Source organism: Malikia spinosa, assembly GCF_002980625.1.
GTDB lineage: Bacteria > Pseudomonadota > Gammaproteobacteria > Burkholderiales > Burkholderiaceae_C > Malikia > Malikia spinosa.
The window spans coordinates 52,990-108,364 of record NZ_PVLR01000012.1; the positions used below are offsets into that span (position 1 = coordinate 52,990).

Sequence of the window (55,375 nt, forward strand, 5' to 3'; positions counted from 1 at the left end):
TGTGATCATCTGCGGCTATGGCCGCTGCGGCCAGAACCTCGCGCGCATGCTCGAGCGCGAGCGCATTCCCTACATGGCGCTTGATCTGGACCCGGATCGGGTGCGCCAAGCCGCTGCGGCCGGTCATTCGGTGGTCTATGGCGATGCCGCGCGGGTGCAGGCGCTCAAGGCAGCCGGGCTCAAGCGCGCCAGCGCGGTGGTGGTGACCTATCTCGACACGGCCAGCGCGCTCAAGGTGCTGGCGCTGGCGCACGAACATGCGCCGACGGTGCCTATCATGGTGCGCACCGTGGACGAGCAGGACATTGAAAAGCTGCGCCAGGCCGGGGCGACCGAGGTGGTGCCGGAGGCGATCGAGGCCAGCCTGATGTTGGCGGGTCACGCGCTGGCCCTGGTCGGCGTGCCGATGCGGCGCGTGATCCGGGTGTTGCAGGAGCAGCGCGAGCAGCGCTATTCGCTGCTGCGTGGCTATTTCCATGGTGCCGATGACAGCACGGCCGACGAGCAGCAGCAGGAGCGACTCGTCACGGTGACGCTGCCCACGGCGGGCAAGACCCTGGGCCGCACGCTGGGCGAGATGCTGCTGCAGTTGCTCGAGGTCCGGGTGGTCAGCATGCGCCGCGCCAGCGGCAAGAATGTGCCGGTGCAGGACGATCTGTTGCTGCAAGGCGGCGACACCCTGGTGCTGTCGGGCAAGCCCGAGGCGCTGGCACTGGCCGAAAGCAAGCTGGTCAGCGGCAGATGATTCACGCATGGGAGAATGAAACGATGAACGCCAGAATTCCCGCACTCGATTCCCAGGCTGTCGGCACGCTCGTCGACGAGCGTTGGCGTGCCAGCATCGTCCCTGAGCTGCAGCGCTATATCGCGGTGCCGGCCAAGTCGCCGGCCTTCGATCCGGCCTGGGCCGATCACGGCTACCTCGATGCCGTGCTGCGCCAGGCGGCCGACTGGGTGCTGGCGCAGCGCATTCCCGGGCTGACGCTCGAGATCCTGCGCTTGCAGACCGCGGATGGTCAGCCGCGCACGCCGGTGCTGTTTTTCGAGATCCCGGCCAGCGGCAGTGCCACTGGCGCGCCCGCACCCGCCAGCGGCGAGACGGTGCTGATGTACGGGCACCTCGACAAGCAGCCCGAGTTCAGCGGCTGGCGCAGCGACCTCGGTCCCTGGACGCCGAAGATCATCGACGACAAGCTCTATGGCCGCGGTGGCTCCGACGACGGTTATGCGGTCTATGCCAGCATTACCGCGGTCCAGGCCCTCAAGGCCCAGGGCGCGGCGCACCCGCGCATCGTCGGCCTGATCGAGACCTGCGAGGAGAGCGGTTCGCACGACCTGCTGCCCTATGTCGACGCGCTCAAGCCCCGGCTGGGCCAGGTCGGCCTGGTGATCTGCCTCGACAGCGGTGCCGGCAACTACGACCAGCTCTGGCTCACGACCAGTCTGCGCGGCGTGGCCAGCGGCCTGCTCAAGGTCGAGGTGCTGACCGAGGGCATCCATTCGGGCGATGCCTCCGGCCTGGTGCCGTCGAGCTTTCGCATCATGCGTCAGCTGTTCGACCGGCTCGAGGACAGCGCCAGCGGCGAACTGCTGCCGCGCGCCTTCCACGGCGAGATTCCGCCGCTGCGCCTGGAGCAGGCGCGTGCGACCGCGGCCATCCTGGGCGACGAGGTCTACCGGCGCTTCCCCTGGGCGCATCACGACTGCGGCGGCTCGACCCTGTTCACGCTGCCGACCACGACCGATCCGGTCGAGGCCCTGCTGCGCCGCACCTGGCGCCCGACCCTGAGCGTGACCGGCGCCGACGGCTTTCCGAGCCTGGCCAGCGCCGGCAATGTGCTGCGGCCCTACAGCGCCTTCAAGCTCAGCCTGCGCCTGCCGCCGACGGTCGATGCGGCCCAGGCCGTGCAGCAGCTCAAGACCCTGCTCGAGGACAATGCGCCCTATCAGGCCAAGGTGACCTTCGAGCCCGAGGGGGCCGCCACCGGCTGGGATGCGCCTGCGACCACGCCCTGGTTCGAGCAGGCGCTGCAGGCCGCCAGCCAGGCGCATTACGGTGCGCCCTGCGCGACCATTGGCCAGGGCGGCACGATTCCGCTCATGAACCTGCTGAGCCAGGGCTTCCCACAGGCGCAGATGATGGTTTGCGGCGTGCTGGGCCCCAAGAGCAATGCGCATGGCCCCAACGAGTTCCTGCACCTGCCCTATGCGCAGCGCCTGACCGCGGCAGTGGCCGAGGTGATCGCGCGCATGCCCTGAGCTGGGCACGCCTGGCCGGGGGCAGCGCAGCCCCCGGCTCCACGTGACCCGGTTGCGCAGAGCACAAGGCACGGATCCTGCTTGACTGCAACTGATCGATGCCGGTCCGGCTTCACGCCATCACGGCCGGATTGATCTTTGCAAGGAAAGTCAGTATGCGGAACCCCATGAAGCCAAAGCTCACCCTGCGCCTGCGACAACAGTTGCTGGTCATATTGGTTGTCCTGATCGGCTTTTCTCTCACCGTGGCCGTCCTGGTCGGTCAGGCCGAAATCGCGCAAAGACAGCTGTCATTGCGCTATGCCAGCGAGCTGGCGAATCACGAGAGCCGGCAGGTCTCGGGCGCGCTGGACCAGGCCCTGGACGCCGCGCGCACGCTGGCGCAAGCGATGGCCGGGATGAAAGCCCAGGGTCGTATCGACCGCATGAGCGCCGACGCCATGCTCAAGGGCGTGCTGGCGGGCAATTCGGGCTTTCTGGGCGTCTGGTCCGGCTGGGAGCCCGATGCCCTGGATGGCCAGGATGCCAACTACATCAACCAGCCCGGCCATGATGGCAGCGGCCGCTACATCCCTTACTGGAACCGTGGCTCGGGTCAAGTCGTGCTCGAGCCGCTGCTCGATTACGACAAGCCCGGCGCTGGTGACTACTACCTTATCCCCAGGCAGACTGGCCGCGAGACGCTGATCGAGCCCTATCCCTATGTCGTCGCCGGCCAGGAGTTGCAGATCACCAGCGTGGCGGTGCCGGTCATGCTCGACGGCCAGTTCCTCGGTGTCGTCGGGGTGGACATCGCCTTGTCCAGCCTGCAGGACAACATCGGCAAGATCCGGATCTTCGACAATGGCTACGCCAGCCTGCTGTCGAACCAGGCCGTCTATGTCGGCGATCGTGATCCGGCCCGGATCGGCAAGGGCCTCGGTTCCGAGTCCGAGTTCGCTGCCGTGCGGGCCGCGATCCTGGCCGGTCAGCGGCATGAGTTGACCACCCAGGATGAACGCCTCGGCGAGGTCATCCGTCTCTATGTTCCGGTCAGGGTCGGGATGACCCAGATGCCCTGGTCGTTCGTGGTGACCATCCCCACCAGCGAAATCCTGGCCGAGGTCCACCGCTTGCGCTCCTGGGCCTTGTCCCTGGGGCTGCTCAGCATCGTGGGGGTTTCGCTGGTGCTTGGCCTGTCGCTCGATCGCATGGTGCTGCGGCCCATCGGTGGCGAGCCTGCCGACGCAGCGGCCGTCGCTCAGCGCATTGCCGCCGGTGACCTGAGCCAGCCGGCAGCAGGGCGGAACCAGGGCGTCGACAGCCTGATGACGCAGCTGCAGACGATGCAGGCCAGCCTGGCCAAGGTGGTGGCCAGGGTGCGCGAGGGGGCGCATGCCGTGGCCTCGGCCAGCGCCGAGATATCGACCGGCAACCGCGACCTGTCGGGCCGCACCGAAAACCAGGCGCTGGCCTTGCAGCAGACCGCCGCCTCGATGGATGAACTCGGCGCTGCCGTCAAGCACAATGCACAGAATGCCCAGCAGGCGACTCAGCTGGCGCAGGCTGCCTCGCAGGTGGCCTTGACGGGTGGCGAGGTGGTGGGCCGCGTCGTCGCCACCATGCGTTCGATCAACGACAGCTCGAGCCGGATCGCTGACATCATCGGCGTCATTGATGGCATTGCCTTCCAGACCAATATCCTGGCGCTGAACGCGGCCGTCGAGGCCGCGCGGGCCGGCGAGCAGGGCCGCGGCTTCGCGGTGGTGGCGTCCGAGGTGCGCAGCCTGGCGAGCCGGTCAGCGGCCGCAGCCAAGGAGATCAAGGGCCTGATCGGCATCAGCGTCGAACGGGTCGAGCAGGGTTCGCAGCTGGTGGACCAGGCCGGCAGCACCATGTCCGAAGTCGTCAACGCGATCCAGCGCGTCACCCACATCATGGCCGAGATCAGCGTCGCGAGTGCCCAGCAAAGCGCAGGAGTCACGCAGGTCGGCCAGGCGGTCACGCAGATGGACCAGGCGACGCAGGAGAATGCGGCCATGGTCGAGCAGATGGCTACCGCCGCCGCCAGTCTCAGCGCGCAGGCCGACGACCTGGTCAATCTGGTGTCGGTGTTCCGGCTCGAGCCCAGTCCGACCCGCCACCAGGGCTGATCGCGACTTGCGGGGTGCTTGCGGTCGCTCCGGCGTCAGGCCTTGGCCTGGCTGCCGGCGGTGGTGCGTCGCTTGGCCGCCAGCCAGAGCAAGGCCAGGCCGGTCAGGCCGACCGGCAGCAGCGAGCCCCAGTTCAGCAGCGTCCAGCCCTGGGTCGTGACCAGCGCGCCCGAGGCAAACGAGGTCAGCGCCATGGTCGCGAAGACGCAGAAGTTGATCGCTGCCTGCGCCTTGTCCTTTTCCTCCGGACGGTAGGCCTGCATCGCCAGCGTGGTGCTGCCGGTGAACAGGAAGTTCCAGCCCACGCCGAGCAGGAACAGCGCGAGCAGGAACTGCTGCAGGTCCTGGCCCGAGAGCGCGATCGCGATGCACAGCGCGTTGAGCAGCACCCCCGCGCCCATCATCGGCAGCACGCCGAAGCGCTTGATCAGGTGGCCGGTGAAGAAGCCCGGTGCGAACATGCCGATCACATGCCACTCGAGCACCAGCGCCGCGTCCGAGAACGGCATGCCGCAGACCTGCATTGCCAGCGGTGTGGCGGCCATCAGCAGGTTCATCACCCCATAGCCCAGTGCTGAGCAGGCTGCCGCCACGATGAAGACCGGCTGGCGCATGATCTCGCCCAGGGGCCGGCCGCTGCTGGCGCCGGGCGCGCGCGGTGCCTGGGCCGGAAAGCGGATCAGCGCGATCACCCCCATCGCCAGCAGCGCCACCAGTGCCAGGGCCAGGTAGGCCGCGAGGAATGGCGTGCCGAGCGAGTCGCGCGTCTGCTGCGCCAGATTGGGGCCGGCGATGGCGCCGATCAGTCCGCCGGCCAGTACCAGCGAGACCGCCTTTTCCCGGAAGGCCGGCGCGGCCAGTTCGCCGGCGGCAAAGCGGTACAGCTGGCCGTTGGCGCTGTAGTAGCCCGCCACCAGCGTGGAGGCGACCAGCAGCCAGAAGCTGTGCCAATGCAGTGCGGCGGCGCAGGCCAGCGCCGACAGCAGCGCCACCCCCAGGCCGAGCTGGAACGAGGTCTTGCGGCCCCAGCGCGCCTGGCTGCGCGCGACCAGTCCGGTCGAGAGCGCGCCGCCGACCACATAGCCCATGACGGGCAGGGTGGCCATCCAGCCCAACGGCGCCAGGCTCAGGCCGACCAGGCCGTTGACTGCGATGAAGACCACGTTATTGGTCAGGAACAGGCCTTGCGCGGCGGCCAGCAGCCAGAGATTTGGGTTCATGGAGGGACTCGGCTCGAATGGAGAGAAGGGGGCGGGGCAGTCACGAGTATATGGGGGGTAGGGTATTTTTCGAGCTCGACCGGCCTACGGCCCTGAGCCTTCGCTCTTGCAATAGCCTATGCCGTCCCCAGTCTCTAGAATGACGCACCAGAACGATGCCTATCCAGGCGCCACCCAGAACATCACACGAGGGCCTTACCATGGTTCCCCATCTCGTCACCGCACTTACCGGCCCGATCAACGAACTCGAACAGCGCATCCTCGAATCCACTCCGGTGATCGAGCGCTGGTTCCGCCTGGAGTGGATGGAGCACACGCCGCCCTTCTACAGCTCGGTCGACATCCGCAATGCCGGCTTCAAGCTCGCGCCGGTCGACACCAACCTCTATCCCGGCGGCTGGAACAACCTGACGCCCGAGATGCTGCCGCTGGCGGTGCAGGCCGCGATGGCCGCGATCGAGAAGATCTGCCCCGAGGCCAAGAACCTGCTGCTGGTGCCCGAGAACCACACCCGCAACATGTTCTACCTGATGAACGTGGCGCAGCTGCAGAAGATCTTCTACCAGGCCGGCCTCAATGTGCGGCTGGGTTCGATGAACCCCGAGATCAAGGAAGCCACCACCTTTGACCTGCCCAACGGCGAGCAGGTCACGCTCGAGCCGCTGATCCGCCAGAACCGGCGCATCGGCCTGAAGGATTTCGATCCCTGCACCATCCTGCTCAACAACGACCTGAGCGCGGGCGTGCCCGGCATCCTGGAAGACCTGCACGAGCAGTTCCTGCTGCCGCCGCTGCACGCGGGCTGGCATGTGCGCAAGAAGAGCCAGCATTTCAAGGCCTACGAGGAGGTGGCCAAGCGCTTCGGCAAGCTGCTCGGCATGGACCCCTGGCTGATCAATCCGCTGTTCAACAGCTGCGGTGAGGTCAACTTTGCCGAAGGCACCGGCATGGAATGCCTGCAGACCAATGTCGATGCGCTGCTGGGCAAGATCCGGCGCAAGTACAAGGAATACGGCATCAACGAGAAGCCCTTCGTCGTGGTCAAGGCCGACAACGGCACCTACGGCATGGGCATCATGACGGTGCGCGATGCCAAGGAGCTCGAAGGCCTGAACCGCCGCACCAAGAACAAGATGAACGTGATCAAGGACGGCCAGGTCGTCAACGACGTGATCATCCAGGAAGGCGTGCTGACCAACGAGCGCGTCAACGACGCGGTGGCCGAACCGGTGGTCTACATGCTCGACCGCTATGTGGTCGGCGGCTTCTACCGTGTGCATGCCGACCGTGGCGTCGACGAGAACCTCAACGCGCCGGGTGCCAGCTTCGTGCCGCTGGCGTTCGAGAAAGGCGCGCAGCAGCCGCAGCCGGGCTACAAGCCGGGCGCGAGCGTGCCGAACCGCTTCTACATGTATGGCGTGATCGGGCGTCTGGCCATGCTGGCGGCGAGCTACGAGCTCGAGGCGACCGATCCCAACGCCGAGATCTACGACTGAAGCCGCTGACCTTGCCGGCCGTGGCGGTGTCCCAACAAGCCACGGGCCGGCGGGATTGTCGGTAAGGTCTGGTAACGTTTCGAGCGCACAATAGCAGCACCTGAAACCACCCGGGCGGTTCCTGCCGTCCGCATTCCCGAGTGTCTGCTTCCAAATCTTCACTAGGTGCTCTCACCCTGAGCGCGATCGGCGTCGTCTACGGCGATATCGGTACCAGCGTGCTGTATGCGGTCAAGGAAGTGTTCCACACTGGCCATGTCGAGTTCACGCCCGACAACATCTACGGCGTGCTGTCGATCTTCGTCTGGACGCTGACCATCATCGTCTCGCTCAAGTACGTGACGCTGGTGTTGCGTGCGGACAACCATGGTGAAGGTGGCCTGGTCGCGATGCTGGCGCTGGCGTCGGAGTCGATCAAGCACAAGCCCGAGCTGCGGCGCTGGATGCTGCTGATCGGCATCTTCGGCACCTGCCTGTTCTACGGTGACGGCGTGATCACGCCCGCGATCTCGGTGCTGTCGGCGGTCGAGGGCCTCGAGGTGATCTCGCCCACCTTCAAGAAGGCGGTGATCCCGCTGACGCTGGTGATCCTGTTCGGCCTGTTCGCGGTACAGAAGCATGGCACGGCCGGCATCGGCAAGCTGTTCGGCCCGATCACGCTGCTGTGGTTCATCGGCATCGCGGCGCTGGCGCTGCCGCATATCGTCGATCACCCCGAGATCCTGGGCGCTTTAAGCCCGCATCACGCGCTGCGCTTCATCTGGAACTACCCCGGCACCACCTTCATCATCCTGGGCGCGGTGGTGCTGTGCGTGACGGGGGGCGAGGCGCTCTATGCCGACATGGGTCATTTCGGCAAGAAGCCGATCCGGCTCGCCTGGTTCAGCGTCGTCATGCCCTGCCTGATCCTGAACTACTTCGGCCAGGGCGCGCTGCTGCTGGCCGACCCGAGCGCGGTCAAGAACCCCTTCTTCAACCTGGCGCCGGACTGGCTGCTGCTGCCGACCGTGATCATGGCGACCCTGGCTACCGTGATTGCCTCGCAGGCGCTGATCTCGGGCGCCTTCAGCGTGACCAAGCAGGTGATCCAGATGGGCTACCTGCCGCGGCTGCAGATCCAGCACACCAGCATCAAGGACACCGGCCAGATCTACATTCCCTTCGTCAACTGGGGGCTGTTCGTCGCCATCGTGCTGGCGGTGGTGTTGTTCAAGTCCTCGAGCAACTTGGCCGCCGCCTATGGCATCGCGGTCACGCTCGACATGCTGATCACGACCGTGCTGACCTTCTTCGTGATCCGCTACGGCTGGGGCTACAACTGGCTGCTGTGCGTGGGTGCGACCGGCTTCTTCTTCGTGATCGACCTGGCCTTCTTCAGCTCGAACCTGCTCAAGCTCGCCGACGGAGGCTGGTTCCCGCTGCTGATCGGTGCCGCGATCTTCCTGTTGATGATCACCTGGCATGAAGGGCGGCGCCTGCTCAACGAGTCGCTCAAGAGCGATGCGCTGCCGCTGTCCGGCTTTCTCGATGCGGTCTTCATCAGTCCGCCGGTGCGCGTGCAGGGCACGGCCGTGTTCCTGACCGCCCAGCCGGGTGTCGTGCCGAATGCGCTGCTGCACAACCTCAAGCACAACAAGGTGCTGCACGAGCACAACCTGTTCGTGACCGTCTGCAACCACCCGGTGCCCTGGATCGGGATGGACAAGCGGCTCGAGATCGAGCCGTTGGGTCACGACTGCTGGCAGGTGAATGTCAGCTACGGCTTCAAGAACGACCCCGATCTGCCCAAGGCGCTCGAGCAGCTCAAGGGCCGTGGTGTCGCGCTCGACCCGATGACGACCAGTTATTTCCTGTCGCGCGATATCGTGATCCCGACCACCGGCGGCGGCATGGCGCAATGGCGCGAAAAGCTGTTCTCCTCCATGCACCACAACGCCAGCGCGGCGGCGCAGTTCCTCAACCTGCCCAACAACGCGGTGGTCGAGCTGGGCTCCAAGATCGAAATCTAATCACCTTGGGGACAGACCGTCGCCTGGGCGCCGGTCTGTCCCGCCAATCCCATGAATATTCTCTTCATTGCCGACCCGCTCGAATCGTTCCAGACCTACAAGGACAGCACCTTCGCGATGATGCGCGAGGCGCAGCGGCGTGGCCACCAGCTGATGGCCTGCCAGCCCAAGGACCTGATGTGGCAGCGCGGCGGCCGCGTGACGGCCTATGTGCGCGACATCACGCTGACCGGTGCGGCCGATGACTGGTTTGTCGCGGCGCAACAGACGCCCGATGAACGGCCCCAGGTGCTGGCCGAGGTCGATGCCGTGCTGATGCGCAAGGACCCGCCGTTTGACAGCGAGTATTTCTACGCCACCCACCTGCTGGGCCAGGCCCAGCGCGAAGGCGCGCGCGTCTTCAACGACCCGGCGGCCTTGCGCAACCACCCGGAAAAGCTCTCGATCATGGAGTTTCCGGAACTGATCGCGCCGACCCTGGTCACGCGCGACGCCGCCGACGTGCGCCGCTTCCACGAAGAGCATGGCGACATCATCCTGAAGCCGCTCGACGGTATGGGCGGCATGGGCATCTTCCGCGTCGGCCCCGATGGGCTGAACCTGGGCAGCATCACCGAGACCTTGAACCGCCACGGCGCCCAGAGCCTGATGGTGCAGAAGTTCCTGCCGTCGATCGCCCAGGGCGACAAGCGGGTGCTGCTGATCGGCGGCCAGCCGGTGCCCTACAGCCTGGCGCGCATCCCGCAGGGCAGCGAGATCCGCGGCAACCTGGCCGCTGGCGGCAAGGGCGTGGCGCAGCCGCTGTCGCAGCGCGACCGCGAGATCGCCGAGGCGCTCGGCCCCATCCTGCTGGCGCGTGGCCTGCTGCTGGTGGGGCTGGACATCATCGGCGAGCACCTGACCGAGATCAACGTCACGAGCCCGACCTGCTTCCAGGAGATCTTCGACCAGACCGGCTGCGATGTCGCGGCGCTCTACCTCGACGCGCTCGAGGCGGCGCTGGCCTGATCAGCTTTCGGCCAGTCGGCGGCGGTCGTTCCTGATCGCCCCTGACCGCCTTACTGCGGCAGGCCGTCGACGAAGACCTTGAGCTCGTTGGGCTCGAAGGCGATCCAGTCCTCGTTCTTGGTCAGCGGCTGGGTCACGATCACGGCCGCCCGTTCGCCGGGCTGGTTGAGCTGGGCGAAATCCACCGTCCAGTCCTGGTCCATCAGCGTGGCCTGGTGGAAGGGATGCTGGCGCACCAGGTAGTACAGCTTGGTGCTGCAATGCGCCCAAAGCGCCTCGCCGTTGGAGAGCAGGAAGTTGAAGGTGCCGAACTGCCTGATCTGCGGCACCAGTTCGCGCAGTGTCAGCGTGAGCTCTTCCACGCTCGGCACGCCGGCATGCGACTTGGAGAGTTCCTGCATGATCCAGCAGAAGGCGCGCTCGCTGTCGGTGCTGCCGACTGGCTGGAAATGGCTGTGCAGGCGCGGCTGGTAGTCCTTCAGGTCACCGTTGTGCGCGAACACCCAGTGCCGACCCCAGAGCTCGCGCGTGAACGGGTGTGCGTTTTCCAGGCTGACCTGGCCCACCGTGGCCTTGCGCACATGGGCGATGATGTTGGTGCTCTTGAGCGGATAGTGGCGCAGGAAGTCCGCCATCGGCGAGGCCGCCGCGCTGTGGTGATCGACGAACAGGCGCAGGCCCTTGCCCTCGAAGAACGCGATGCCCCAGCCGTCAGCATGCTGGTCGGTGGCGCCGCCGCGCTGGCAAAAGCCGGTGAAGCTGAAGGTGGCGTCGGTCGGGGTGGCGCAGTTGAGTCCGAGCAGTTGGCACATGGGGTCGGCAGGGTGGGGCAGATCCTGCAGTTTAGCGCCTGCGCTCGGCGGCCAGTTGCTGCGCTGCGGTGGCTTCCAGCCCGGGGTGGGCCTCTCTACAATCGGGCGCATGAACTTCATCGACATGCTGAGCGCGGCCGAGCGCCAGAACCAGTCCATGCTCTGCGTGGGTCTGGACCCCGAACCGGCCAAATTTCCCCACCACTGGCGCAATGATCCTTCCAAGATCTACGACTTCTGCGCGGCCATCGTTGACGCGACCGCCGACCTCGTGATCGCGTTCAAGCCGCAGATCGCCTACTTCGCCGCGCACCGCGCCGAGGACCAGCTCGAGCGCCTGATGGCGCATATGCGGGTGCGTGCGCCGCAGGTGCCGATCATCCTCGACGCCAAGCGCGGCGACATCGGCAGCACCGCCGAGCAGTACGCCAAGGAAGCCTTCGAGCGCTACGGCGCCGACGCCGTCACGCTGTCGCCCTTCATGGGCTTCGACACCGTCCAACCTTACCTGCGCTATCCCGGCAAGGGCGTGTTCTTGCTCTGCCGTACCTCGAACCCGGGCGGCGACGACTTCCAGTTCCAGCGCCTGGCCGATGTCGAGGGCCAGCCGCGCCTGTTCGAGCACCTGGCCAGCCTGGCGCAAGGGCCCTGGAACCTCAACGGCCAGCTCGGCCTGGTGGTCGGCGCGACCTATCCGGAAGAGATCCGCCGCGTGCGCGAGCTCGCCCCGACCTTGCCGCTGTTGATCCCGGGCGTCGGTGCCCAGGGTGGCGACGCCAAGTCCACGGTGCAGGCCGGCTGGCGTGGCCAGGCCGGCGCGACGACGGGCGCCGTGATCGTCAACTCCTCGCGCGCGGTGCTGTACGCCAGCGCCGGCCCGGATTTTGCCCAGGCTGCGCGCGCCGAGGCACTGCGCACGCGCGATCTGCTCAACGCCGGGCGCTGACGCCGGCCGTCTGGCGGTGGTCCCGGGCTCCGGCGCTTTGCTCCGGCTGCCCCGGCATCGGGCCGCCGTCATTCCCAGACCCTAGAATCAAGGGTCGAGTCCACGCGTGCCGCTGTCCGGCCCGTGGGCCCCCGTTCATTCACCTTATTCGGAGTCAAGCATGGCTGTCAACTGGACTGCACCCGAGGCCGCTAGCCTCCTGCCCATCCCGGGCGTCAAGATCGGTATCGCCGAAGCCGGCGTGCGCAAGGCCAATCGCAAGGACCTGACCGTTTTCCTGCTCGATGCTGGCTCGGCAGTCGCCGGCGTCTTCACGCAGAACCGCTTTTGTGCCGCCCCGGTGCAGGTCTGCCGCGAGCACTTGGGTGCCAATCACGGCATCCGCGCGCTGGTGATCAACACCGGCAACGCCAATGCCGGCACCGGCGCACCGGGTCTGGTCGATGCGCGCGCGACCTGCATCGCGCTGGCACGTCAGCTCAGCGTCTCGCCCGAGCAGATCCTGCCGTTCTCGACCGGCGTGATCATGGAGCCGCTGCCGGTTGACCGCATCGTCGCCGGCCTGCCGGCCGCGCTGGCCGATGCCAGCGCCGGCCACTGGCTCAAGGCTGCCGAGGGCATCATGACCACCGACACCGTGGCCAAGGCCGCCAGCCGCCAGGTCCAGGTCGGCGGCCAGACCGTCAGCATGACCGGCATCTCCAAGGGCGCCGGCATGATCCGCCCGAACATGGCGACCATGCTGGGCTTCCTTGCCACCGATGCGGCCGTGGCCCCGGAGCTGCTGCCGGCTCTGGCCAGGCAGCTGGCCGACGCCTCGTTCAACCGCGTGACGGTCGATGGCGACACCTCGACCAATGACAGCTTCATCGTGATCGCCACCGGCCAGGCCGGCAATGCGCCGGTGACCGACCTGGCCAGCGCCGACGGCCAGGCCCTGGTCGCGGCCATGACCGAAGTCGCGCGCACGCTGGCGCATGCGATCGTGCGCGACGGCGAAGGCGCGACCAAGTTCATCGCGGTGCGGGTCGAGGGTGGCAAGACCACCGAGGAATGCCTGAAGGTCGCCTACGCGATCGCGCATTCGCCGCTGGTCAAGACCGCCTTCTTCGCCAGCGACCCGAACCTGGGCCGCATCCTGGCCGCAGTGGGCTATGCCGGCATCAATGACCTCGACCAGGGCCTGATCGAGCTGCACCTCGACGATGTCCATGTGGTCAGCCAGGGCGGTCGCCGCCCCGAGTACCGCGAGGAGGACGGCGCGCGCGTGATGGCGCAAACCGAGATCACGATCCGCGTCGGCCTGGGCCGCGGCGAAGTGGCCGACACGGTCTGGACCTGCGACTTCAGCCACGACTACGTGACGATCAACGCCGACTACCGCAGCTGAGTCCCGCACCATGAACGAAGCCTTCGAGCGCCTGCTGCAGCGGGCCGAATCCCTGATCGAGCGCATCGAGGCGGTGCTGCCGCAGCCCCTGAGCGCACCGGACTGGCAGGCCTCGGTAGCTTTTCGCTACCGCAAGCGTGGTGGCCATGGCCGGCTCGAGCCGGTGCGCCACATGGCGCCGATCGCGCTGGCCGATCTGCAGGAAATCGAGCTGCAAAAGGACAAGATCGAGCGCAACACCGAGCATTTCGTGCGCGGCCTGCCGGCCAACAACGTGTTGCTGACCGGTGCGCGCGGCACCGGAAAAAGTTCGCTGATCAAGGCCTGCCTGAACGCCTATGCGCCGCGCGGACTGCGCCTGATCGAGATCGACAAGGATGACCTGGTCGACCTGCCCGACATCGTCGAGCTGGTGGCGCAGCGGCCCGAGAAGTTCATCGTGTTCGCTGACGATCTGAGCTTCGAGAGCGGCGAGCCCGGCTACAAGGCGCTCAAGTCGATCCTGGACGGCAGCGTCTCAAGCACTGGCGACAACCTGCTGATCTACGCGACCAGCAACCGGCGCCATCTGCTGCCCGAGACCATGAAGGACAACCTGGGCGCGCGCCACAGCGAGGACGGCGAGCTGCATCCGGGCGAGGCGGTCGAGGAGAAGGTCTCGCTGTCCGAGCGCTTCGGGCTCTGGATCAGCTTCTACCCCTTCAGCCAGGACGAGTACCTGAGCGTGGTCTGGCAATGGCTGGCCTGCTACGGCGTGCCCGAATCCGAGTTCGAGCTCGCGCGCCCGCAGGCCCTGGTCTGGGCGCTTGAGCGCGGCTCGCGCAGCGGCCGGGTCGCCTACCAGTTCGCACGCCACTACGCCGGCAACCGCGACGCCAATCCTATGGCTGACGCCGAGGCCGACGCATGAGCGAGCTGCTGGTCGCCGATGGCGAGCGCCCGCGCGAGGGTGGGGTCGATCGTCCCATCACCGAGGTCGCGGTTGGCGTGCTGATCGACGATGCCCAGGGCTGTTTCCTGCTGACGACCCGGCCGCCCGGCAAGGTCTACGCGGGCTACTGGGAATTCCCGGGTGGCAAGTTGGAGGCCGGCGAGACCGTGGCGCAGGCCTTGCGGCGCGAGCTGCAGGAGGAGATCGGTGTCACCATCGGCCAGGCCCATCCCTGGCACCAGAAGCTGGTCGACTACCCGCATGCGCTGGTCCGGCTCCATTTCTGCAAGGTCTACGACTGGAGCGGCGAGCTGCAGATGCACGAGGGTCAGGAATTCGCTTGGCAGACCCTGCCGGTGACGGTCGAGCCGGTGCTGCCCGGCACCGTGCCGGTGCTTGAATGGCTGGCGCAGGAGGCCGGCCAAGCCGCTGGCCAGCCCTGATCAGGAGCGCCAGCTGTCCTCGGACGGCGCGGGCTCAAGCGGCGGCGCGGTCGGGACGCGGAACTCCTCGCTGGCCCAGGCGCCCAGGTCCAGGTTCTTGCAGCGCTCGCAGCAGAACGGCCGGTAGCGGTTGTCGGGCGCGTAGCGGCTCGGTCCGCCGCAGGCCGGGCATTTGACGATCCGGGCTTCGAAGGTCGTGGCTTCCTTGGCTGGTTTCATCGGTTTTCCCTTCAGGCGCAGAGCGTCACTTCGAGCGGCATGTTGGCCAGCGCCGGTTGCAGCCGGCCGTCATCGCTGCGCTGCATCAGCCGCACCGAGAACAGCAGCCGGTTGCCGCTGATCTCGGGCACCAGGCCCAGCGCGGGGTCGAGCCGCAGCCGCAGCAACTGAAAACTGCGTCCCGCTGGCAGATGTTGCTGAAACTGCCCGTCCGTGGCCACGACCTTGTGCGGCATGCCGCTGTCGCGCAGCATCTTCATCAGCAGGTCCAGGGCACTACTCAGGCTTTTGAATTCGGCAGTCCATTGCGCCAGATCGCGCTGGCGTGCGGCGACCGGCCGGTGCAGCCACTCATGGTAGATTGGCAGGTCGAACTCGCAGGTTCCACCCGGAATCGCCATGCGGTTGCGCACCGACATCAGCCACTCGTGTCCGTTCAGGCTGTAGCCGACCCGGCCGGCGTCGCTGTTGAGCGCGGCGAAGCAGGCATCGAACTGGGCAATGAAGCCGTCGAGTGCCTGTTCCGAGATCGACGGGCTGTCGCGATAGCCATTGAGTACCTGCTTGTGGCGCTCGATGTCCTTCATGACTTCGGACTTGAGGTCGGAGCGCGAACTGACATCCATCAGCTCGAACAGGGTCTGGATCGCGTAATGGTGATCGACCGCTTGCGTGCGTGACACCAGCTCACCGAGCCGGCGCAGCAGATGTTCCAGCCGCAAATAGGTGCGAATGCGTTCGTTGAAAGGGTACTCGTAGAGGATCACAGGGCACGCACCGGGATTTCAGGCTTAACTTGCCATCATAGCCCGAATCGCTGACTCAGCTGTTGCCACTGCTGCCTGACCTGAGCCCCGAGTTCAGCCAGAGTGACCCCTTCGTTATCGATCACGCAGTCGGCGATCGCCAGTCTTTGCTCGCGGCTGGCCTGTGCCGCCAGCACGGCTTCGACCTGGGAGCGTGGCCAGCCGTTGCGCTGCATCACGCGCCGGATCTGGGTTTCGGGCGCGCAGTCGACGACCCAGATCAGGTCGCAGCGCTCGCGCCAGGCGCTCGACTCGGCCAGCAGCGGCAGGTCCAGCACTGCGACGCCGCGCGGCAAGGCCGCCAGCTGCTGGTCGATCTCGGCGCGCACGATTGGATGGATGATGGCCTCGAGCTTCGCCCGCGCCGTCGGGTCGGCAAAGATGCGTGCGCGCATGCGGTCGCGGTCCATCGCCTGGTCGGCCGTGATGAATTCGTCGCCGAAGGCCGCCCGCACCGCCTCGATCGCGCTGCCTCCGGCGGCCGTGCTGGCGCGCGAAATCGCATCGGCGTCGATCAGCGTCGCGCCGAATTCGACCAGCAGGGCGGCGACCGTGCTCTTGCCGCTGCCGATCCCGCCCGTCAGGCCCAGTCGTACGCAGGGGTGTTTCATCAGAGTCCGATCCATTGCAGGAAATGATCAGTGCCGAACAAGAGGGCCCAGAGTCCGCTCAGTGTCAGGAAGGGGCCGAACGGCACATAGCCGCCTTCGCGCAGTCCTGGACCGAGCTTGAGTGCCAGGCCCACCGCCGCCCCGCTCAGCGAGGCCAGCAGGATCATGGGAATCAGTGCCGGCCAGCCGAACCAGGCGCCTAAAGCGGCAAACAGCTTGAAGTCGCCGTAGCCCATGCCTTCCTTGCCGGTGGCGAGCTTGAAGGCCCAGTAGACCAGCCAGAGCGAGAGATAGCCCGCGACCGCGCCCCAGAGCGCAGCGTCCAGGCGGGTCGCGGTCCAGCCCAGCGCCGCGGCGATCAGGCCGGCCCAGACCAGCGGCAGCGTGATGTCGTCGGGCAGCAGCGTCGTGTCCCAGTCGATGCAGGCCAGTGCAAGCAGGGCGGCCGCCAGTCCGCAGCCGGCCAGCCCGGCCATGCCGTTGCCGTGCACGGCCACCACCGCGGCAAACAGGATGCCGGTCAGCGCCTCGACCAGCGGGTAGCGCCAGCTGATCGAGGTCCGGCAGCTGGCACAGCGCCCGCGCAGCAGGACATAGCTCAACAACGGGATGTTCTGCTGCCAGCGGATCAGCGCGCCGCAGCCGGGGCAGCGCGATCTAGGCTGCGCCAGGCTCAGGGTCGCTGCAGGTGGGGCCTCCTGACCGGCCAGTTCGGCGCATTCGCGCGCCCAGCGCTGCTCGAGCATCAGTGGCAGGCGGTGAATCACCACATTGAGGAAGCTGCCGACCAGCAGGCCAAGCAGGCCGGCCAGCCACCAGTTCCATATTCCGAGCGGGAGGTCTAACAATGGTTTTACCTTTGGGTTAGTATCTCTAGCATAGTTTGACACGACTGCTGGCCGGATTCACGCTGCGACGTAGTCGGATTATCGTGACGGTTTCTGATCGTAACGCAGCTGATCGCGGCACATGGGTATGGATATGGAGGCTGGCTTGTGATGGAAGATGCCCGAACTGCTGCGGCATCAGTATCGCCCTTGCCGGCAGTGGGCGAGGCGGTCCGACTGCATGAGTTGCATCGCTCGCTGAGCCGACTCGGCTGGCGTCTGGCTCTGTTGAGCCTGTCGCTGCTGTTGCTGGCCGTTGCGGGTGGGTATGCGGCCCAAGCCATGAACCTGTTGCCGCCCGGCAGCGCCCTGTGGCTGGCGCTGTGCAGCGCCGCCATGCTGCTGTTGTTCGGCCTGCTGTGCCTGTTGCTGCGCCTGACGATCGGTCGCGAGGTACTCGCTGCATTGTGTGCTGCCGAGGCGGGCTTGCGCCATGCCGATGCCGAGTCCAGGCGGCGGGCCTGCCTGGTCGAACTCACCGCCCGTCTGCAGCAGGCTCAGAGCCCGGCTGAACTGGCCCGGCAACTGCTGTCCGGTCTGGCGCACAGCCTGTCGATCCAGCAAGGGCTGTGCTGCTACTGGGACGAGGCCAGCCAGTCCTTGCAGGCGGCGGCGCGCTATGGCGCCGATGGTGCCAATGAGGCCCAGGTGTTGGTGCGCCAGCCCGAGCTCGCACCGCTGCTGCTCGAGGTCGCGCGTTCGCGCCGCGCCATCACCCTGACCCAGCCGGGCGCCCGTTACCTGCGCATCAGCTCGGGCCTGGGCGATGCCGAGCCGGCCGAGCTACTGATCCACCCGATCGAGCACCGGGGCCGCTTGTTCGGGCTGCTCGAACTCGCCAGCCTGCAGCCGCTCGGAGGCGCGGCCGGCCTGTTGATCCAGGAGATCGTGCCGGTCTTTGCGATGTGCCTCGACATCTTGCAGCGCGCCGAGCGCAGCGAGACGCTGCTCGAGCAGACCCGGATGGCCGAGGCCATGCGCCAGACGGCTCCGCAAGCGGGCGGGGGGGCGGCATGAAGCTGCGCCGCATCAATGCCAGTGCAATCGCGCTCTACCTCACGCTCGCGTTGCTCAATGCCGGCGCGCTGCTGCTGCTCGACCACCTGTCGCAGCGCCAGCAGGTGATGCAGCAGCGCCAGTCGATGGCCAGCCGGCAGACCGAGCGCTTCCTTGAAGCCGACCGCTATCTGACCAACCAGGTCCGGGCCTTTGTCGTGACGGGCGACCCGGTCTACGAACGCGATTACTGGCAGGAGGCGCAGGTCACGCGTCGCTTCGAGCAGGCGCAGGCGGCGCTCGAAGGTCTGGGCCTGCCCAGGGACGAGATCGCGTTGATCGAGCTGGCCAAGTCCCGTTCCGACGCGCTGGTACGGATCGAGGCGCTGGCGATGGACGAGCGCAAGGCCGGCCGCACCGAGCAGGCGCTCGGACTGGTCTTTGGCGCCTTCTACGAGCAAGCGCTCGACGGCATCCACGAACCGGTGCAGCGCCTGCGGCGACAGGTCGAGCAGCGCCTGGCCGATGAGCGGCAGCTGGCCGAGCGTCAGCTGCGCCTGGCCTGGCATGTCAGCCTGGGGCTGACCCTGCTCAGCACGCTGGCCGTGATGGCCATGCTGGGCTATTACTACAGCCGGCGCGTGCTGCGGCCGCTGTCGGCGATGAACGAGCAGGTGCTGGCGATGAAGGCGGGGCTGGCCTTCGAGCCGCTGGATTGCGTGAATGAGCGCAGCGAGGTCGGCGAACTCGCGCGTTCACTGGCCCTGTACAGCGCCACGCGCGAGCAGGTGGCACAGGAGCAATGGGCCAAGTCGCACCAGGCGCGCATCGCGACCCTGCTGCAGGCCTGCGGCAGCTTCAGCGAGCTGGCGCAGCGCTTCCTGTCCGAGGTCTGTCCGCTGCTGCAGGTCGGTCACGGCGTCTTCTATGTGCTTGACGCCGAACACCGCCAGCTGCGCCTGATCGCGCAGTATGCCCATTCCGAGCGCAAGGGGCTGGCGCAGCGTTTCGACCTCGGCGAAAGCCTGGTCGGCCAGTGCGCGCTCGAAAAGGCCCCGATCCAGATCACCCGCCCGCCGGCCGACTATGTCCGGATCTCGAGCAGCCTGGGCGAAGCGCCGCCCGAGGCCATCCTCGCGCTGCCTGTGTTGAGCGGGGGCAAGGTGCTGGCCGTGATCGAGCTGGCCGCGTTGCGCCTGTTCGGGCCGCGCGAGGAGGGCTTGCTCGAAGGCCTGCTGCCGATGCTCGCGATGGGGCTCGAGATCCTCGAACGCAATGTCAGGACCCAGCGCCTGCTAGAGGCCACGCAGGAGCAGGCACAGGAGCTCGCGCGCCAGAAGGAGGAGATCGAAACCCAGCGCCTCTCGATTTCCGCCATCCTCGACGAGCAGAACGCGATCTTCGAGTCGGTCACCAGCGGCATCGTCGTGCTGCGCCACCAGCAGGTCGTCAAATGCAACCAGCACCTGGGCTGGCTGCTGGGCCGTTCCTGCGCCGAACTGGTGGGCCGCAGCATGCTGAGCTGGTTCGCCGACGCCGACAGCCGCGAGCGCATCGAGCGCAGCAGCGAGCAGATCCGGCGCGGCGAGCCGGTCCGGCTCGAAGCCGCCATGTTGCGCCAGGACGGCAGCCAGATCTGGGTCCGGCTCAATGGCCATGCGATCGACCTCAACGACCTGTCGCAAGGGGTGGTCTGGACGCTGGACGATGTGTCCGAGGAGCGCCATGTCGCCGACGAAATGCGCCGGGCGCGCGAGCTGGCCGAGGACGCGGCGCGCACCAAGAGCAGCTTCCTGGCCAACATGAGTCACGAGATCCGCACGCCGATGAACGCGATCATCGGCATGGCCCATCTGCTGCACAAGTCGGGGCTGAGCCCGCGTCAGCAGGATTACCTCGGCAAGATCCAGCGCTCGAGCCAGCACCTGCTCGGCATCATCAACGACATCCTGGACTTCTCGAAGATCGAGGCCGGCAAGCTCACGATCGAATCGACCGACTTCGAGCTCGACGCGGTGCTCGAAAACGTCGCCAACCTGGTCGGCGAGAAGGCCGGCAGCAAGGGGCTCGAATTGATCTTCGAGCTCGAACCCGGCCTGACCCAGGCCCTGGTCGGCGATCCGTTGCGTCTGGGCCAGATCCTGGTCAATTACTGCAACAACGCGGTCAAGTTCACCGAGCAGGGCGAGATCCGGGTCAAGGTGTCGCAGCGCGAGGTCGGTGAGCATGATGTCCTGCTGCATTTTGCGGTTCAGGACACTGGCATCGGCCTGAGCGAAGAGCAGCGCGGACGCCTGTTCCAGAGCTTCAGCCAGGCCGACCGCTCGACCTCGCGCCGCTATGGCGGCACCGGACTCGGGCTGGCGATCTCCAAGAGCCTGGCCCAGCTGATGGGCGGCGAGGTCGGGGTCGAGTCCGAGCTGGGCCGGGGTTCTACCTTCTGGTTCACCGCGCGCCTGGGCAAGGGCGAGCGCCAGCCGCAAGCCCACCTGCCGCGTCTCGACCTGCGCGGCTGCCGGGTGCTGGTGATCGAGGACAACGAGTATTCCCGCACCGCATTGACCGAGATGCTGGTCGCGATGAGCTTTCGGGTCGCGGCCGTGGCCAGCGGCGAGGCGGGCGTGGAGGCGGTGCGCTTCGCTGCGGCCGAGGACCAGCCTTTCGGCGTCGTCTTCACCGACTGGCAGATGCCCGGCGTCGACGGACTCGAAGCCGGGCGCCGCATCCTGGCGCTGGGCCTGCAGCCGCCGCCGCATCTGGTCATGGTCACCGCCTACGGTCGCGACGAGGTTGCCGCCGCTGCCGAGGCGACCGGGTTCGACAACGTGCTGACCAAGCCGGTCAATCCCTCGCAGCTGTTCGATGCCGTCATGCGGGCGCTGGGCGAGCAGCCGGCCTCGCCAGTCACGCCGGGCGGAGCTGCCGGGGCCGAGCCTGATCTGGCGGCCATCGCCGGTGCCAGGCTGCTGCTGGCGGAGGACAACGAGCTCAACCAGGAAGTGGCGGTCGAACTGCTCAACGATGCCGGTCTGGTGGTCGAGGTGGCCGACAACGGCCGCACGGCGCTCGACAAGCTGCTGCAGCATGGCGCGGGCTATTACGACGCCGTGCTGATGGACATGCAGATGCCGGTGCTCGACGGACTGGGCGCGACGCTCGAGATCCGCAAGCTGGCGCAGTTTGCCCGCCTGCCCGTCATCGCGATGACAGCCAACGCGATGCAGGGCGACCGCGAGCGCTGCCTGGAAGTCGGCATGAACGACTACGTGGCCAAGCCGATCGAGCCCAACCAGCTCTGGCGCTCCTTGCTGCGCTGGATACCGGCGCGCGCCGATCGCCAGGCCGATGCCTCGACCAGTTCGACCACCTCGAACCCCTCGGCCGGGGCAGCTGCCACCCAGCCCGCGCCTAGCCCCAAGCAGAAGATCGACGGCTCCTTGCCGGCAGGCATTGCCGGTCTCGATACCGGACTGGGGCTGGCCCGCACCGCCGGCAAGACCGCGCTCTACCGTCGCCTGCTGGAGAAGTTCGTGGCAGTGGAGCGCGATGCGATCGACCAGGTCAGGGCCGCGCTCGATGCCAGCGATGCGGTGGCGGCCGAGCGCGCGGCGCACACGCTCAAGGGCACGGCTGGCAGCATCGGCGCGACCGCCTTGCAAGACCAGGCGGCCGCGCTCGAGCAGGCGCTGCACGAGCGCTTGCCGCTGGCTGTGCTCGAGCCTCGGCTGCAGGCCTGCTCGGCCCAGCTCGAGCCATTGGTCTCGGCGCTCGCCGCATGGCTGGCGGCCAGTCAGGCCACCGATCAGCAGCCGTCGGAGGCTGCGCCGGTCGAGCCGCCCGATGCGCAGGCGCTGCGTGCCGCGCTGCAGCGGATCGAGCGCTTGTTGCTGGACTCCGACTCTGCCGCCGAGCAGGCCTGGGAGCAGGACGCCGCGCTGTTTCGCTTCTGTCTCGGCGCGCGCTGGGGCGAAGTGGACGCCGCGCTGCGCAGCTTTGATTACGAGCAGGCGCTGCAAGCCTTGCGCGAGGCTGCGCATGTCAGCGGGGTGAATGCATGAACCGGTTCAAGCTCGACCTGTTGCAGGGACTGCTGCTTTACGCCCCGGTCTACCGGGTGCTCGCCGTTGCCCTGTCCCTGCTGGTGGGGGTGTTGACGGCTAGCCTGTATCAGCGCTCGGACGAGGCTGAGCTGAGCCACCTGCTCGGGACGCTGGCGCAGCGTTATGCGGTCCAGTTGTCCGAGGAGGTCTTGCGCGGCCGGGCCATGGGCGCGACGGCCATGCTCGGCATCAACGAACCGGCGTTGAAGGCGCTGGTCCAGGGCCAGCTGGCGCCCGACGCCCCGCAGCTGCTCGAGCGCCTGGAGCCGGTACGCCAGGCGCTCGATGCCGAGAGCATCCTGGTCATGGATGCCGCTGGCCGCGTGGTGGCGCAGCTCCCCGATCATCCCGGGGCCACTGGGCTGCAGCGGCAGGACATGCCTTACTGGCAGTTGGCCTTTGCCGGCCAGGAGACTGTCTACCCCGTGGCAGAGGGCGAACTGCCGCCCCGGCGCAGTTTCCTGCTGGCCGCCCCGATCTATGCCCAGGCCCAGCGCGGCGGCCTGGTGGTCGGTGTGCTGGCGCTCAAGCTTTCGGCCGAGAGCCTCGATACCAGCTTGCGCCGGCTCGGCGAACATGCCTTGCTGCTGTCGCCCCAGGGCCTGGTCTATGCCAGCAGCGATGACGAATGGAATTTCCGACTGGCGCGCGACATGGCCCCGGAGCAGCTGTCGGGCCTGGCCTCGCAGTTCGGACCGGCCTTCGCTGCCGGCGCCCAGCCGCCACGACTGCCCTTCGATCCGGCACAGGATGCGGTCGAGCTGCTGGGCCTGCGTCACCTGCGGGTGCGCGCCAGCCTGCAGTGGCCCGATGCCGCCGGACGCTGGCAGCTGGTGCTGCTGGCCTCGCCGTCGCATCAGGGGGCGGTGCTCGGGCGTACCCTGGCCGGCGTCACTTCGGCCTTGCTGGTCCTGACCCTCTTGCTGCTGCTGCTGCGTGCGGCGCACAACCAGCTGGCCAGTCGTACCGCCTTGGCCCGCAGCGAGGCGGCCTCGCATGAACTCATGCAGCTGGCCCAGTTCAAGCAGCGCCAGTCCGAGCTGTCGCTGCAGTTGCAGCATGCCCGCGAGCTGCCCGCATTGACCCAGGCCCTGTTTGCCGAGATCGGCCGCTACCTGCCCGTGCACCAAGGCTGCCTGTACTGCGTCGAGCCCGACCCGGCTGGCCAACCGGAGCTGCACCTGGCGGGCAGCTACGCGACCGCGTCGGCACCCGAGCGGGTAGTCATCGGCGATGGGCTGCTGGGCCAATGCGCGCGCGAGCGGCGTAGTCTGACTTTCTCCGAGGTGCCGGCCGGCTTCTGGACCCTGGAATCCGGTCTGGGCCAGGCGCTGCCGCGCGCGCTGCTGCTGTTGCCGATCATGCGCAACGAGCTGCTGATCGGCGTGCTCGAGCTGGCCTCGATGGAGCCGGACGGCGACCGGATCGAGGTCATGCTTGAAGGCCTGTTGCCGGTGCTGGCGACCAATCTCGAGGTGCTGCTGGCCGAGCGCCGCCTTGAGCGCCTGCTGGCCGAGGCGCGTGCACAGGCCAGGACCGATCAGGCCCCAGTCGACGCAGCAGGCGGCTTGGGGTACGCTGGCGTCAACAAGCCGGGCGCAGTAGCTGTCTGCCAGGCCCCTGGCATTGAATGAACTACCCTTTCCAGAGCATGCCGATGGACACCGACACCAAGCACCCTGAGCCCGCCACCATCCTGGTGGTTGACGACACCCCTGCCAACCTCTCGCTGATGACGGGCCTGCTGCGTGACGAATACAAGGTCAAGGCCGCGATCGATGGCGAGAAGGCCTTGCGGATCGCCCAGTCCTCCCCTGCGCCCGACCTGATCCTGCTCGACATCATGATGCCGGGCATGGACGGCTACGAGGTCTGCCGCCGGCTCAAGGCCGACCCTGCCACGCGCGACATCCCGGTGATCTTCCTGACCGCCAAGAGCGGGGTCGAGGACGAGAAGATGGGCCTGGACCTGGGTGCGGTCGACTACATCACCAAGCCGATCAGTCCGCCGATCGTGATGGCCCGGGTCCGCAATCATCTGGTGCTCAAGGCCAGCGCCGATTTCCTGCGCGACAAGGCCGATTACCTCGAGCATGAGGTTGGCAAGCGCACTGCCGAGGTGACTGCGATCCAGGACGTGACCATCCTGGCGATGGCATCGCTGGCCGAAACGCGCGACTCCGACACCGGCAACCACATTCGCCGCACCCAACACTATGTCAAGGCGCTGGCGCTGAAACTGCGCGAGCAGCCGCGCCTGGCCGCGCTGCTCGATGACCGCTATATCCTGATGCTGTTCAAGTCGGCGCCGCTGCACGACATCGGCAAGGTCGGCATCCCGGACCGCATCCTGCTCAAGCCCGGCAAGCTCACGCCGGAGGAATTCGAGCTCATGAAGACGCACACCACGCTCGGGCGCGACGCGATCCATGCCGCCGAGCGCCAGCTTGGCATGCCGGTCGAGTTCCTCAAGCTGGCCAAGGAGATCGCCTACAGCCACCAGGAGAAATGGGACGGCTCCGGCTATCCCGAGGGGCTCAAGGGCGAGGCGATTCCCCTGTCAGCCCGGCTGATGGCGCTGGCCGATGTCTACGATGCGCTGATCAGCCGCCGGGTCTACAAGGAAGGCATGCCGCACGAGCAGGCGCTGGCCATCATCAGCGCCGGACGCGGCCAACATTTCGACCCCGACATGGTCGACGCCTTCCTCGCCATCCACGAGGAGTTCTACGCCATCGCGCAGCGCTACATCGACTCCGACAACGAACTCGATGCCAAGCGCCAGCATCTGGCGCGCCTGCACAACATCTGAGCTGGCTCAGGGGCTGCTGCGCAGTTGGCGCGGGCCCTTGCCCGACCGGGCCTGGGCCCGCTGGCTCAGACCACCTGTCCGAGCTTGAAGATCGGCAGGTACATCGCCACCACGATGCCGCCAATGATCGAGCCCAGCAGCACGATGATGATCGGCTCCATCAGGCTCGACAGACCGGCCACCATGTCGTCAACCTCCTGTTCGTAGAAGTCGGCCGCCTTGCCCAGCATATGGTCGATCGAGCCCGATTCCTCGCCGATCGCGCACATCTGCAGCACCATTGACGGGAAGATCCGGGTATTGGTCATGGCCTGGGTCAGGCTGGTGCCGGTCGAGACCTCCTGCTGGATCTTGATCGTGGCATCGGAGTAGACCGAGTTGCCCGACGAGCCGCCGACCGAGTCGAGCGCCTCCACCAGCGGTACGCCGGCCGCGAACATGGTCGAGAGCGTGCGGGTCCAGCGCGCCACCACCGATTTTTCGACCAGCGTGCCGAAGATCGGCAGCTTGAGCAGCAGGCGGTCCATCAGGCGCTGCACTTTTTCGTTGCGGTGCCAGGCCTGCCGCAGGAAGTAGAGTCCGGCCCCCAGGACACCGAAGAGCAGCCACCACCAGGCGACGAAGAATTCGCTCATGGCGATCACGATCAGCGTCGGGGTCGGCAGGTCGGCACCGAAGGACGAGAACACTTCCTTGAAGGCCGGGATCACGAAGATCATGATCACCGTGATGACGATGATGGCAACCGTGATCACGGCCGCCGGATACATCAGCGCCGACCGGACCTTGCTCTTGAGTGCCTCTGACTTCTCGAGGTAGACCGCGAGCCGGTCGAGGATGTCCTCCAGGATGCCGGCGGTCTCGCCGGCCTCGATCAGGTTGCAGTAGAGGCCGCTGAAATGGAGCGGGTGCTTGCGAAAGGCGCTGCTCAGCGAGGTGCCGGTCTCGACCTCGTTGCGGATCTCGTTGAGCAGGCGGGTCATGTTGGGGTTCGGGTTGCCGCGGCCGACGATGTCGAACGCCTGCAGCAGCGGCACGCCCGCCTTCATCATGGTCGCGAGCTGGCGCGTGAAGATCGAGATGTCCTTGGGCCGGATCGAGCGGCCACCCGACATCCGGCGCTTCCTGACCTTGAGCGGAACGATGCCCTGGCGCCGCAGCGCCGTCATGACCAGGTTATCGCTGGCGGCACGGGTTTCGCCGCGCACGGGTTTGCCGCCGCGGTCCTTGCCCTCCCACTCGAAGACATACTCCTTGACCTTGTGTACCGCTGTGGCCATGGCTTCCCCCCGTTTTGATTATTTGTCCACCCGACCCCCTCCGGGGGAGGGTGCGTCAGGCAGTTTAACCCTGCACGGGCCGGCTGGGTGTAATCCGGATCAGGCTTTGCTGCGGGCCGTTGCAGCGCCTTCGGGGCCGCGCACCGCAGGCGCTGCTGAGAGCCTGGATACGGTGGCGTTTTAAGGATTTCTTTCGGTTATTTTTCGCATTTGAGCGCGAAAAACACCTTGTCTAGCACAAGTTCGATACGCCAAGCTTGCGGCATATCGTGTATATTCGGGCCCAATTTCACGTCGTTGTGGATACTTCGGTGCATTTTAGATGCACCTCTTGGAGAAATTATGGATCTGCGCAAACTCAAGACTCTGATCGACCTGGTGTCGGAATCCAATGTCTCGGAACTCGAGATCACCGAGGCCGAAGGCAAGGTTCGAATCGTCAAGAGCGCGCCGGTTGGCGTCCAGCCCATGGTGGCCGCCGCCCCGGCAGCCGTCATGGCCGCGCCCGCAGTGGCGGTGGCGGCCCCGGTGGTCGTTGCCGAGCCCGAGGCCCCCAAGGGCCATGTGGTCAAGTCCCCGATGGTCGGTACCTTCTACCGCTCGGCCAGCCCGGGCGCCAAGGCCTTTGTCGAGATCGGCAACCAGATCAAGGAAGGCGAGCCGATCTGCATCGTCGAGGCCATGAAGATCATGAACGAGATCGAGTCCGACAAGAGCGGTGTCGTGACCCAGATCCTGGTCGAGAACGGCCACGCTGTCGAATACGGTCAGCCCTTGTTCGTCATCGAATAAGGGGCGGCCCATGTTCAAGAAAATCCTGATCGCCAACCGCGGCGAGATTGCCCTGCGCGTGCAGCGCGCCTGCCGCGAGATGGGCATCAAGTCGGTGGTGGTCTATTCCGAGGCCGACCGCGAAGCCAAGTATGTCAAGCTGGCCGATGAAGCGGTCTGCATCGGCCCGGCCGCCTCGGCACAGAGCTATCTCAGCATGCCGGCCATCATTTCGGCGGCCGAAGTCACCGACGCCGAGGCGATCCACCCGGGCTATGGCTTCCTGTCCGAGAACGCCGACTTCGCCGAGCGGGTCGAGCAAAGCGGCTTCACCTTCATCGGCCCGACCCCTGAGTCGATCCGCATCATGGGTGACAAGGTCGCGGCCAAGCAGGCCATGATCAAGGCCGGCGTGCCTTGCGTGCCGGGCTCGGAGGGCGAGCTGCCCGAAGATCCGACCGAGGTCAAGCGCATCGCCAAGATGATCGGTTATCCGGTCATCATCAAGGCGGCCGGTGGCGGCGGCGGGCGCGGCATGCGCGTGGTGCACACCGAGGCGGCGCTGCTGCACGCGGTCCAGACCACCAAGTCGGAAGCCGGTGCCGCGTTCAACAACCCGGCCGTCTACATGGAGAAGTTTCTCCAGAACCCGCGTCACATCGAGATCCAGGTGCTGGCTGACCAGCACCGCAACGCGGTCTACCTCGGCGAGCGCGACTGCTCGATGCAGCGTCGGCACCAGAAGGTGATCGAGGAAGCGCCGGCCCCCGGCATTGCGCGCCGCCTGATCGACAAGATCGGCGAGCGTTGCGCCGCCGCCTGCAAGAAGATCGGCTACCGTGGCGCCGGCACCTTCGAGTTCCTGTACGAGAACGGCGAGTTCTACTTCATCGAGATGAACACCCGGGTCCAGGTCGAGCATCCGGTGACCGAGGCGATCTCGGGCATCGACATCGTGCGCACCCAGATCCTGGTCGCTGCCGGCGAGAAGCTGCCGTTCACCCAGCGTCAGATCGACCTGCGCGGCCATGCGATCGAGTGCCGCATCAACGCCGAAGACCCGTACAAGTTCACCCCTTCGCCGGGCCGGGTCACGACCTGGCATATGCCGGGCGGGCCGGGCGTGCGGGTCGATTCGCATGTCTACGCCAACTACCTGGTGCCGCCGAACTATGACTCGATGATCGGCAAGATCATCGTGCATGGCGACACCCGCGAGCAGGCGCTGGCGCGCATGCGCACGGCGCTGTCCGAGGTGGCGATCGAGGGCATCAAGACCAATATCCCGCTGCACCGCGACCTGATGGTGGACGCCAGCTTCGAAGCCGGCGGCACCAACATCCATTACCTCGAGCACTGGCTCGAGCAGCGCAAGCGCTAAGCCGATGTTCGAACTCGTATTGATGGCGCCGGAATGGCGCATCGAGGAGCTCAGCGACGCACTTGAGGCGCTCGATGCCCTGAGCGTGTCGGTCGAGGACGCCGACGCCCAGACCCCGGCCGAGCAGGCCCTGTTCGGCGAGCCCGGCATGCCGGCGCCCAAGGCCGGCTGGCAGCGCTCGCGCGTGGTTGCCCTGTTCGAGCAGGAAGCGCAGGCGCGCGAGGCGGTTGAACTGCTGGCGCCGCAGGACTTCTTCGAGGGCTGCGAGAGCGTCGGGGTGCGCCCGGTCGCCGAGCAGGACTGGGTGCGTCTGACGCAGTCGCAGTTCGCGCCGGTCGAGATCACGCCGACCTTCTGGATCGTGCCGAGCTGGCATGAGCCGCCGGCCGCCGCCGAGCAGGTGATCCGGCTCGATCCGGGCCTGGCCTTCGGCACCGGCACCCATCCGACCACGCGCATGTGCTTGCGCTGGATCGCGCAGCGCGACCTGTCGGCGCAGCGGGTGCTCGACTATGGTTGTGGTTCCGGCATCCTGGCGATCGGCGCGGCCAAGCATGGCGCGGCCGAGATCGTGGCGGTCGATATCGATCCGGCCGCGGTCGAATCGACCCAGATCAATGCCGCCAACAACCATGTGTCCTTGCTGACCGGTCTGCCGGAGGCGGCAACCGGCGTCTTCAACCTCGTGCTGGCCAATATCCTGGCGACGCCGCTCAAGATGCTGGCGCCGCTGCTGTGCGCCCATGTCCAGGCTGGCGGCCATCTGGTGCTGGCCGGCATCCTGGAGCCCCAGGCCGACGAACTCAAGGCCGCCTACGCACCCTGGCTGGCGCTCGAGGTCACCGACAGCGAAGAGGGCTGGATCCTGATGACGGCGCGCGCCGCTGACTGATCCCGACTGACCTGATGGGCGGCCCAGCAAGCCTGATCGGTGGATTTCCGGTCAGGCTTGTTTCATTCAGGGCCGGTTGCCGGTCGGGAAGGGCCAGGCCGCCGTCGGCGCAATACGGGTCCGGGCCGAGGGCTCGGCCGGTGGCATCGCCTTGACCGGAACGGCCTTCTTTGCCGCCGCTTTCTTGGCGGCTGTCTTCTTGGCCGCGACCTTGCGGGCGACGACCTTCTTGGCCGGCACAGCCGGGGCCGCGCTCAGCGGCTTTGCCGCTTCGACCTGCTCTGACGCTGGCTGCGCCGCAACCTTCTTGGCCGCAGCGGCCTTCTTCGCAGTCGCCATCTTGCATCTTCTCCTGAAACAACTTGCACGTTGCGCGTGAGTCCGGACGATTCCGGCTCAGCGAGTCAGCACAATGGCTTCGGGGGACAGTGAAACCAAGGCATGGAAAGTGGACACCTTGTCCGGCACAGCCTGGCTGGCTGGGCATGACATAGGGAAATCCCACAGACATAAACTCTGACTTTTATATTATGAAAGTGTCGCAGCGAAATGCAAGCCCTGCATGGCGTCAAGCGGGCCTTTTATTGCATTGCGGCATCGCTGTCAGGCCCTTGCGCTCCGGTTTTGCCCGGATCGGCACCGGAAACGGCCAGATTCTGTTGTACAGCGGTCGCCAGCGGGAACCAGTCCTGCGGCCAGCATGTCGCCTGGCGCAGCCAGGCCCAGTCGAAGCCCGGCCCGGGATCGAGCTTGCGACCGGGGGCGATATGCTCGTGGCCGGCCACATGCATGATCGGGTAGCGCCGGGTCAGCGCCTGGCAGAGATCGGCCAGGGTGCGGTACTGGGCCGGCTCGAAGTGCAGGCCCTCCAGGCCTTCGAGCTCGATGCCGATCGAGTCGTCGTTGCAGTTCTCGCGCCCGCGCCAGCAAGAGCGCCCGGCATGCCAGGCGCGGTCGTCGCAGGAGACGAACTGCAGCAGCGCGCCGTCGCGCCGGATCAGGAAATGGCTCGAGACTTCGAGTCCGCGCAGGCCCTCAAAATAGGGATGCGCGTCCCAGTCGAGCCGGTTGCCGAACAGCTGTTCGATCTCGGGTCCGCCATACTGGCCCGGCGGCAGGCTGATCGAATGCAGCACCAGCAGGTCGATCAGCGCGCCGTTCGGGCGTGGTCCGTAGTTGGGCGAGGGGACGACCCGCGCGTGCTCCAGCCAGCCGTCGCGCCAGCCGGCCGGTTCGGTTTCCGCTTCAGCTGGCATCGCGGGCGCTGCCTGGGCGCTGGGCGGGGCCGAGGCGCAGATGCTCGGCGCTGCAGTAAGGCCCGTCGGGGCCGGCCAGTGCGTCGCTGGCTGGCAGGTGCAGGCCGCAGTGGCGGCAGGCGACCATGGCACTGGGCTGGGCGAGTGGGCGCCGTGCTGGGGGGGGCTTGGGCGCTGGCGGCCGCTCGGCGGCGCGCCGGTTGCGCCAGATCCAGACTCCGGCCAGCACGACCATCAGTACCAGCAGGTATTTCATGCGCGCGCCAATATGACTTCAAGGACGAAGTGCGAGCCGACATAGCCCAGCAGCAGCAGGGTGGCGGCGGCGTAGAGCATGCGGATCGCAAACCGGCCGCGCCAGCCCTGGGTCAGGCGACCCCAGAGCAGCACGGCCAAGGCCAGCCAGGACAGCAGCGTGAACAGGGTCTTGTGGTTCCAGACCCAGCCCTGCATCAGCCCTTGCTCGCTGAACCACCAGCCGGCCAGCAGGGTCGCGCTCAGCATGGCGAACGCGGCAGCGACCAGGCGGAAGGTCAGGCGCTCGAGCGCGAGCAGGGGCAGCGTGATGTCGCCCGGATGGCCCCTGCGCATCGAGGCTTCGGCGCGCTGCGTCAGCCAGCCATGCAGCACCGCGGCGGCCAGCAGGCCATAGGAAACCAGGCCCAGCGAGCCATGCAGCGGCAGCCAGCGCGAGCCCGAGGCCAGATGGGGCGTGCCCGGAAACAGCAGCGCCAGCAGCACGGTCGCCGCGCCCAGCCCGACCAGCGAGGCGCGCGCGCGCAACTGCGGGTAGAGCCGGGTTTCGATCGCGTAGAGCGTGAAGACCAGCCAGGCCGTGAACGACAGCGCTGGCGCGAAGCCGAAGCGCATCACCCCACCGCCGAACTGGTTGGCGGCCAGCGCCAGCCCGTGCAGCAGCCAGACCATTGCCACCAGCGCGTTGAGCTTGCCGGCCGCCAGCCGGGTCGGGTGCAGTGCCAGCAGGGCATAACCCAGTGCCGCGCCCAGCGACGGGATGGTGCCCCACCAGGGGCTCGGGGATAGAATCATGCCCAGAGTTTAACGGCCCGCGCAGCCGGCCAAGTCCCTTTTCGTCCCTATTCCCCCAGCCCGGGGTCGCCCTTTCGGGCGGCCGCAGCCGGCGCTCACACAGCAGCTCATCATGGCCTCAGCCCTCACCGAAAAACTGTCACGATTGGTCAAGGAGGTGCGTGGCCAGGCCCGCATCACCGAAAGCAACGTCAGCGACATGCTGCGCGAGGTGCGCATGGCCCTGCTCGAGGCCGACGTCGCGCTGCCCGTGGTGCGCGATTTCATCGCGCGCGTCAAGGAAAAGGCGCTCGGCGCCGAAGTGGTCGGCTCGCTGACCCCTGGCCAGATGCTGGTCAGCGTGATCCAGCGCGAACTCTCCGCCACCATGGGCGAGGGCGTCAGCGACCTGAACCTGGCGGCGCAGCCGCCGGCCGTGATCCTGATGGCCGGCCTGCAGGGTGCCGGCAAGACCACCACCACCGCCAAGCTGGCCAAGCACCTGATCGAGCGGCGCAAGAAGAAGGTGCTGACGGTCTCGGGTGACGTCTATCGCCCGGCCGCCATCGAGCAGCTCAAGACCGTGACCAAGCAGGCCGGTGCCGAATGGTTCCCGAGCAGCCCGGAGCAAAAGCCGCTCGAGATCGCGCTTGCCGCGCTGGACTACGCGAAGAAGCATTACTTCGACGTGCTGCTGGTCGACACCGCCGGCCGGCTGGCGATCGACGAGGCGCTGATGGCCGAGATCAAGCAGCTGCACGCGGCGCTCAATCCGGTCGAGACGCTGTTCGTGGTCGACGCGATGCAGGGCCAGGATGCGATCAACACCGCCCGCGCCTTCAAGGAAGCGCTGCCGCTGACCGGTATCGTGCTGACCAAGCTCGACGGCGATTCGCGCGGTGGCGCCGCCCTGTCGGTGCGCGCGGTCACTGGTGCGCCGATCAAGTTCGCCGGCGTGTCCGAGAAGATCGACGGCCTCGAGGTGTTCGATGCCGAGCGCCATGCCGGTCGCGTGCTGGGCATGGGCGACATCGTGGCGCTGGTCGAGCAGGTCACCGCCGGCGTCGACATGGCGGCGGCGCAGAAGCTGGCGGCCAAGGTCAAGAGCGGCGACGGCTTCGACTTGGAGGATTTCCTCGACCAGCTGCGCCAGATGAAGAAGATGGGTGGCCTGTCCACCCTGATGGACAAGCTGCCGACCCAGATGTCGGCCAAGGCCAGCGGCGCCGACCTGGGCCGGGCCGAAACCGAGATGAAGCGCAAGGAAGGCATCATCTGCAGCATGACGCCGCAGGAGCGGCGCAAGCCCGAGCTGATCAAGGCCACGCGCAAGCGCCGCATCGCCGCCGGTGCTGGCGTGCAGGTGCAGGAGGTCAACCGCCTGCTCAAGGAGTTCGAGCAGATGCAGGGCGTCATGAAGAAGATGAAGGGCGGCGGCCTGATGAAGATGATGAAGAAGCTCGGCGGCATGAAGGGCCTGGGCGGCATGCCTGGCATGCCCAAGCTGCCGGGCATGTAAGCCGGCTGGCGCGCGCGCAGCATTGGCGATGGACGGCGAGGCCCTGTTCTGGCTCGAACTGGCGCTGGCATTGCCGGCGCTGGTGGCCGCGCTCGCGCTCAAGCCCTGGCGCATGTTGCACGGCCCGTTGCTGACGCCGACGCTGGCGGCGCTGGCCTTGCTGCCCTGGTTCTGGCTGCTGCCGCAGCAGCTGCCCCAGGGCCTGCAGGTCCAGCTCTCGGGCGCCAGCCTGCTGGCCCTGATGCTGGGTTGGCCGCTGGCGGTGCCGGTGCTGGCGCTGGTGGCGCTGCAGGTCTGGGCGCTCGGTCTGCATGACGCGCAAACCGTGCTGTCGCAGTGGGTCTGGCTCGGCCTGGTTCCCGCGACGCTGGCGCTGGGCTGGGGTGCCCTGCTGCGGCGCTGGCTGCCGGCCCATCCCTTCATCTACACGCTCGGACGTGGCTTCATCGGCACCGCGCTGGCGGTGTTCGGCGCGGGCTTGTTGCAGGAGCTCGCGCAGCGCTGGCTGGTGGGCGCTAGCCTGGATGACGCGCTGGTGGCGCGCTGGCTGATGGCCTGGGGCGATGCCTTCCTGACCGGCATGTTCTGCGCGATCTTCGTGGCTTTCGCGCCGCAGTGGCTCGCGACCTGGTCCGACCAGCGCTATCTGAGCCCGCCGTCCGACTGAGTCCGACCGACTTCAGTGGCCTGCTGCCATCGGCTAGAGGTGGCTGTGGCGGGCCCAGGTGTCCTTGATTTCCGTGCGGTCTGGCGGGGCGCCGGTCGACTGCAGGTGCTGGCTCTGGATATTGACCAGCGCGGTCATGACCTGGAACGGAAAGCCGCGGCGCGAACCGTCCCGCGTGTCCTGCAGCAGCTGCTCGATATAGGACACGAGGTCCTTCGTACCCCATTTTTCGTTCAGCATCTTGCCGATATGCGGGTAGCTGGCGTTGATCGTGTCCAGGTCTGTTTGGGTTGTCATGACAGGTAGCCTCCTCGTGGCGTTGCGCTCCGATCTGACGTCCGATGTCAAATCACGCTTGATGCCATGCCGTAGATTGACAAAATACCAGAATTCCGGGCCGGTGGTGGATTACAGCAGCGGCCGCATGCTGCGTGCAGTGTCTTGCAGCACCGGCAGCACGCGCTTGGCCGCGTCTTCGCTGCTCTCGTTCTGCATCGGCATCGTGACGCTCATCGCCGCGACCAGGTGGTCCTTGTGGTCGTACAGCGGGACGGCAATGCCGCGGTAGTTCATCTCGAGCTGCTGTTCGGAAATCGCCCAGCCCTGGCGCTGGATCTGCTGCAGCCGCCGGCACAGCTCGTCCTTGTCGACCAGGGTGTGCGAGGTGTAGGCGCGCAGTTCCTGGCGGGCCAGCCAGGGCTCGTAGACCTCGGGGCCTGACATGGCCAGTATCACCAGGCCGGCTGCGGTCACCTGGGCCTGCACGCGCGAGCCCAGCATGTAGCCGGTGTTGAGCTGGCGATGGCTGCCGCTGCGCGCGACGTAGACCAGTTCGTCCTGTTCGAGCACCCCGGCGTAGGCGATTTCGCCAGTGCCGGCCGTGACGCGCTGCAAGTAGGGCTGGACCGCGCGCGGCAGCCTGGCCGATTCGAGGTAGGCCTGGCCCAGCCGCAGCACGCGCGGTGTCAGCGAGAACAGCTTGCCATCGGTCGCGACGTAGCCCAGATGCACCAGCGTGAGCAGGTGACGGCGCGCCGCGGTGCGGGTCAGGCCGCAGCGCTGGCCGGCCTGGCTGGCGGTCAGGCGCGGGTGTTCGGCGTCGAAGGCCTCGATCACGGCCAGGCCTTTCTCGAGCCCGGCGATCCAGTCGCGGCGCTCGAGCGTGAAGAGGGCGTCTTGCTCGCTCATGGGACTCAAATTCCTGTTTTGGTTCGATAGTCGATGCTGATCGTTCGATTGTCGCTCGTGTCGAGCGGGCCAAGATGAAAAAAAATGCCCGGACTCGCTTACAGTGCAGGCTGAATCTGGAGATATCTCATGAGTGACCTTCTGCTCAAGTCGGCCAGCGAGCGCGAGCCGCTGCAAGCCTCTTTCAGCGACGCTGCCAACCCGATCGGTCTGGACGGCATCGAGTTCATCGAGTTCGCCACGGCCAAGCCGCAGGCGCTCGGCCAGGTGCTCGAGACCATGGGCTTCAAGCCGGTCGCGCGCCACCGTTCGCGCGAGGTGCTGCTGTACCGCCAGGGCGAGCTCAACATCGTGGTCAACGCGCACCTGCCGGTGGCCCAGGGCGCCAGTCGCAGCAGCGAGGCGCCGAGCATCTCGGCGATCGCGCTGCGCGTGCGCGATGCCCGCGCCGCCTACGAGTATGTGCTCGAGCGCGGCGCCTGGGAGGTCAGCACCCACCCCGAGGTGATGGAGCTCAACATTCCCGCCATCCACGGCGCGGGCGGCAGCCGGATCTACTTCGTCGATCGCTACAAGGAATTCTCGATCTACGACGTCGACTTCGTGCCGATCCCGTCGGTCGAGCAGCGCCCGGCGGCGACTGCCGGCATCCATTTCTTCGGCATCGTGCAGTACATCGGCCCGGAGCGCAGCTACGACTGGATCGAGTTCTACCGCGAGCTGATCGGTGCCGAGCTGATTCCCGACGAGCAGCGCTTCGGCATCATGCCCAAGGGCAAGCTGTTGCGCACGCCGGCGCTTGACCCGGACAAGCGCTTCATGATCCAGCTGATCGAGCCTGACGTCAACGTGCTCGACGCCGACGAGCGGCTGCAGCGCATCGGTCTGGGCGTGCCCGACGTGCCGGCTGCGGTGCAGGCACTGCGCGCGCTCGGGGTCGAGTTCGTCGAGACGCCAGCAGCGCACAGCGGCGCGCGCGGCGCGATCAGCAAGACCTACCTCGGCTCGGTGGTGTTCGAGCTCGTGCATGACGAGAGGGCCTGAAACCATGAAATCCGAGCGCAGCACAGCTCAGGCTATTTCCGGCTTCGGCATGGACACCATCACGCTGGCCGGTCCGCTCGAGGCCAAGCTGGCCGCGATGAAGGAGGCCGGTTTTTCCCAGGTCATGCTCAAGGCCAACGACCTGGTCGGCCACCCCGGCGGCTGGCAGGCTGCGGTCCAGGCCGTGCATGACAGCGGTCTGCGCGGTACCGGCTTCCAGGTCCTGCGCGATTTCGAGGGCCTGTCCGGTCACCTGCACCACTACAAGATCGACATCGCCAAGATGATGCTCGAGATGTGCGCCGCGCTCGGCTGCAAGGTGTTGCTGGCCTGCTCGTCGACCTCGGCGCACGCGAGTTCGGACCTCGACCAGATCGCGCGCGACCTGCGCAAGCTCGCAATGCTGGCGGTGCCGCACGGCATCCGAATCGCGTTCGAGGGCCTGTCCTGGGGCCGCACCATCAACGAATACACGACCGCCTGGGACGTGGTCCAGCGCGCCGACTGTCCGAACCTCGGCGTCGGCATCGACTCGTACCATATCTTCGCTGCCAAGACCCCGCTCGACGAGATCGACTACCTCGACCCGAGCAAGATCTTCCTGGTCCAGCTGGCCGACTTCATGTGGCAGGAGACCAAGACCTTCGAGGAGCGCATGACGACCGCGCGCACCTTCCGCGTCTTCCCGGGCGAGGGTGTGCACAGCGAGCAGCTGGTCGATCTGGTGCTGCGGCTCGATCGCCTGGGCTACCGCGGCGACTACAGCTTCGAGGTCTTCAACGACGACTATGTGCAGATGCCGTTGCCCTTCGTGGCCGAGCGCGCGCGCAAGTCGGCGCTCTGGCTGGCCGAGGAGGTGCTGCGCTGCTCGGTGCCGCTGCCGAACCAGATGCGCCTGAAGACGCCGGGCTGAGCCAGCCCGCTGCGCGCCAACAGACCAACGCCGGCCTTGTGCCGGCGTTGCTCATGGTGGCTTCAGCTGCGCCGCAGCCTGGCGCTGGCCAGGCCGCAGAGCGCGATCACGGCGATGCCCAGCAGCGCCAGCGCGTCGGGCGCATGGCCGAACGCGGCCCAGCCGGCCAGGGTCGCGAAGCCGATCTGCGCGTACAGATAGGGTGCGATGCGCGAGGCCGGTGTCTGCTGGAAGGCCTTGATCAGCAGGTAGTGGCCGATCGAGCCGAACAGCCCCATCAGCGCGATCGCGGCCCATTGGCGCCAGTCGGACAGCCATTGCCAGCCCAGCGGCACCACCAGCGAGGTGCAGGCCAGTCCGATCAGGCCGGTATAGAAATGCGTGACACCCGGGTCCTCGGTCCTGACCATGCGGCTGGTCAAGACCTGCAGCAGGGCGTTGACCAGCACCGACAGCAGCGGCAGCAGCATGCCGAGGTGGAAGTCGCTGCCATGCGGGCGGATCACGATCAGCGCGCCGCTGAAGCCGCCAGCCACCAGCAGCCAGCCCAGCGGGCCGACGCGCTCGCGCAGCAGCAGGCTGGCCAGCAGCGTGACGGCGAGCGGGATCAGCATCATGATCGCGGTGAATTCGCCGACCGGGATGAATATCAGGCTCAGGAAGCTGAAGCCGAAGGAGCCGATCATCAGCAGCCCGCGCAGCAGTTGCGCGCGCGGGGCCTGGGTCTGGAACAGGCGGCCCCGGTACTGGGGCCACAGCAGCGCCGTCGTCATCAGGGTCTGGATCGCGAAGCGCAGCCAGATCGCCATCAGCACCGGCACCGCCAGCCGGCCCGCGTACTGCGAGCCGGTGTCGAGCAACGCGAAGCACAGCGTCGCGAGGATGGCCAGCAGGATGCCCAGGCCGGGGCGGCGTGCCGTCTGGTTCACCGGCTCAGCCCAGCCCGTGCATCACGACCCAGATCCAGGCGTTGACACTGAAGAAGGCGGCCACGGTCGAGGCCACCAGCAAGGTGGCGGCAAAGCCGCCGTGTCCCAGGCGCTGCGCCAGCGCCGAGAACAGCGCCGGCAGCGGCATGCAGGCGTAGAGGATGGCGGCCTGATGCAGCTCGGGTGCGACTGCCGGCAGCAGGGCCAGCGCGCCCAGCACGCACAGCGGGTGCAGCAGCAGCTTGCCGCCGACCACGGCCGGCAGGTCGAGCTTGACGTCCTGCAGCCGCTGGCCGACCAGCACGCCGCCGATCATCAGCAGCGCGACGCCCGCGGCGGCCGAGCCGATGATCTGCAGGCTGCGGTCGAGCACATGGGGCAGCTTGAACTCGAGCGCCGAGCAGGCCACGCCAGCCACGATCGCCCAGATGATCGGGTTGCGCGACAGCGTGCGCAGCGACTGCAGCAGCGAGCGCTGCCAGGGCAGGCTGGCATCGCGCCCGGCCAGCAGCAGCACCACCGGGACCACCAGCAGGTTCTCGACCAGCACGCCCAGCGTCATCGCGATCGCGGCGTTCGGGCCCAGCAGCTCGCTGACGATCGGAAAGCCGACGAAGACGGTGTTGGAGGCCGACATGCCCATGCCGGTCAGCGCGGCCTGCGGCCAGGGCATGCGCCGCCAGCGCCCGTAGAGCACGCCGACCAGCAGCGCCACGGTCGAGCCGGCGCCATAGGCCGCCAGATAGCGCAGGTTGAGCACCTCCTGCAGCGGGAACTGGGTGATGGCGCGACAGACCAGCGCTGGCAGCAGGAAGTCGACCAGCAGCTTGCCCAGCACCAGCATGTCCTCGCGCTTGAAGATGCCGCGCCAGACGGACAGGTAGCCGACCGCGATCAGCAGGAAGATGGGCGAGGTGATGGACAGGATGTGCAGCATGGCGGAAAAAAGCCCACCGGTGGCGGGCTGGCTGGTGAGCGCTGGCGCGAGAAACGTCAGTCAGCCGTCAGTATGACAGACGGGCCACCGAGCGCAGATGCTCGGCCGTGGTGGTCGGCAGGCCGAAGTATTCGAGGTAGGCCGGGATCTGCTCGAACAGCATGTCGGAGCCGACCTGGGTCCGGCAGCCGCGCGCGCGCGCCGCAGCCAGGAAGGCCGTCACCTCGGAGGCCATCACGACTTCGCCAACGAAGGTCTCGGGGGCGAGTCGGTTGACGTCGAGCGGCAGCGGGTCGCCGGCCTTCATGCCCATCGGCGTGGCGTTGACGACCAGGTCATGGTCGGCCGGGTCGTTGGAGCCGGTGCGGACCTCGATCTGCGGGTAATGGGCCTGGATGCGCTGGCCCAGGGCCTCGGCTGAGGCCTGGTTGACGTCGAACAGGCTGATCGAGGCAATGCCGGCACCGGCCAGCGAAGCGGCGATGGCCGAGCCGACGCCGCCGCTGCCGACCACCAGCACGCGCGCGCCGCCCAGGTCCAGGCCCTTGCGCTGCACGCCGCGCACGAAGCCGGCGCCGTCGAACATGTCGCCGATCAGGCGGCCGTCCTCGGTCCGCTTGACCGCGTTGCAGGCACCGGCGACCTTGACGGTGGCTGTGACCTCGTCGAGCAGGCCCACGGTCGTGACCTTGTGCGGCATCGTGATCAGCGCGCCGCGGATATTGGTCAGCTGGAACACCGAGCGCAGGAAGGTCGGGTAGTCGGGCGCCTGGCAGCCCATCGGCACCACCACCGCGTTGATGCCGGCTTGCTCGAAGTAGGGGTTGTAGATCATCGGCGACTTGAAGCTGTAAGTCGGATAGCCGATGTGGGCGATGATTTCGGTGTTGCCGTTGATCATGATCAGTGCGGGTTGGTTCAGGCCTGGGTCGCGGCCGAGTTGACGAACTTGCGCACCAGGCCGTCGATCGCGACCAGATAGCCGTCGACGCCGAAGCCGATCACGATGCCGGCGGCCGCTGGCGAGACCCAGCTGTGGTGGCGGAATTCCTCGCGCGCGTGCACGTTGGAGATATGGCATTCGATCACCGGCAGCGGATCGACGCCCTTGACCGCATCATGCAGCGCGATCGAGGTGTGGGTGAAGGCGCCTGGGTTGAAGACGATGCCGAGCGCCTCGCCGGCCTTGTAGAGGCGGCCGTACTCGTGGATCTTGTCGAGCAGGGCGCCTTCCCAGTTGCTCTGGAAGCACTCGATCTCGTAGCCGATCTTTTCGCCATGGGCCTGGCAGAAGGCTTCGACATCGGCCAGCGTGGTGTAGCCGTACTGGGCCGGTTCGCGCGTGCCGAGCAGGTTCAGGTTGGGGCCGTTGAGGATCAGAATCTTCTTCATTATGTACGAACTGGTTAGTTTGTTGGACTGAATGAAAAAGGGACGCCGGCCACCCGGCGTCCCCCCCATCCTTACTTGCGCAGCTTGGCCAGTTCGGCCTGCAGTTCCTGCACGGTTTCCTGGCCGACGTTGACCGCGTACTTGGCGGTCACCGGGCGCAGCTTGTCGCGCAGCTTGGCCAGTTCGGCTGCCGGCAGCTCGGTGACCTGCATGCCGCCCTTCTTCAGGTTGGCCAGCGCGCCAGCCATCTGGCCGCGGTTGTAGTCGCGCTGGTGCTTGGCCGATTCCTTGGCGGCTTCGGACACGACCTTCTTCTCGTTGGCGTCGAGCTTGTCCCAGAACTTCTTGCTGATCAGCACCGATTGCGGGTTGTACTGGTGGTTGCTCAGCACCAGGTGCTTTTGCACTTCGTAGAACTTGTTGGCGTTGATGACCGAGATCGGGTTTTCCTGGGCATCGATCGCGCCTTGCTCGAGCGCACCGTAGACCTCGGGGAAGGGCAGCGGGGTCGGGTTGGCGCCCAGGGCCTTGACCCAGTCGACGTTGATCGGGTTCGGGATCACGCGCAGCTTGAGGCCGGCCAGGTCTTCGACCTTGTTGATCGGGCGCTTGCCGTTGCTGATCTGGCGAAAGCCCAGCTCGTAGTAGGCCAGGCCGACCAGGCCCTTGGCGTCGAGCTTGGCGTGCATCTTCTGGCCGAAGGCGCCGTCCATGATGGCGTCGGCTTCCTTCTCGTTGCCGAACATGAAGGGGAAGTCCCAGATCGCGAATTCCTTGATCTGGTTGGCCAGGATGCCGGAGTTCATCGTGACCATTTCGAGCGTGCCGCCCTGCAGTGCCGAGACGTTGGCCTGGTCGCTGCCCAGGGTGCCGCCCGGGAACAGGTTGACCTTGAGCTTGCCGCCGGACTTGGCCTCGACGACTTCCTTGAATTTCTCCATGCCGGCCACCAGCGGGTGACCCTTGGGGTTCTGGGTCGCGAACTTGATGGTCTTGCTGTCTTGCGCAGCGGCCAGGCCGCAAGCGGCCAGGGTGACGCTGGCGAGGACGGTCTTGATGAACAGGCGTTTCATGTGGAGTCTCCAGTCTACAGATGGATGGTCGTACGCTTGATTATTGCGCCTGGCACGGCGTACCCGTGCATGCCAGGCGCTGGTAACCTGGTTTAGCCGTAGAACCAGCGTGCCGGGACCATGACGAGCTCGGGGAAGATCACCATCAGGAACAGCAGCGCGAACTGCGCGATCATGAATGGCCAGACGCCCTTGGTCACCTGGTCCATGCTGATCTTGCCGACACCCGCCACCGTGCTCAGCACCGTGCCCACCGGCGGCGTGATCAGGCCGATCGCGTTGTTGATCATGAACAGCACGCCGAAGTAGACCGGGTCGATGCCCGCGGCCTTGACGATCGGCATCAGCACCGGCGTCAGGATCAGGATGGTCGGCGTCATGTCCATCGCGGTGCCGACCAGGATCACGACCCCCATGATCGCGAACATCAGCAGCGTCTGGTTGTCCAGCAGCGGCTCGAGCAGCGCGACCAGGTCAGCCGGCAGGTTGGCCACCGTGATCATCCATGCCGAGACCATTGCCGCTGCCACCAGGAACATGATGACCGAGGTGGTCTTGGCTGCCGCCAGGAACAGGCCGTAGAGCTGGTTGAGCTTGAGCTCCTTGTAGACCAGGGTCGAGATCAGCAGCGCGTAGACCGCGGCCACCACGGCCGCCTCGGTCGGCGTGAAGACGCCGAACTTCAGGCCCACCACCACGATCACCGGCAGCACCAGCGCGAAGGTGGCGTTCTTGAAGGCGGCCAGTACCTCGGCCTTGCTCGCACGCGGCGCAGCCTTGATCTTCTCCTTGCGCACCAGCAGCCACCAGGTGAACCAGAGGGCGGCGCCCAGCATCACGCCCGGCGCGATGCCGGCCATGAACAGCTTGGAGACCGAGACGTTGGCCGCGACGCCGAACACCACGAAGCCGATCGAGGGCGGGATGATCGGAGCGATGATGCTCGAAGCCGACAGCAGGCCGGCCGAGCGCGCCGGGTCATAGCCCGCGCGGTTCATCATCGGCAGCAGCAGTGCCGCCAGCGCCGCCGCGTCAGCCACCGCCGAACCCGACAGCGCGGCCATGATGATGGCGGCCATGATGCCGACATAGCCCAGGCCGCCCTTGACATGGCCGACCAGCGTCATCGCGAAGTTCACGATCCGCTTGGACAGGCCGCCGGCGTTCATGATCTCGCCCGCCAGCATGAAGAAGGGCACCGCCAGCAGCGGGAAGCTGTTGCTGCCCTCGATCACGTTCTGCGCCAGGATCTGCGCATCGAACATGTCCAGATGCCACATCAGCGCCGCGCCCGACAGCAGCAGCGAGAACGCGATCGGCACGCCCAGCATCATGGCGCCGATCAGCGCGCCCAGAAAGATGGTTATCGTCATTGAATTCTCCTAGGGGTTCAGCCAGCGGCTTCAGGGGTGCGGGTCGCCGTGCGGCATGTCGTCGGACTCGCGCACGCCGATCAGCTCGCCTTCGCTGAGGCGGCCGGCCAGCAGCTTGAACAGGTCGTGGCTCAGGATCAGGCCGGCGAGCACCGAGAACACCAGGCCACTGCTGTAGAACCAGGCCATCGAGACTTCCATCACCGGGCTGGTGGTCTCGTAGTTGATGACGACCTGATCCCAGCTGCCGCGGAAGATCAGCCAGGCGCAGAACAGCATCAGCACATGCGCGACCAGGAAGCAGGCCTTCTTGCCTGCGACCGGCAGCTTGGCGATCAGGGTGTCGGTGCCCAGGTGGCCCTTGTCGTGCAGCCCGACGAAGGCGCCCAGGAAGGTCATCCAGACGAACAGCCAGCGCGAGAGTTCCTCCGACACCGTCAGCCCGGAGTTGAACGCGTAGCGCAGCACCACGTTGGTGAACACCAGCACCACCATCAGCGCCAGCGACACCACCATCAGCAGCGACAGCAGCCGCGAGATCTGGTCTATCAGTTTTTGAAGCATGGGGAATTTCTCCTTGAGTCCGCGGATTGTACGAACCAGTTAGTTTTTTACTGCTGGGGAAAACCCTAGGATGGCTGGCCTGGGTCGGTGCACTTCACTGCCGCAGGTAGCGCCAGACCATGTCGATCACGCTTTCGCGCCGCTGCGCGAGATAGCCGGGTTCCTGGGTGTCTTGCTTGAAGATCAGGCCGAAGGTGTGCCGGTTCGAGACGTTGAAGAAGGACAGCGCCGAGATCGAGGCGTGGATGTCGAGCAGGTCGAGCCCCGGGCGGAACACGCCAGCGGCCACGCCGCGCTGGTAGAGGTCGCGGATCGCGTCGATCGCCGGTACGTTGAGGTCCTGGATGTACTGGCTCTGGCGCATGAACTGGCCACGGTGAATGTTTTCCGACATCACGATCCGGACATAGCTCTCGTTGCGCAGGTGGCGGTCGAAGGTGAAGCCGACCAGGCGCTTGAGCGCGGCCTCGGGCGCCAGATCCTCCAGGTGCAGGTCGGTTTCCTCCTGGCGGATCTTGCGGTAGGACTCCTCGAGCACGGCAAGGTAGAGCCCTTCCTTGCTGCCGAAGTAGTAATAGATCATGCGCTTGCTGGTCTGGGTCGCGGCGGCGATCTCGTCGATGCGCGCGCCAGACAGCCCCTTCTCGCCGAACTCCTGCTCGGCGACCGCCAGGATGTTGCTCCGGGTCCGCTCGGGGTCGTTGGTGCGGGTCGCTTCCCGCCCCGTGGCCCGTTCAACCCGCTCCATGCTCGGCAATGAATGTACTGGTTCGTTCATTCGCGCGAGTATAGGAGCCGGGTCCGGCCCTGACCATGCTCGGAAACCCTCAGTCGGAGCCGGCTGTCGACTGGTGCTGCCGGTGCAGCTGGGCCAGCGCCTGGGCCCGGAAGGCGCTGGGGCTCAAGCCCGTGTGCTTGCGGAAGAAGCGGCTGAAATAGGCGTCGTCGCCGTAGCCGAGTTCGGCCGCCAGCTGCTTGATCGGCATATGGGTGTAGACCAGCTCGCGCTGGGCCTCGTGCAGCACCCGGGCGTTGATCACGTCGAGCCCCGACATGTCGAGCGCCTCGCGGCACAGGCGCGACAGCTGTCCCGGCGTCATGCCGAGCTGGTTGGCATAGGCCTGCAGCGATTTCTGCTGGCGGTAATGCCGGTCGACCAGCGAGCGGAATTTCTCGATCTGGCGCGCCTGGCGCGAGATCGGCTGGTGCGGGGCGCTGCCGCTGGCTTCCAGCACGCCGACGATGCGGTGCACCTGCACCATCAATGCCAGCAGCAGCGAGGTGCTGACCGCCACATGGCCCGGGGCATGGGCGCGTGACTCCTGCTCCAGCGTCTGGAACAGCGGCACGAGCTGGTCCACATAGCGCATTTCGTCCTGCCAGCTGATCAGGCGTGGCTTGCGTATCGTCGGCAGCAGCTCGGGCATCGCCACCGCCGCCACCGATTCGAGCGTTTTCTGCGACGCCGTGACCACCGGACCGTTGACATCATGGCTGAAGCGAAAGCCATGCACATGGCCGCAAGGCACGACCATCAGGCAGGGTGCCTGGGCCTGCCAGTGCGTGTCGTCGAGCAGGAAGTCGACCTGGCCCGAGTTCAGGTAGAGCAGCTGCAGGAAGGTGTCGTGGCGGTGCGGCTGGATGACCCAGTTATAGGGTTGCGAGCGTTGTGGAATCCACTCGAAATTGAACGAGTCCGACCATTCGGGCGAGGCTTGATCGCCGTAGAGGTCGTAGTTCGGAATCACCCTGGAATAGGCCATCGAATGCTTTCATGGAGACTTACTGGAAGAATAGCTCCACCAGCCCCAAGGTCAGCGCCGGGAACAGCAGCAGCATGATCACGCGCAGCACATCCCAGGCCAGGAAGGGGAACACGCCCTTGTAGGTCTCGCTCATCGGGGTGTCGCCCGCCAGGTTGTTGACCACGTAGACGTTGAGCCCGACCGGCGGCGCGATCAGGCCGATGCCCACGGTCATCAGCACCAGGATGCCGAACCAGATCGCCTTCATCTCGGGCGCCAGTCCCCACAGGTCCAGGCCCATGATGGCCGGGAAGATCACCGGGATGGTCAGCAGCAGCATCGACATTTCGTCCATCACGCAGCCCAGGATCACGTAGAACACCAGCACGCTGACGACGATCCAGAGTGGCGCGATGCCCAGGTGGGTGACCCAGTCGGCCAGCTGTGCCGGCAGCTGGGTCAGCGACAGCGAGGCGTTCATCATGTCGGCGCCCAGGAAGATCAGGAACACCATGGCGCTGGTCTCGGCCGAGGCAATGAAGCTGTTGCTGATCGCCTTGAGGCTGAGCTCGCGGCTGGCCAGGCCGGCAAACAGCGTCAGCGTCGCACCGACGGCGGCGCCCTCAGTCGGCGAGAAGATGCCGCCGTAGATGCCGCCGAACACGACCAGGAAGATCGACAGGATCGGCCAGACCCCGAACAGGGCCTTCCAGCGATCGGCCCAGGGCACGGGCGCATGCGGCGGAGCCAGTTCGGGCTTGAACTTGCAGTAGAGCGCGATCACGACGATGTAGCCCAGCATGGCCAGCACACCCGGCAGCATGGCCGCGGCAAACAGCTTGCCCACGCTTTGCTCGGTCAGGATGGCGTAGACCACCAGCGGTACCGAAGGCGGGATCAGGATGCCCAGCGTGCCGCCGGTCGCCAGCGCCGCCGTCGAGAGCCGGCCCTGGTAGCCGTAACGCCTCATCTCGGGGTAGGCCACCTGGGTGATGGTGGCCGAGGTCGCGACCGAGGAGCCGCAGACGGCACCGAAGGCGCCGGCCGACAGCACGGCCGCCATCGCCAGGCCGCCGCGCACATGGCCGACGAAGGCGGCCGCGGCGCGGAACAGGGCCCGGCTCAGGCCGCCCTGGGTTGCGAACTGACCCATCAGCAGGAACAGCGGGATCACGCTCAGGTCGTACAGCGTCAGGCGCGCCACGGCGCTGCCCTTGAGCATGTTGAACAGCGCGACCTCGTTGGTCATCGCGAGGTAGCCCAGCGCGCCTGGAATGAACATGGCGGCGGCAATCGGTATGCGCAGCACCATCAGCGCCAGCATGCCGGCGAACATGACCAAGCCTATCGTCATCGGACTCATGCGAATTCTCCTTGTCGCTCGCCTTGCAGGGTCTGCAGATCCTGGCCAGTGAAGTGCATCCAGGCCTGCACCAGCGCCACCACGGCAGCCAGCATCAGGCCGGGCGCCAGCGAGGCATAGGCCCACCACATCGGCAGCTCCAGCGTCATGGTGGTTTCGTTGACCTCGTGCACGGCGAAGGCGCCGACCGTGGTGCGCCAGGCCAGCAGGCCGTACATGACGGCGATCAGCACGCAGCCCAGGCCGTCGAGCCAGCGGGTGGTGCGGGCGCTGGCGTTCTGGGTGAAGAAGTCGACGATGATGTTGGCGCTGCGCAGCTGGCACCAGGCGATGCAGAGCGAAATGGCCACTGCCACGCCCATCTGCACCATTTCCACGTCGCCCTGGATCGGTTGCGTCGTGAAGAAACGCAAGGACACGCTGGCCACGGTCATCACGCCCACCGCCAGCGCGACGAAGCCGCCCAGGACGGCGAACAGCCAGGTGATTTTTCTCAGTAACAGCCTCATGGCTTGCCTTCTTTCAGATCGATAGCCGCAAAAAAGCCGGTGCGCGCGGCACCGGCTTCAACACCGATGCCCGGAGTTACTTCTTGGTGTATTTCTGCACCAGGTCGCGGGCTTCTTGCACCATGGCCTTGCCCGGCAGTCCCTTCTTCTCGACGTCGGCGGTCCAGCTGTCGTAGATCGGTGCCGAGGCCTTGATCCAGTTGTCGGTCTCGGCTTCAGTCAGCACGTAGATCTCGTTCTTGCGCTCCTCGGCCACCTTGCGCGCCGGGGCCTGGCTTTCGTCATAGGTCTTGCCCAGCTGTGCCGACAGGGCGGCGCCGCTGTTGCGGTCGATGATCGCCTTGAGGTCGGCCGGCAGGCTGTCGTACTTGGCCTGGTTCATGCCCCACATCAGCACGGCGGTGTAGAGGCCGGGACGCGACTGCGGGGTCTCGGTGTGGTACTTGACGTTCTCGGTGATGCGGAAGCTCGGCAGCGTCTCCCAAGGCACCACGGCGCCGTCGAGCGTGCCCTTGGAGATCGCGTCGGCCACGCCGGTGATCGGCATGCCGATGGCCGAGGCGCCCATCAGCGTCAGCAGCTTGGTGGTCTGGCGCGTCGGCGCGCGCAGCTTCAGTCCCTTGAGGTCGGCCAGGGTCTTGATCGGATGCTTGGCGTTGTGGATATAGCCTTCGTCGTGGGTCCAGATCGCCAGCAGCTTGGTGCCGACGAACTCCTTCATGCCGTATTTCTGCGTGTAGTCCCAGATCGCGCGCGAAGTAGTTTCGGCGTTGTAGGACATGAAGGGCAGCTCGAACACCTCGGTCGACGGGAAGCGGCCCGGCGTGTAGCCGGGCAGGGTCAGGATCATGTCGTCGACGCCGTCCTTGACGCGGTCGACCAACTGGGCCGCCGTGCCGCCGCCCGACATCGCCGGCATCAGCTGGCACTTGATGCGGTTCTTGGACTCGAGCGCCACCTTGTCGCACCAGGGATTGAGCACCTTGCTCGGCACGATCGCGGTGTTGGGCCAGATGTGGTGCACCTTGAGCGTGACCTCTTGCGCCTGGGCGCCCCAGGCGCTCAACGTCGCCAGAGCGAGGAGGGAGTGGTTAAGCAAGCGTTTCATGAAATGGCTCCTGGGCGGTTGTTGGTGGGGCTTGGGTCGAGCGCTGGCGGGCGGCATCGGACAGCAGTGTTCGATTTATCTGTCCTGTTGAGTGGCCAGTTCGTGATTCATGACGTACTGCACCGTTGCATCAGCGGGTTGGACTGGCCGATTGTCAAAGGGGATCTGATCCGTGATTGGGACAATTTCGTTTTTAGGTTGGACGAATCGTGCGGATTTGTGCTTTTTGCTTGGATTTCAGGGTTAACCCTGATGGCTATTTTGTTGTGATTTTTAGCGTTAATATCATCATATTATCAAAAGTGGAACTCAATTCCAGAATTGGCACCGAGGATGTGGCAGGCCAGCCGAATCGACCGTGACGCCGGCGGCTGAAGCGGCCTGGTTTTGCTGCTTTCCTGAAATTTGCCGCTGTTTTTCTGCAATAAATGCCAAAAACGGGCCGATTCCTGCTCATTCTGCCCTGGTGGCTCGCGATCCCAGCCGGCTCTTGAAGGTGCTGGACTGGCCGGCGCCAACCGCTGATGGCGGGGCCTGGACAGCCGATGCGCCGGCTGGCGGGCTCTTGGCTGGCTGGCCCTTGGACCCTTGTACCAGGGCTGTTAGCAGGCAGCCGGGCTGGTGCCATGGCTGGACGAATGCATCTTCGATCGAGGCGTTTTCCGGCGTTGGAACGGGCCGGTTCATGATCTGATGCCGGTGCAATCGGAGCTGTTGTTGGTGCCGGATCTGGATTTTTCGAACCGGAATTCAGCTGTCCGAAGCGCCAGCAAAGAGCTTTCAGACGCCATTGCTGCACGAATCGTCCTGTCTTTGGCAGGAATCGTCAAACTGAAGCCGGACGCTGGAATCAACAATCACTGCAATTCAAGTAGGAGTTGTTTTTCATGAGCAGTAGTCAGGATTGGTTGGGCTTGCAGGGCCAGGTCTGTGTGGTGACCGGTGCCGCCAGTGGCATCGGTGCCGCAGTGGCCAGCAGCCTGGCGGCCGTCGGGGCCCGGGTGGCCTTGCTGGACCGCGATGTCGAAGGTGCCGAGCGCGGTGCCGCCGCGCTGCGCGCCCAGGGGGCGCAGGCCTTGGCGGTCGGCTGTGACATCTCGAACGAGGCCAGCGTGCTGGCCGCCGCGCAACAGGTGCAGGCCGAACTCGGCACCACCTATGCGCTGATCAACAACGCCGGCCTGCTGCGCTCGGGCAGCCTGACTGACGTCAGCCTGGACGACTGGAATGCGGTGCTGTCGGTCAACCTGACCGGCTACCTGCTGTGTTCCCGCGCCTTCTCCGCGCCGATGCGCCGGGCCGGGCAGGGCAGCATCGTCAACATCGCGTCGATCTCGGGCCTGTTTCCGCAGACCGGCAGTGGCGCCTACAGCGCGAGCAAGGCCGGCGTGCTGCTGCTGTCGCGCCAGATGGCGGTCGAGTGGGGCCCGCTGGGCCTGCGCAGCAACGCGATCTGCCCCGGCATGATCCGCACCGCGCTGTCGGCCAAGTTCTACGAGGAACCGGGCTTCGAGGCCAAGCGCGCCGCCGTGACTGCCAGCCGCCGCGTCGGCGAACCGCAGGACATCGCCGATGTGGCGCTGTTCCTGGCCAGTCCGCGCTCGGCCTATGTCAACGCGGCCGAACTCTCGGTCGATGGCGGCATGGGCTCGATGCTGATGGATATGGTGCCGCGCCCCGGCTACAACAAGACCGCCTGAACCCTGCTGGAGAACGCAATGTCAAACGCTACCGAATGTGATCTGATCGTCGTCGGCTCCGGCGCTGCCGGCCTGGCCACCGCCATCACCGCCAAGAAGCGCGGTCTCGACGTGATCGTGCTGGAGAAGGAGCCGGTCTTTGGCGGCACCACCGCGCTGTCGGGCGGGGTGCTCTGGATTCCGATGAACCCGCATGGCCGCAAGCAGAATCCGGCCGATACCGCCGACGCCGTGCGCCGCTACATGATGGAGGAGACCGGATCGTTCTACGACGAGGCCACGGTCAACGCCTTCATCGAGAACGGCCCTCGGATGGTGGAGTTCTTCGAGCGCGAGACCGAGATGAAGTTCATCCCGACGCTCTATCCCGACTACCACCCGGACCTGCCGGGCGGCGCCGAGATCGGCCGCTCGATCCTGGCCGCGCCCTACGACATCCGCGGCCTGGGCCAGGACATGGCGCGGCTGAAGCTGCCGCTCAAGACCATCACCTTCATCGGCATGATGTTCAACTCGTCGAATGCCGATCTCAAGCATTTCTTCAATGTCACCAAGTCGCTGACCTCGTTCGTCTATGTCGCCAAGCGGCTGGCGAACCACCTCAAGGAGCTGGCGCTGTATCGGCGCGCCATCAACGTGACCAGCGGCAACGCGCTGGCTGCGCGGCTGGCCAAGTCGGCGCTGGACCTCGGCATCCCGATCCTGACCGGCACGCCGGCCAAGCAGGTCCTGATCGAGGACGGCAAGGCGATTGGCGTGCTTGCTGGGGGCGAGGGCGGTGAACGCCGCATCCGCGCGCGCCATGGCGTGGTGCTGGCCGCTGGCGGCTTCCCGCATGATGTCAAGCGCATTGCGCAGGCCTATCCGCACCTGGCGCGTGGTGGCGAGCATCTGTCGCCCACGCCCAAGAGCAATACCGGCGACGGCGTCAACATGGCCGAGGCCGCCGGCGCGGTGGTCGACATCCGCTTCAAGGAGACTTCGGCCTGGATGCCGGTCACCAAGGTCGATTTCGGCAACGGCGAGATCGGCGTCTTCCCGCACCTGCTGGACCGCTACAAGCCCGGCATCATCGGCGTGCTGAAGAACGGCAAGCGCTTCACCAACGAATCGAATTCCTACCACGATGTCGGCGCCGCCATGGTGGCGGCCTGCAAGGGCCAGCAGGAAACGGCGATGTGGCTGATCTGCGACAAGACCGCGCTGGGCAAGTACGGCCTGGGCTATGTCAAGCCGGCACCGATGCCGATCGGCCGCTTCATCAAGAACGGCTATCTGATCGAGGGCAAGACGCTGGCCGAGCTGGCGCAAAAGACCGGCATCAATGCCGCCGCGCTGGAAAAGACCGTGCGCGACTACAACGTCGGCGCGGTCAAGGGACAGGACAACCAGTTCGGCCGCGGCACGACCAGCTTCAACCGCTATCTGGCCGATCCGGCCAACCAGCCCAACCCCTGCGTGGCGCCGGTGCAGACCGGTCCGTTCTATGCGGTCAAGGTCGTCATGGGCGATCTGGGCACCTTCGACGGCATCAAGACCAGCGTGGTCGGCGAGGTGCTCAAGCGCGACGGCAGCAAGATCGACGGCCTGTATGCGGTGGGCAACGACCGCGCCAGCATGATGGGCGGCAACTACCCCGGCGCCGGCATCACCCACGGCCCGAACATGACCTTCGGTTTCGTGACGGCCAACCACATCGCCGACCTGGCCGGAGCCCGGGCATGAGCGCGCTGCTGGTGCCGGCAGGCAAGCCGCTGGTCGATCACCGGATCTACACCATCGCGCTGCGCAAGATGCCCGAGTTCCTTGAGGTGTTCAACCGCCTGGCGATGCCGGTGCTGCTGCAGACGCTGGGCCATCCGGTCGGCTTCTACACCAGCCTGGTCGGGCCGCAGAACCAGTTCGTCCATCTGTGGGCCTACGATGACCTGGCCGACTACGAGCGCCGCTGCCACGCGCGCGACACGCATCCGGACTTCCCGGCCTACCTGGCGGCTTCGGGCCACCTGATCACGGCGCAGGAAACGCGGCTGATCAAGGCCTGCGCGATGCCGGGCTGGACCGTGCCGGGCGACTGATAAACCCCAAGGATCGGCATGCCCCATATCCGCATCGACTACACCGCCAACCTGGAGCAGGCGGTCCAGGACAGCCAGCTGGTGCGCCAGCTGCACCAGGCTGCCATCGAGACCGGGGTCTTTCCGGTCTGGGGCGTGCGCACCTTCGCGCAGCCGGTGGCGCAGTACCAGGTCGGCAACGGCGATCCGGGCAACGGCTTCCTGCTGGTCAATGTGCGGATCGGGCCGGGGCGCGAGCTGGCGGTGCGCCAGCGCGTGCTGCATGCGTTGTTCGAGGTCGTGCAACAGGCGCTGGCGCCGCAGTTCGCGCAGGGGCGCCTTGGCTGCCAGATCGACCTGACCGAGTTCGACGCCGCGCTCAACAGTTTCCAGATCAACCTGGCCGGCAGCGATGACCGGGACGAGCCGGTGGTTTGCCGGCGGTCGTGAGCGAGCCGCCAGCCTGACCTGAAGCGGCCTGTTGCCAGGCCGCCTTGCTCAGAACTGCGCCGGCTTGCCCGGGCGACCCGGGATCATGGCCAGCATGTGGTCGGCCACGCCGCCGTCCACCACCAGGTTCTGGCCCGTGACATAGGCCGCGCTGGCGCTGCTCAGGTAGGCCACGGCAGCGCCCACGTCCTCGGGCCGGCCGATGCGGCCCAGCGGCACCAGGGCCTCGCGCCGTGCCAGCGTTTCGGCGTCCTGGTAGACCGCTTCGGTCAGCGGCGTGCGCGTCATGCCGGGGCAGACCGTGTTGACGCGGATGCCATCGGCGGCCCATTCCTGCGCCAGCTGGCGGCACAGCATGATCAGCGCCGCCTTGGCCGCCGAATAGGCGCCGTAGCCCGGGTGCGGATGCAGGCCCGACATCGACGCGATCGCGGTGATGCTGCCGCGCGTACGTGCCAGCGGCTCGCGCGCCGCCTGCGCCATCAGCCAGGCTGAGCGGGTGTTGAGGTTGAAGGTCAGGTCCCACTGCGCGACCGGCAGATCGGCCAGCTGGCCCGGGCCAGATGCCCCGGCGTTGCAGACCAGTGCCGTCAGGTCGCCGCCATCGGCCTGGGCTTGCGCGACCAGCGCTGCGCATTGGGCCGGATCGGTGATGTCGCCACTGATGCCGGTCGCGCTTGCGCCGGCCGCGCGCAGCTCGTCGAGCAGGCGCTCGAGCCGATCACCCGGCTGCGAGGCCGCCGCCGAGACATGGATGGCCTGGCCGTCGCGCCTGGCCTGCTCGATCAGCGCCAGGCAGATGCCGCGACCGATGCCACCGGTGGCACCGGTGACCAGCGCGTGGACCCGGGTCGGGGAGTGCTTGTCCATGAGGCGTCGCTCCTGCAAGGGGGTCGTCGCCCGATCAGAGCGCCGCGTTGAAGAACTCGGCGGCCATGACCTTGAGGTCGGCAGCGATGCGCGGCTGGAACTCCATCTGGTCCAGCACGTCGCGCTGCAGGTCGATGCCGGGGGCGAGTTCGAACAGCTCGACGCCTTCGGGCGTCAGGCGGAAGCTGGCGCGCTCGGTCAGGTACAGCACCTCTTGCTTGCGCACCAGGCCTTGTGGACCGCTGAAGGTGATCTGGTCGACCTGCTTGACCAGCTTCTTGACGCCGCCTTGCTGCAGCACCCGCATCTGGCCGTCACCGGTCGCGAGCTTGACGCCCTTGGCCGCCAGCGTGCCGCAGAACACCACCTTGCGTGCGTTCTGCGCGATGTCGATGAAGCCGCCGGGGCCGACCGTGATGCCGCCCAGGCGCGAGACGTTGACGCTGCCTTCTTCGTCGAATTCGCCAAAGCCCAGGAAGGCGATGTCGAGCCCGCCGCCGCCGTAGAAGTCGAACTGCGTCGCCGCGTCGAGCATGGCGTGCGCGTTGCGGGCGTAGCCGAACAGGGGGCCGTCCATCAGCGTGCCGCCGTAGGTGCCGTGCTCGATGGTCTGGTAGATGCGGTGCTGTTCGTTGCGCGCCGCGATCAGCTTGGCCACCGCGTCGGGCACGCCGACGCCGTAGTTGATGACCGGGCGTGCCTTGCCGCTGTTGAACAGTTCGACCGCGGCGCGGCGTGCGACCGCCTGGCGCTCGCCAAAGGCTTCGGCGGCAGCGGCGACTTCGGCTGCGTGGTCGGCGGCTTCGGACTGGCGCCGAGGTTCGCCGGTCAGCTCGCCGCTGAAGGCCGGATCGAACGGAATCGCGTAGCTGGTCTGCTGGTCGGGGTCGACCACGATCGCGTCGACCCAGGCGGCTGGAATCCGGACCTCGCGCGCCTTGAACGAGCCCGTGGCCACGCGCTCCTTGACCTGGACGATCACCTTGCCGCCGCTGTTGCGCGCGGCCAATGCCAGCGACTGGGCGTCGAGGTTGGCGGCTTCATGCTCGAAGCTGATGTTGCCTTCCGCGTCGGCGGCGCTGGCGCGCACGATCGCGACATGGATCGGGAACGGCTTGTAGCGCAGCCACTCGCGGCCGTCCATCTGGATCACCTCGGCCAGGTCTTCCTGGGCGGCATCGTTCATCTTGCCGCCGCCGTGGCGCGGGTCGCAGACGGTGCCCAGGCCGACGTGGGTGATCAGGCCGGGGCGACCGGCGCCGATCTCGCGCATCAGCTGGCTGGAGACGCCGCCGGGCAGGATGTAGGCCTCGATCTTGTTGTCGAGCGCGAGTTGTTGCATCGCGGGCGACCAGACCCAGTGGCCGCCGATCACGCGCTTGACCAGGCCTTCGTGCGCGAAGCAGTTCATGCCCTTGGTCTTCTTGTCGCCGATGCCCAGCGCGTGCAGCATGGTCAGCTGGCGCGGGCTTTGCGTGGCGAGGAAGCGCGCCTGCACTGCCTCGAACATGTGGGTGGCTTCCATCAGGCCGCCACCGCCGCCCATCAGGCCCACGGTGTCGCCGTCACAGATCAGCTCGGCCGCCTGGGCGGCTGTCATGAATTTGTCCATTTTTGTCTCCATTCGCGAATTGAGTCGCTGCTACCGATTGCGGATAGGCTGTGCTGTGCTGTGCTGTGCTGTGCTCTGGCTGGCGCGTGAGGTTTGGGCGGCGTCGGGCACGGGGTGGGGGCCACGACCTCATACTGGGGTACCAGAAATCGGCCGTGGCCCCCACCCCATGCCCGACGCAAGAGCGATGCATCCGAATTCGAAAAACGGACCAGTCTGCTCGCCCAGCTCCCGTACCTACTTGTTAGCCAGTTCACCCAGTCGTAGCAAGCCAGGGGTAGGGCGGCCGACGATTTCTGGTACCCCAGTATGAGGAGGCCGCCCTGCCCCTGGCTTGCGGCCAGTGCACCCGTATAAGGAGGCTGCCCTGATCCCGGCTTGCGGCCAATGCACCAGCATGAGGAGGTCGCCTTGTCCCCGACTCCCGGCCCCTGATCCCTCATTCCCGGCGTGCAGCCAGTGCTACAGCCGCAGCATTCAAGAATCAGCGGTTGACGTCGAACAGCGCCGCACCCTTCTTGAGCGCGCTCTTGGCGATCACGCCACGGTGAATCTCGCTGGTGCCGTCGTAGATGCGGTAGATGCGCGCGTCGCGGTAGTAGCGCTCGATCGACAGCTCCTTGCAGAAGCCCATGCCGCCGAACACCTGCACCGCACGGTCCACCACCCGGCCCAG

Annotated in this window: 54 protein-coding genes (2 of these 54 running past the window's edge); 26 read left to right on the forward strand and 28 right to left on the reverse strand. The window is 66.6% G+C overall.

Translation table 11 applies throughout. The features are described from left to right. From C6P61_RS04625 to C6P61_RS04635, 3 genes are all read left to right on the forward strand, one after another. Positions 1-745, forward strand: partial view of a monovalent cation:proton antiporter family protein gene (locus tag C6P61_RS04625; protein ID WP_105728758.1) — the 3' portion only. It extends 1,244 nt beyond the left edge of the window; only the last 745 of its 1,989 coding nucleotides appear in the window; its start codon lies beyond the left edge, outside the window; it ends in the stop codon at positions 743-745. Between the two features lie 23 nt (positions 746-768). Then, positions 769-2,259 carry a M20 family metallopeptidase gene (locus C6P61_RS04630; RefSeq protein WP_105728759.1) on the forward strand — a complete coding sequence of 497 codons (1,491 nt, stop codon included), beginning with the start codon at positions 769-771 and terminating at the stop codon, positions 2,257-2,259. Positions 2,260-2,426: 167 nt separating this feature from the next. Further along, positions 2,427-4,391, forward strand: a complete 1,965-nt coding sequence (locus tag C6P61_RS04635; RefSeq protein WP_170067321.1) for a methyl-accepting chemotaxis protein — start codon at positions 2,427-2,429, stop codon at positions 4,389-4,391. 35 nt (positions 4,392-4,426) lie between these two features. On the opposite strand, the gene C6P61_RS04640 is transcribed toward C6P61_RS04635, so the two are convergent. After that, positions 4,427-5,611 carry an MFS transporter gene (locus C6P61_RS04640; protein WP_105728761.1) on the reverse strand — a complete coding sequence of 395 codons (1,185 nt, stop codon included), beginning with the start codon at positions 5,609-5,611 and terminating at the stop codon, positions 4,427-4,429. Between the two features lie 200 nt (positions 5,612-5,811). Between C6P61_RS04640 and gshA the strand changes: the two genes are divergently transcribed. The 3 genes from gshA to gshB all read left to right on the forward strand — a co-directional run bounded on the left by gshA (position 5,812) and on the right by gshB (position 10,124). Beyond that, positions 5,812-7,107, forward strand: a complete 1,296-nt coding sequence (gshA, locus tag C6P61_RS04645) for a glutamate--cysteine ligase (protein ID WP_105728762.1) — start codon at positions 5,812-5,814, stop codon at positions 7,105-7,107. A gap of 140 nt (positions 7,108-7,247) precedes the next feature. After that, complete coding sequence (locus C6P61_RS04650) at positions 7,248-9,116, forward strand: potassium transporter Kup (protein WP_105728763.1); 1,869 nt, start codon at positions 7,248-7,250, stop codon at positions 9,114-9,116. Between the two features lie 51 nt (positions 9,117-9,167). Beyond that, positions 9,168-10,124, forward strand: coding sequence for a glutathione synthase (gene gshB, locus C6P61_RS04655; protein WP_105728764.1), 957 nt, complete (start codon positions 9,168-9,170; stop codon positions 10,122-10,124). A gap of 50 nt (positions 10,125-10,174) precedes the next feature. On the opposite strand, the gene C6P61_RS04660 is transcribed toward gshB, so the two are convergent. Beyond that, positions 10,175-10,936, reverse strand: coding sequence for a class II glutamine amidotransferase (locus tag C6P61_RS04660; protein ID WP_105728765.1), 762 nt, complete (start codon positions 10,934-10,936; stop codon positions 10,175-10,177). Between the two features lie 109 nt (positions 10,937-11,045). Between C6P61_RS04660 and pyrF the strand changes: the two genes are divergently transcribed. From pyrF to C6P61_RS04680, 4 genes are all read left to right on the forward strand, one after another. Continuing rightward, on the forward strand, positions 11,046-11,882 hold the full coding sequence (pyrF, locus tag C6P61_RS04665) for an orotidine-5'-phosphate decarboxylase (RefSeq protein ID WP_211296921.1): 837 nt from the start codon (positions 11,046-11,048) through the stop codon (positions 11,880-11,882). A 160-nt stretch (positions 11,883-12,042) separates the two neighbouring features. Beyond that, positions 12,043-13,272, forward strand: a complete 1,230-nt coding sequence (gene argJ / locus C6P61_RS04670; protein WP_105728766.1) for a bifunctional glutamate N-acetyltransferase/amino-acid acetyltransferase ArgJ — start codon at positions 12,043-12,045, stop codon at positions 13,270-13,272. Positions 13,273-13,282: 10 nt separating this feature from the next. Continuing rightward, positions 13,283-14,182 carry an ATP-binding protein gene (locus tag C6P61_RS04675; protein WP_105728767.1) on the forward strand — a complete coding sequence of 300 codons (900 nt, stop codon included), beginning with the start codon at positions 13,283-13,285 and terminating at the stop codon, positions 14,180-14,182. Beyond that, positions 14,179-14,646 carry an NUDIX domain-containing protein gene (locus C6P61_RS04680; protein WP_105728768.1) on the forward strand — a complete coding sequence of 156 codons (468 nt, stop codon included), beginning with the start codon at positions 14,179-14,181 and terminating at the stop codon, positions 14,644-14,646. Before C6P61_RS04675 ends, C6P61_RS04680 begins: the two co-directional genes overlap by 4 nt. Here C6P61_RS04680 and C6P61_RS04685 read toward each other — a convergent pair whose 3' ends face one another. The 4 genes from C6P61_RS04685 to C6P61_RS04700 are packed head-to-tail and all read right to left on the reverse strand — an operon-like array spanning position 14,647 to position 17,130. Then, positions 14,647-14,865, reverse strand: coding sequence for a DNA gyrase inhibitor YacG (locus C6P61_RS04685; protein WP_105728769.1), 219 nt, complete (start codon positions 14,863-14,865; stop codon positions 14,647-14,649). 11 nt (positions 14,866-14,876) lie between these two features. Then, a complete protein-coding gene (gene zapD / locus C6P61_RS04690; RefSeq protein ID WP_105728770.1) occupies positions 14,877-15,632 on the reverse strand; it encodes a cell division protein ZapD in 756 nt (251 codons plus the stop codon). Positions 15,633-15,667: 35 nt separating this feature from the next. Further along, the gene (gene coaE, locus C6P61_RS04695; protein ID WP_105728771.1) at positions 15,668-16,282 is read right to left on the reverse strand and encodes a dephospho-CoA kinase; all 615 of its coding nucleotides are present in this window, start codon (positions 16,280-16,282) and stop codon (positions 15,668-15,670) included. Beyond that, on the reverse strand, positions 16,282-17,130 hold the full coding sequence (locus C6P61_RS04700) for a prepilin peptidase (RefSeq protein WP_105728772.1): 849 nt from the start codon (positions 17,128-17,130) through the stop codon (positions 16,282-16,284). The genes coaE and C6P61_RS04700 overlap by 1 nt, the downstream gene beginning before the upstream one ends. A gap of 150 nt (positions 17,131-17,280) precedes the next feature. Here C6P61_RS04700 and C6P61_RS04705 point away from each other — a divergent pair, with 150 nt between their 5' ends. From C6P61_RS04705 to C6P61_RS04720, 4 genes are read left to right on the forward strand one after another with little or no spacing between them, the layout of a single operon-like run. Then, positions 17,281-18,186 (forward strand): GAF domain-containing protein, encoded by a 906-nt coding sequence (locus C6P61_RS04705; protein ID WP_146114964.1) that lies wholly within the window; start codon positions 17,281-17,283, stop codon positions 18,184-18,186. Then, positions 18,183-22,223, forward strand: a complete 4,041-nt coding sequence (locus C6P61_RS04710; protein WP_105728774.1) for a hybrid sensor histidine kinase/response regulator — start codon at positions 18,183-18,185, stop codon at positions 22,221-22,223. Before C6P61_RS04705 ends, C6P61_RS04710 begins: the two co-directional genes overlap by 4 nt. Next, on the forward strand, positions 22,220-23,899 hold the full coding sequence (locus tag C6P61_RS04715) for a GAF domain-containing protein (protein WP_105728775.1): 1,680 nt from the start codon (positions 22,220-22,222) through the stop codon (positions 23,897-23,899). Before C6P61_RS04710 ends, C6P61_RS04715 begins: the two co-directional genes overlap by 4 nt. Beyond that, positions 23,896-25,077 carry a response regulator gene (locus C6P61_RS04720; RefSeq protein ID WP_211296922.1) on the forward strand — a complete coding sequence of 394 codons (1,182 nt, stop codon included), beginning with the start codon at positions 23,896-23,898 and terminating at the stop codon, positions 25,075-25,077. The genes C6P61_RS04715 and C6P61_RS04720 overlap by 4 nt, the downstream gene beginning before the upstream one ends. A gap of 65 nt (positions 25,078-25,142) precedes the next feature. Here the strand turns inward: C6P61_RS04720 and C6P61_RS04725 are convergent, their stop codons facing one another. Continuing rightward, on the reverse strand, positions 25,143-26,357 hold the full coding sequence (locus C6P61_RS04725; RefSeq protein ID WP_105728776.1) for a type II secretion system F family protein: 1,215 nt from the start codon (positions 26,355-26,357) through the stop codon (positions 25,143-25,145). Between the two features lie 342 nt (positions 26,358-26,699). Between C6P61_RS04725 and accB the strand changes: the two genes are divergently transcribed. Genes accB through prmA form a run of 3 tightly spaced genes read left to right on the forward strand, consistent with a single transcriptional unit; the run spans position 26,700 to position 29,401 of the window. After that, on the forward strand, positions 26,700-27,149 hold the full coding sequence (gene accB / locus C6P61_RS04730) for an acetyl-CoA carboxylase biotin carboxyl carrier protein (protein WP_105728777.1): 450 nt from the start codon (positions 26,700-26,702) through the stop codon (positions 27,147-27,149). 10 nt (positions 27,150-27,159) lie between these two features. Beyond that, a complete protein-coding gene (accC, locus tag C6P61_RS04735) occupies positions 27,160-28,509 on the forward strand; it encodes an acetyl-CoA carboxylase biotin carboxylase subunit (protein ID WP_105728778.1) in 1,350 nt (449 codons plus the stop codon). A 4-nt stretch (positions 28,510-28,513) separates the two neighbouring features. Then, the gene (gene prmA / locus C6P61_RS04740) at positions 28,514-29,401 is read left to right on the forward strand and encodes a 50S ribosomal protein L11 methyltransferase (RefSeq protein ID WP_105728779.1); all 888 of its coding nucleotides are present in this window, start codon (positions 28,514-28,516) and stop codon (positions 29,399-29,401) included. Positions 29,402-29,467: 66 nt separating this feature from the next. Here the strand turns inward: prmA and C6P61_RS17885 are convergent, their stop codons facing one another. The 4 genes from C6P61_RS17885 to C6P61_RS04760 form a co-directional block, all read right to left on the reverse strand. Continuing rightward, positions 29,468-29,740, reverse strand: coding sequence for a hypothetical protein (locus C6P61_RS17885; RefSeq protein ID WP_161124434.1), 273 nt, complete (start codon positions 29,738-29,740; stop codon positions 29,468-29,470). A gap of 242 nt (positions 29,741-29,982) precedes the next feature. Beyond that, a complete protein-coding gene (gene ampD / locus C6P61_RS04750; protein ID WP_105728781.1) occupies positions 29,983-30,657 on the reverse strand; it encodes a 1,6-anhydro-N-acetylmuramyl-L-alanine amidase AmpD in 675 nt (224 codons plus the stop codon). Then, positions 30,647-30,913, reverse strand: a complete 267-nt coding sequence (locus tag C6P61_RS04755) for a PP0621 family protein (RefSeq protein ID WP_105728782.1) — start codon at positions 30,911-30,913, stop codon at positions 30,647-30,649. The genes ampD and C6P61_RS04755 overlap by 11 nt, the downstream gene beginning before the upstream one ends. Further along, positions 30,910-31,707: a cytochrome C assembly family protein gene (locus tag C6P61_RS04760; protein ID WP_105728783.1), complete on the reverse strand. Its 798-nt coding sequence runs from the start codon at positions 31,705-31,707 to the stop codon at positions 30,910-30,912. The genes C6P61_RS04755 and C6P61_RS04760 overlap by 4 nt, the downstream gene beginning before the upstream one ends. A 112-nt stretch (positions 31,708-31,819) precedes the next feature. Between C6P61_RS04760 and ffh the strand changes: the two genes are divergently transcribed. Together ffh and C6P61_RS04770 are read left to right on the forward strand one after the other, a co-directional pair. Then, positions 31,820-33,205: a signal recognition particle protein gene (gene ffh, locus C6P61_RS04765; RefSeq protein ID WP_105728784.1), complete on the forward strand. Its 1,386-nt coding sequence runs from the start codon at positions 31,820-31,822 to the stop codon at positions 33,203-33,205. A gap of 28 nt (positions 33,206-33,233) precedes the next feature. Further along, complete coding sequence (locus tag C6P61_RS04770; protein ID WP_105728785.1) at positions 33,234-33,872, forward strand: hypothetical protein; 639 nt, start codon at positions 33,234-33,236, stop codon at positions 33,870-33,872. Between the two features lie 33 nt (positions 33,873-33,905). Here C6P61_RS04770 and C6P61_RS04775 read toward each other — a convergent pair whose 3' ends face one another. Together C6P61_RS04775 and C6P61_RS04780 are read right to left on the reverse strand one after the other, a co-directional pair. Further along, positions 33,906-34,169, reverse strand: coding sequence for a hypothetical protein (locus C6P61_RS04775; protein WP_105728786.1), 264 nt, complete (start codon positions 34,167-34,169; stop codon positions 33,906-33,908). A 111-nt stretch (positions 34,170-34,280) separates the two neighbouring features. After that, complete coding sequence (locus tag C6P61_RS04780; protein WP_105728787.1) at positions 34,281-35,060, reverse strand: IclR family transcriptional regulator domain-containing protein; 780 nt, start codon at positions 35,058-35,060, stop codon at positions 34,281-34,283. Positions 35,061-35,189: 129 nt separating this feature from the next. Here C6P61_RS04780 and C6P61_RS04785 point away from each other — a divergent pair, with 129 nt between their 5' ends. Then, on the forward strand, positions 35,190-36,104 hold the full coding sequence (locus C6P61_RS04785) for a 4-hydroxyphenylpyruvate dioxygenase (protein ID WP_105728788.1): 915 nt from the start codon (positions 35,190-35,192) through the stop codon (positions 36,102-36,104). Between the two features lie 4 nt (positions 36,105-36,108). Further along, positions 36,109-37,017 (forward strand): sugar phosphate isomerase/epimerase family protein, encoded by a 909-nt coding sequence (locus tag C6P61_RS04790; protein WP_105728789.1) that lies wholly within the window; start codon positions 36,109-36,111, stop codon positions 37,015-37,017. Positions 37,018-37,079: 62 nt separating this feature from the next. Here C6P61_RS04790 and C6P61_RS04795 read toward each other — a convergent pair whose 3' ends face one another. From C6P61_RS04795 to C6P61_RS04850, 12 genes are all read right to left on the reverse strand, one after another. Beyond that, on the reverse strand, positions 37,080-37,946 hold the full coding sequence (locus C6P61_RS04795) for a DMT family transporter (RefSeq protein ID WP_244908773.1): 867 nt from the start codon (positions 37,944-37,946) through the stop codon (positions 37,080-37,082). Between the two features lie 4 nt (positions 37,947-37,950). After that, the gene (locus C6P61_RS04800; RefSeq protein WP_105728790.1) at positions 37,951-38,883 is read right to left on the reverse strand and encodes an AEC family transporter; all 933 of its coding nucleotides are present in this window, start codon (positions 38,881-38,883) and stop codon (positions 37,951-37,953) included. A 67-nt stretch (positions 38,884-38,950) separates the two neighbouring features. Then, positions 38,951-39,784 (reverse strand): shikimate dehydrogenase family protein, encoded by an 834-nt coding sequence (locus tag C6P61_RS04805; RefSeq protein WP_105728791.1) that lies wholly within the window; start codon positions 39,782-39,784, stop codon positions 38,951-38,953. A 17-nt stretch (positions 39,785-39,801) separates the two neighbouring features. Then, positions 39,802-40,275 (reverse strand): type II 3-dehydroquinate dehydratase, encoded by a 474-nt coding sequence (gene aroQ / locus C6P61_RS04810; protein ID WP_105728792.1) that lies wholly within the window; start codon positions 40,273-40,275, stop codon positions 39,802-39,804. Between the two features lie 71 nt (positions 40,276-40,346). After that, the gene (locus C6P61_RS04815) at positions 40,347-41,348 is read right to left on the reverse strand and encodes a TRAP transporter substrate-binding protein (protein ID WP_105728793.1); all 1,002 of its coding nucleotides are present in this window, start codon (positions 41,346-41,348) and stop codon (positions 40,347-40,349) included. Positions 41,349-41,440: 92 nt separating this feature from the next. Then, positions 41,441-42,721 carry a TRAP transporter large permease subunit gene (locus C6P61_RS04820; protein ID WP_105728794.1) on the reverse strand — a complete coding sequence of 427 codons (1,281 nt, stop codon included), beginning with the start codon at positions 42,719-42,721 and terminating at the stop codon, positions 41,441-41,443. Positions 42,722-42,751: 30 nt separating this feature from the next. Next, a complete protein-coding gene (locus C6P61_RS04825) occupies positions 42,752-43,285 on the reverse strand; it encodes a TRAP transporter small permease (RefSeq protein WP_105728795.1) in 534 nt (177 codons plus the stop codon). Positions 43,286-43,379: 94 nt separating this feature from the next. Then, a complete protein-coding gene (locus C6P61_RS04830) occupies positions 43,380-44,063 on the reverse strand; it encodes a TetR/AcrR family transcriptional regulator (RefSeq protein WP_211296923.1) in 684 nt (227 codons plus the stop codon). Between the two features lie 49 nt (positions 44,064-44,112). Beyond that, the gene (locus C6P61_RS04835; protein WP_105728797.1) at positions 44,113-45,048 is read right to left on the reverse strand and encodes a helix-turn-helix domain-containing protein; all 936 of its coding nucleotides are present in this window, start codon (positions 45,046-45,048) and stop codon (positions 44,113-44,115) included. 19 nt (positions 45,049-45,067) lie between these two features. Then, on the reverse strand, positions 45,068-46,393 hold the full coding sequence (locus C6P61_RS04840) for a TRAP transporter large permease (RefSeq protein ID WP_105728798.1): 1,326 nt from the start codon (positions 46,391-46,393) through the stop codon (positions 45,068-45,070). Further along, positions 46,390-46,902: a TRAP transporter small permease gene (locus C6P61_RS04845; RefSeq protein ID WP_105728799.1), complete on the reverse strand. Its 513-nt coding sequence runs from the start codon at positions 46,900-46,902 to the stop codon at positions 46,390-46,392. The genes C6P61_RS04840 and C6P61_RS04845 overlap by 4 nt, the downstream gene beginning before the upstream one ends. A gap of 76 nt (positions 46,903-46,978) precedes the next feature. Continuing rightward, a complete protein-coding gene (locus tag C6P61_RS04850; RefSeq protein WP_105728800.1) occupies positions 46,979-48,010 on the reverse strand; it encodes a TRAP transporter substrate-binding protein in 1,032 nt (343 codons plus the stop codon). A gap of 621 nt (positions 48,011-48,631) precedes the next feature. Here C6P61_RS04850 and C6P61_RS17585 point away from each other — a divergent pair. The 5 genes from C6P61_RS17585 to C6P61_RS04875 are packed head-to-tail and all read left to right on the forward strand — an operon-like array spanning position 48,632 to position 52,217. Further along, on the forward strand, positions 48,632-48,901 hold the full coding sequence (locus C6P61_RS17585) for a hypothetical protein (protein WP_146114965.1): 270 nt from the start codon (positions 48,632-48,634) through the stop codon (positions 48,899-48,901). Next, a complete protein-coding gene (locus C6P61_RS04860) occupies positions 48,898-49,710 on the forward strand; it encodes an SDR family NAD(P)-dependent oxidoreductase (protein ID WP_105728908.1) in 813 nt (270 codons plus the stop codon). The genes C6P61_RS17585 and C6P61_RS04860 overlap by 4 nt, the downstream gene beginning before the upstream one ends. Positions 49,711-49,728: 18 nt before the next feature. Continuing rightward, a complete protein-coding gene (locus tag C6P61_RS04865; protein WP_105728802.1) occupies positions 49,729-51,435 on the forward strand; it encodes an FAD-dependent oxidoreductase in 1,707 nt (568 codons plus the stop codon). Next, the gene (locus tag C6P61_RS04870; protein ID WP_105728803.1) at positions 51,432-51,788 is read left to right on the forward strand and encodes an NIPSNAP family protein; all 357 of its coding nucleotides are present in this window, start codon (positions 51,432-51,434) and stop codon (positions 51,786-51,788) included. The genes C6P61_RS04865 and C6P61_RS04870 overlap by 4 nt, the downstream gene beginning before the upstream one ends. An 18-nt stretch (positions 51,789-51,806) precedes the next feature. After that, positions 51,807-52,217 carry a 5-carboxymethyl-2-hydroxymuconate Delta-isomerase gene (locus tag C6P61_RS04875; RefSeq protein WP_105728804.1) on the forward strand — a complete coding sequence of 137 codons (411 nt, stop codon included), beginning with the start codon at positions 51,807-51,809 and terminating at the stop codon, positions 52,215-52,217. Between the two features lie 48 nt (positions 52,218-52,265). On the opposite strand, the gene C6P61_RS04880 is transcribed toward C6P61_RS04875, so the two are convergent. The 3 genes from C6P61_RS04880 to C6P61_RS04890 form a co-directional block, all read right to left on the reverse strand. Then, entirely contained in the window at positions 52,266-53,087 is an 822-nt protein-coding gene (locus tag C6P61_RS04880) for an SDR family NAD(P)-dependent oxidoreductase (protein WP_105728805.1), read from the reverse strand. 34 nt (positions 53,088-53,121) lie between these two features. Further along, positions 53,122-54,699: an acyl CoA:acetate/3-ketoacid CoA transferase gene (locus C6P61_RS04885; protein WP_105728806.1), complete on the reverse strand. Its 1,578-nt coding sequence runs from the start codon at positions 54,697-54,699 to the stop codon at positions 53,122-53,124. Positions 54,700-55,183: 484 nt separating this feature from the next. After that, a protein-coding gene (locus C6P61_RS04890) for an acyl-CoA dehydrogenase family protein (protein ID WP_105728807.1) crosses the window boundary here: on the reverse strand, positions 55,184-55,375 show its 3' portion. 972 nt of this gene lie beyond the right edge of the window; 192 of the gene's 1,164 nt are visible here — the last part of the coding sequence; its start codon lies off the right edge, out of view — the gene reads right to left on this strand; the stop codon is at positions 55,184-55,186.

What these genes read in the sequence shown, in the direction of transcription:
- C6P61_RS04800 (WP_105728790.1), bottom strand. Translation starts at nt 38,883, where the DNA reads ATGCTGCACATCCTGTCCATCACCTCGCCCATCTTCCTGCTGATCGCG.
- C6P61_RS04770 (WP_105728785.1), top strand. Translation starts at nt 33,234, where the DNA reads ATGGACGGCGAGGCCCTGTTCTGGCTCGAACTGGCGCTGGCATTGCCG.
- C6P61_RS04705 (WP_146114964.1), top strand. Translation starts at nt 17,281, where the DNA reads ATGGAAGATGCCCGAACTGCTGCGGCATCAGTATCGCCCTTGCCGGCA.
- C6P61_RS04815 (WP_105728793.1), bottom strand. Translation starts at nt 41,348, where the DNA reads ATGAAACGCCTGTTCATCAAGACCGTCCTCGCCAGCGTCACCCTGGCC.
- ampD (WP_105728781.1), bottom strand. Translation starts at nt 30,657, where the DNA reads ATGCCAGCTGAAGCGGAAACCGAACCGGCCGGCTGGCGCGACGGCTGG.
- accB (WP_105728777.1), top strand. Translation starts at nt 26,700, where the DNA reads ATGGATCTGCGCAAACTCAAGACTCTGATCGACCTGGTGTCGGAATCC.
- C6P61_RS04845 (WP_105728799.1), bottom strand. Translation starts at nt 46,902, where the DNA reads ATGAGGCTGTTACTGAGAAAAATCACCTGGCTGTTCGCCGTCCTGGGC.
- C6P61_RS04775 (WP_105728786.1), bottom strand. Translation starts at nt 34,169, where the DNA reads ATGACAACCCAAACAGACCTGGACACGATCAACGCCAGCTACCCGCAT.
- C6P61_RS04835 (WP_105728797.1), bottom strand. Translation starts at nt 45,048, where the DNA reads ATGGCCTATTCCAGGGTGATTCCGAACTACGACCTCTACGGCGATCAA.
- C6P61_RS04790 (WP_105728789.1), top strand. Translation starts at nt 36,109, where the DNA reads ATGAAATCCGAGCGCAGCACAGCTCAGGCTATTTCCGGCTTCGGCATG.
- C6P61_RS04710 (WP_105728774.1), top strand. Translation starts at nt 18,183, where the DNA reads ATGAAGCTGCGCCGCATCAATGCCAGTGCAATCGCGCTCTACCTCACG.
- C6P61_RS04865 (WP_105728802.1), top strand. Translation starts at nt 49,729, where the DNA reads ATGTCAAACGCTACCGAATGTGATCTGATCGTCGTCGGCTCCGGCGCT.
- C6P61_RS04820 (WP_105728794.1), bottom strand. Translation starts at nt 42,721, where the DNA reads ATGACGATAACCATCTTTCTGGGCGCGCTGATCGGCGCCATGATGCTG.
- C6P61_RS04880 (WP_105728805.1), bottom strand. Translation starts at nt 53,087, where the DNA reads ATGGACAAGCACTCCCCGACCCGGGTCCACGCGCTGGTCACCGGTGCC.
- C6P61_RS04680 (WP_105728768.1), top strand. Translation starts at nt 14,179, where the DNA reads ATGAGCGAGCTGCTGGTCGCCGATGGCGAGCGCCCGCGCGAGGGTGGG.
- aroQ (WP_105728792.1), bottom strand. Translation starts at nt 40,275, where the DNA reads ATGAAGAAGATTCTGATCCTCAACGGCCCCAACCTGAACCTGCTCGGC.
- C6P61_RS04875 (WP_105728804.1), top strand. Translation starts at nt 51,807, where the DNA reads ATGCCCCATATCCGCATCGACTACACCGCCAACCTGGAGCAGGCGGTC.
- C6P61_RS04715 (WP_105728775.1), top strand. Translation starts at nt 22,220, where the DNA reads ATGAACCGGTTCAAGCTCGACCTGTTGCAGGGACTGCTGCTTTACGCC.
- C6P61_RS04780 (WP_105728787.1), bottom strand. Translation starts at nt 35,060, where the DNA reads ATGAGCGAGCAAGACGCCCTCTTCACGCTCGAGCGCCGCGACTGGATC.
- gshB (WP_105728764.1), top strand. Translation starts at nt 9,168, where the DNA reads ATGAATATTCTCTTCATTGCCGACCCGCTCGAATCGTTCCAGACCTAC.
- coaE (WP_105728771.1), bottom strand. Translation starts at nt 16,282, where the DNA reads ATGAAACACCCCTGCGTACGACTGGGCCTGACGGGCGGGATCGGCAGC.
- gshA (WP_105728762.1), top strand. Translation starts at nt 5,812, where the DNA reads ATGGTTCCCCATCTCGTCACCGCACTTACCGGCCCGATCAACGAACTC.
- pyrF (WP_211296921.1), top strand. Translation starts at nt 11,046, where the DNA reads ATGAACTTCATCGACATGCTGAGCGCGGCCGAGCGCCAGAACCAGTCC.
- prmA (WP_105728779.1), top strand. Translation starts at nt 28,514, where the DNA reads ATGTTCGAACTCGTATTGATGGCGCCGGAATGGCGCATCGAGGAGCTC.
- C6P61_RS04635 (WP_170067321.1), top strand. Translation starts at nt 2,427, where the DNA reads ATGAAGCCAAAGCTCACCCTGCGCCTGCGACAACAGTTGCTGGTCATA.
- C6P61_RS04885 (WP_105728806.1), bottom strand. Translation starts at nt 54,699, where the DNA reads ATGGACAAATTCATGACAGCCGCCCAGGCGGCCGAGCTGATCTGTGAC.
- C6P61_RS04850 (WP_105728800.1), bottom strand. Translation starts at nt 48,010, where the DNA reads ATGAAACGCTTGCTTAACCACTCCCTCCTCGCTCTGGCGACGTTGAGC.
- C6P61_RS04720 (WP_211296922.1), top strand. Translation starts at nt 23,896, where the DNA reads ATGAACTACCCTTTCCAGAGCATGCCGATGGACACCGACACCAAGCAC.
- accC (WP_105728778.1), top strand. Translation starts at nt 27,160, where the DNA reads ATGTTCAAGAAAATCCTGATCGCCAACCGCGGCGAGATTGCCCTGCGC.
- argJ (WP_105728766.1), top strand. Translation starts at nt 12,043, where the DNA reads ATGGCTGTCAACTGGACTGCACCCGAGGCCGCTAGCCTCCTGCCCATC.
- C6P61_RS04660 (WP_105728765.1), bottom strand. Translation starts at nt 10,936, where the DNA reads ATGTGCCAACTGCTCGGACTCAACTGCGCCACCCCGACCGACGCCACC.
- C6P61_RS04685 (WP_105728769.1), bottom strand. Translation starts at nt 14,865, where the DNA reads ATGAAACCAGCCAAGGAAGCCACGACCTTCGAAGCCCGGATCGTCAAA.
- C6P61_RS04725 (WP_105728776.1), bottom strand. Translation starts at nt 26,357, where the DNA reads ATGGCCACAGCGGTACACAAGGTCAAGGAGTATGTCTTCGAGTGGGAG.
- ffh (WP_105728784.1), top strand. Translation starts at nt 31,820, where the DNA reads ATGGCCTCAGCCCTCACCGAAAAACTGTCACGATTGGTCAAGGAGGTG.
- C6P61_RS04675 (WP_105728767.1), top strand. Translation starts at nt 13,283, where the DNA reads ATGAACGAAGCCTTCGAGCGCCTGCTGCAGCGGGCCGAATCCCTGATC.
- C6P61_RS04785 (WP_105728788.1), top strand. Translation starts at nt 35,190, where the DNA reads ATGAGTGACCTTCTGCTCAAGTCGGCCAGCGAGCGCGAGCCGCTGCAA.
- C6P61_RS04805 (WP_105728791.1), bottom strand. Translation starts at nt 39,784, where the DNA reads ATGATCAACGGCAACACCGAAATCATCGCCCACATCGGCTATCCGACT.
- C6P61_RS04640 (WP_105728761.1), bottom strand. Translation starts at nt 5,611, where the DNA reads ATGAACCCAAATCTCTGGCTGCTGGCCGCCGCGCAAGGCCTGTTCCTG.
- C6P61_RS04825 (WP_105728795.1), bottom strand. Translation starts at nt 43,285, where the DNA reads ATGCTTCAAAAACTGATAGACCAGATCTCGCGGCTGCTGTCGCTGCTG.
- C6P61_RS04830 (WP_211296923.1), bottom strand. Translation starts at nt 44,063, where the DNA reads ATGAACGAACCAGTACATTCATTGCCGAGCATGGAGCGGGTTGAACGG.
- C6P61_RS04760 (WP_105728783.1), bottom strand. Translation starts at nt 31,707, where the DNA reads ATGATTCTATCCCCGAGCCCCTGGTGGGGCACCATCCCGTCGCTGGGC.
- C6P61_RS04755 (WP_105728782.1), bottom strand. Translation starts at nt 30,913, where the DNA reads ATGAAATACCTGCTGGTACTGATGGTCGTGCTGGCCGGAGTCTGGATC.
- C6P61_RS04840 (WP_105728798.1), bottom strand. Translation starts at nt 46,393, where the DNA reads ATGAGTCCGATGACGATAGGCTTGGTCATGTTCGCCGGCATGCTGGCG.
- C6P61_RS04630 (WP_105728759.1), top strand. Translation starts at nt 769, where the DNA reads ATGAACGCCAGAATTCCCGCACTCGATTCCCAGGCTGTCGGCACGCTC.
- C6P61_RS04870 (WP_105728803.1), top strand. Translation starts at nt 51,432, where the DNA reads ATGAGCGCGCTGCTGGTGCCGGCAGGCAAGCCGCTGGTCGATCACCGG.
- C6P61_RS04860 (WP_105728908.1), top strand. Translation starts at nt 48,898, where the DNA reads ATGAGCAGTAGTCAGGATTGGTTGGGCTTGCAGGGCCAGGTCTGTGTG.
- C6P61_RS17885 (WP_161124434.1), bottom strand. Translation starts at nt 29,740, where the DNA reads ATGGCGACTGCGAAGAAGGCCGCTGCGGCCAAGAAGGTTGCGGCGCAG.